This is a genomic window from Roseomonas sp. USHLN139 (genome assembly GCF_037145735.1).
GTDB lineage: Bacteria > Pseudomonadota > Alphaproteobacteria > Acetobacterales > Acetobacteraceae > Pseudoroseomonas.
This window is the reverse complement of sequence record NZ_JBBCWY010000002.1, coordinates 1-57,331: the sequence shown is the minus strand read 5'-3', so window position 1 is coordinate 57,331 and position 57,331 is coordinate 1. Positions and strand designations below refer to the sequence as shown.

The following is a 57,331-nucleotide window of genomic DNA, read 5'->3' as shown; positions in this document are numbered from 1 at the left end:
ATCCAGGGGCTGCAGATCCAGCTGGAGGAATGCGAAAATACCCTGCGCGTGGTGCAGGAGAGCCCGGCGCTGTCGCGCCCCGATCCCGCGGCCGCCCTGCGCCATTTCAACCATCGCGTCCTCGCCGACGCGACCGCGCTGATCGACGAGATGAACGCCAGCGCCACCGATCTCAGCCGCCATGCGGATCAGGTGGAGCTCTCCACCGCGCGGGTCGAGAAGCAGGCGCATGAGGCCACCTCCGAGGCCAGCGCCGCGGCCAGCGCCGCCGGCGCGGCGGCCGAGCGCGCGGAACATCTGGTCAAGGCCATCCAGGAGATCACGACCCAGATCAGCCGCGCCGCCAATGCCACCGGCAGCATCGCCAGCCGCAGCGCCAAGAGCCGCGCCCTGTTCAGCGAGCTGGAAGTGATCGTTGCCAAGATCGCCGAGGTGGCGCGGCTGATCCAGGAGATCGCCGGCCAGACGAATCTGCTGGCGCTGAACGCGACGATCGAGGCGGCGCGCGCCGGCGAGGCCGGCAAGGGCTTCGCCGTGGTGGCCAGCGAGGTGAAGAGCCTGGCGGGCAGCACCTCGCACGCCACCAGCGAGATCGCCGAGCGCCTCGACCTGATCCAGGCGCAGACCGCGCAGGTGACCGTGGCGCTCGAAGGCATCGGCGCCAGCATCAACGAGCTGAACGATGTCGCCACCGCCCTGGCCGCCGCGATGGAGGAGCAGAGCGGGGCGGTGCGCGAGATCGCCCGCTCGGCCGGCGACGCCGCCGGCACCGCCCGCCAGGCGAGCGACCGCATCGGCCTGGCCACCCAGGAGATCGACGAGAACCGCCTGTCGGTGGCGATGATGCACAACGCCTCCGGCGACGTGCTGGCGACGATGGCGGGGCTGCGCGAGCAGCTGGACCAGGTGCTGCAGACCGCCCTGGAGGAAGCGATGGTCTCGCCGCCGGTATCGGCGGGGCGCCCCTGCCGGCTGCTGCCGGAGGGTCGGGGGGAGATGGAGGCGCTGCTGCTGGCGCCCACCGTGACCGGCGCCCGGGCCGAGCTGCCGACGCCGCTGCCGCGCGGCACGCGCGGCACGCTGCGCCTGGCCGGCCTGCCGCCGATTCCCTTCCGCGTCCTGGGCGGCGAGGCGCAGCCGCTGCTCGGCTTCATGCTGCGCGACCAGGCGATGGTGGAGGCGATCGCCGGCGCGCTGGCCCAGGAATCGCCCGCGCCCCTGCCGGCGGCGGCCTGAGCCCCCTGCCTGGCGCCTTGTTCCGACGAGGCGACCTCCGCTCGACCAGCCTCCGGCCGACCGGGTGGGTCCGTCACGCCGTGCCGGCGTGACCGGGCAGCGACAGCGTGACCGACAGGCCATCCCGGCCCGGGGCGGCAGCGGGGCCGGGGCCGGGGCCGAGCGCCAGGCCGCCGCCATGCAGCCGGGCGATGGCGGCGACCAGGGCGAGGCCCAGCCCGGTGCCTGGCGTGCCGCGGCTGCGGTCCAGCCGGTAGAATCTCTTCTGCACATTGTCCCGCTCGGCCTCGGGGATGCCGGGGCCCTCGTCGGCCACCGAGAGAGCGCCATCCGGCCGGAGGGTCACGCGGATCGCGCCCGCCCCATGCGCCAGGGCATTGTCCAGCAGATTGGCCAGGGCCTGGCGCAGCAGCGGCGCGCTGCCGGTCAGCCAAACCCCCGAGGCGATCCCGGCGGCGAGCGTCCGTCCGGCGTCTTCCACGACCGGCGCATAGGCTTCCACCACCCCGTCGACCAGCGCCGACAGATCCAGCTCGGCAAAGGCGTCGCGGCCGGCCCCCGCCTCGGCGCGGGCGATGCGCAGCAGGGCGGCGAAGGTGGCCAGGATGCCGTCCAGCTCGTCGATGGCGGCGTCCAGCGTGGCGGCGTCGGCGGCGGGATCGCGGGCGGCGGCGGCGGCGACCTCCAGCCGCTGGCGCAGGCGCGACAGGGGCGAGCGCAGGTCATGGGCGATGTCGTCGGTGACCTGGCGCAGCTCGGCCACCAGGGTCTCGATGCGGGCCAGCATGGCATTGACCGTCGCCGCCAGCCGGTCGAACTCGTCGCCGCGCCCGGATTGCGGCAGGCGCTGGGTCAGGTCGCCCTGCATCACCGCGCGCGCCGCCTGGCTGACCGCGGCCAGCCGCCGTTCCAGCCGCCGCGCCAGCCAGAAGCCCAGGCCCAGCGCCAGCAGCGCCGCGGCGCCGCCGGCGATGGGGGGCGTCCAGGCCAGCGCGGCGGCGGCACGGTCGACCGGCGCCAGGTCGGTCGCTACCACGAGGTTGACGCCGCCCGGCAGCAGGGCGCCCAGCGCGCGCAGATCGCCGCCCTCCCCGGTGCGCGGCAGGGTGGCGAAGCCCCGCAGGGTGACCGGCGCGACGGGGAGGCCGCCGGCGATCAGCCGCCCGTCCGGGGTGCTCAGCGCCAGCAGGATCGGGCCCTGGCGGCGGCTGTAGAGGCGGGTGGCCTCGGCCAGGCCCGCCAGGCCGTAATTCTCGTAGTCGCGGATCAGCCCCTCGGCCTCGGCGGCCAGCACCAGGTCGAGCTGCTGGCGCAAAGCGGATTGCGCGCGCAGCCAGCCCCAGCCGGCGCCGCAGAAGCTGGCGACCAGCACCACGGCGGCCATGGCCAGCGCCAGGCGGGGGGCGAAGCTGCGTGGCCAGTGGAGCCGCCAATGGAGCCCCCAGTGCATCCGCCCGCGCACCGGCTCAGCCGTGGCCGGCGCCATGGGCCGGGGCCAGCACATAGCCGGCGCCGCGCACGGTGCGGATCATCGAGGGCTCGCCGCCCGCCTCCAGCTTGCGGCGCAGCCGGCTGACATGCACGTCGATGATGTTGGTCGTGGGGTCGAAGGAGAAGTCCCAGACCTTCTCCAGCAGCATGGTGCGCGTCAGCACCTCGCCGGGATGGCGCATCATGTATTCCAGCAGGCGGAACTCGGTCGGCAGCAGCTCGACCGGGCGGGTGCCGCGGGTGACCGCGCGGCGCAGCAGGTCGGCGCGCAGGTCGCCGACCGCCAGCTCGGTGGCCTCGGCCGCCGCCGGTGCCGGGCGGCGGGCCAGCGCGCGGAGGCGGGCGCGCAGCTCGGCGAAGGCGAAGGGCTTGGCCAGGTAGTCGTCGGCGCCGGCTTCCAGCCCCTCGACGCGGCGGTCGACCTCGGCCAGCGCGGTCAGCATCAGCACCGGGGTCGCGATGCCGGAGGCGCGCAGCGCCCGGGTGATGGCGACACCATCGGGGCCGGGCAGCATGCGGTCGGTGATGATGATGTCGAAGGGCTCGTTCAGCGCCAGGAACAGCCCGTCCTTGCCGGTGGCGGCGCGGTCGACGACATGGCCTTCCTCGGCGAGGCCCTTGGCCAGGTAGTCGGCGGTGGCGGCGTCGTCCTCGATCAGCAGGATACGCATGGCGGAGCTCCGGGAAGGCCGCGTCCAGCCTCCCGCAGCGATGCGGCCCTGTCCAGGGTGGCCGCGCCGGGCTAGAAGCCCCGCCATGACAGACAAGCCCCTCCCCCTGCTGGTCACCCATAGCGGCGGCTTCCATTGCGACGAGGCCTTCGCCTATGCGGTGCTGAAGCGCGCGCTCGGGCTGGGGCCGGTGGGCACCGACCACCGCCTGCTGCGCACCCGCGACATGAAGCGCATCGCCGAGGGCGACATCGTCTTCGACGTGGGCCTGGAATACGACGCGGCGCGCAACCGCTTCGACCACCACCAGCGCGGCGCGCCGACGCGGGCGGACGGCACGCCGTTCAGCGCCGCCGGCCTGGTCTGGCAGAAATACGGCGAGGCCGCGGTGCGCGCCATCCTGCCCGAGGGCGCGAAGGGCTTCGCCGCCGCCATCGCCCAGGAGATCGACCGCGGCGTCGTCTTCCGCATCGACGAGATCGACAATGGCACGGCGACCAGCCGCGGCGTGCTCGACCTCGCCTCGCTGATCGGCGACTGCAACCTGGCCTGGGACGCGCCGGGCGGCGATGACCCGGCGGCCGAGGACGCCGCCTTCCAGGAGGCGGCGGCGCTGGCCGATGCGGTGCTGGCGCGGCGGGTGGATGCGGTGCGCGGGCGGCATGTCGCCTCGGCCGAGGTGCTGGCGGCACATGGCCGCGGCGCCGACGCCCGCGTGCTGGTGCTGGACCGCCGCATGCCCTGGAAGGGCGCCGTCTTCGACCATGCCCTGCCGGTGATCTACTGCGTCTATCCGGTGCAGAACGGCAATTGGATGGTCGACACCATGCCGCCGGAGCCGAAGAGCTTCGAGCAGCGCCTGCCGCTGCCGGAGGGCTGGGCCGGGCTGCAGGATGCGGCGCTGGCCGAGGCCTCCGGCGTGCCGGACGCGGTCTTCGTGCATCTGCGCCGCTTCGTCGGCGCCGCCCGCTCGCGCGACGGCGCCCTGGCCATGGCGCAGAAGGCGCTGAGCCTGGGCTTTGCCGCCGCCACGACGCCCAAGGGGTGAGACCGATCCTGGGGGGAGCCCTTGCGCTCCCCCTAGGGTCGTGCTGCGCTCAGGCCGTGTCACCCGCCGTCCCCAGGTGGACACGGCAATCCGACAACAACTTGGCATGTGGATTGCTAGTAACCTGGGGCTTGAGGGCCTAAGGAGAAGCAGTCTTGCCGGATACCCCCACCATTCGCCTGGCCGCCGATATTGGCGGCACCTTCACCGATGTGGTGCTGGATGCCGGGGGGCAGCGCCGCACCCGCAAGGTGCTGACCACGCCGGCCGCGCCCGAGGACGGGGTGCTGGAAGGCATCTCCCTGGTGCTGGGCGATGCCGGGCTGCAGTTCTCCGACATCGATGTCTTCGTGCATGGCACGACGCTGGCGACCAATGCGATCATCGAGCGGCGCGGCGCCAAGACCGCGCTGATCGCGACCGAGGGCTTTCGCGACATCCTCGAGATCGGCACCGAGAGCCGCTACGACCAGTATGACCTGAAGCTGGAGAAGCCGCAGCCGCTGGTGCCGCGGTCGCTGCGCTTCACCGTGCCGGAGCGGATGGACGCGCGCGGCCGGGTGCAGCTGGCGCTGGACGAGGCGGCGCTGGACCGGCTGGTGGCGGAGCTGGCGTCGGCGGGCGTGCAGAGCGTCGCCATCGCCTTCCTGCACGCCTATGCCAATCCGGCGCATGAGCAGCGGGCCGGGGCGCTGGTGAAGGCCGCGCTGCCGGGCGTCTCGGTGACGCTGGCCTCCGAGGTCTGCCCGGAGGTGCGCGAATACGAGCGCAGCTCCACCGCCGTGGCGAATGCCTATGTGCAGCCGCTGATGGAGGGCTATCTGGGCCGCATGGCGGCCGCCCTGCAGGCGCGGCAATACCGGGGCGCGACCTATCTGGTCACCTCGGGCGGCGGGTTGACCGCGCTGGAGACGGCCCAGAAATACCCGGTGCGGCTGGTGGAATCCGGCCCGGCGGGCGGCGCCATCTTCGCGGCGCAGGTCGCGCTGCGCGCCAATGAGCAGCGCGTGCTGTCCTTCGACATGGGCGGCACCACCGCCAAGGTCTGCCTGATCGAGAAGGGCGAGCCGGCGACCTCGCGCTTCTTCGAGGTCGATCGCACGGCGCGCTTCCTGAAGGGCTCCGGCCTGCCGCTGCGCATTCCCGTCATCGAGATGGTGGAGATCGGCGCCGGCGGCGGCTCGATCGCCCAGGTCGATGCGATGCAGCGGGTGACGGTGGGGCCGGAGAGCGCCTCCTCGGTCCCCGGTCCGGCCTGCTATGGCCGCGGCGGCACGCGGCCGGCGGTGACGGATGCCGATGTGGCGCTCGGCCTGATCGAGCCGGAGGGTTTCGCCGGTGGCAGCATGACGCTGCAGCCGGCGCGCTCGCTGGCCGCGCTGGACGCGGCGGTCGGGCAGAAGCTGGGCCTGTCGCCGGAGATGGCGGCCTATGCCGTCTATGAAATGGTCTGCGAGAACATGGCCAGCGCCGCCCGCGTGCATGCCGCCGAGCGCGGCGCGGTGATCGCGCAGCACACCATGATCGCCTTCGGCGGCGCGGCGCCGCTGCACGCCGCGCGCGTCGCCGAGAAGGTCGGCGTGACGCGGGTGGTGGTGCCGCCCAATGCCGGCGTCGGCTCGGCGGTGGGCTTCCTGGCGGCGCCGGTGGCCTATGAGATCGTCCGCTCGCGGCCCGCCCGGCTGGATGCCAGCTTCGACGGCGAGGCCATTTCCTCCCTGTTCGCCGAGATGACGGCGGCGGCGCGCGCCCTGGTCGAGCCGGGCGCGCGCGGCGCCCCGCTGTTCGAGCGGCGCATCGCCTTCATGCGCTATGTCGGCCAGGGCCACGAGATCACGGTGGAGCTGCCGAACCGCGCGCTGACCGCCGAGGATGTCGCCGAGCTGCGCCGCTATTTCGAGGCGGAATATGCCCGGCAATTCGCCCGCGCCATCCCGGCGGCGGCGATCGAGGTGCTGAACTGGTCGGTGCTGGTCTCGACCCATGCGGCGAAGCCGGAAGCCGCGGCGGCGGTGGCCCCGGTGGCGGCCCCGGCGCCGTCGGGCGTCAGGAAACTGTTCGACGGCAAGCGCGCGGCGCATGTCGAGGTGCCGGTCTATCTGCGCGACAGCATGCTGCCCGGCGCCCGCGTGCCGGGCCCGGCGATCATCACCGAGATGGAGACGACGACCTTCGTCTCGGCCAGCTTCGACGCGCATATCGATGGCAGCGGCTGCATCGTCATGGAGCAGAAGGCGGCATGAGCGCGACCGTGGAGAGCAAGACTATGCAGCCCAGCATCATCGACCTGCAGATCATGTGGAACCGCCTGATCGCCGTGGTGGGCGAGCAGGCGCAGGTGCTGATCCGCACCGCCTTCAGCCCGATCGTCCGCGAATGCGAGGATATTTCCGCCGGCGTCTTCGACCTGCAGGGGCGGATGCTGGCGCAGGCGGTGACCGGAACGCCCGGCCACATCAACTCGATGGCCGAATCCGTGAAGCATTTCCTCCGCCACTTCCCGGTGGAGACGATGCAGGAGGGCGACGCCTATATCACCAACGACCCCTGGATGGGCACGGGGCACCTGAACGACTTCGTCATCACCACGCCGGCCTTCCACAAGGGCAAGCTGGTGGGGCTCTTTTCCTGTACCAGCCACCTGATGGATATCGGCGGTCTGGGCAACGGGCCCGAGGCCAGCGACGTCTTCATGGAGGGGCTCTACATCCCCATGCTGAAGCTGATCGATCGCGGCGTGGTCAATGAGACGCTGATGGCGATGATCCGCGCCAATACGCGGCTGCCGGTGGACACCGAGGGCGACACCTATTCGCTGGCCGCCTGCAACGATGTCGGCGTGCGCGCCTTGTCGGCGATGATGGACGAGTTCGGCATCGACACGCTGGAGCCGCTGGCCGAGCACATCATCGCCCGCTCGCGCGAGGCGGTGCTGGCGGAGATCGGCAAGCTGCCGAAGGGTTCCTGGTCCTACAGCATGACCACGGATGGCTATGACCATCCGCTGACGCTGGAGGCGACGCTGACCGTCTCCGACAGCGGCATCCATGTCGACTATACCGGCACCTCGGGCGCGGTGCGGCGCGGCATCAACGTGCCGCTGGCCTATACCACCGCCTATACCGTCTTCGGCCTGGGCTGCCTGGTCGCCGCCGAGATCCCGAACAATGCCGGATCGCTCGGGCCGCTGACGGTTTCGGCGCCGGCGGGCTCGGTGCTGAACGCGCAGAAGCCGGCGCCGGTGTCGTCGCGCCACGTGCTCGGCCAGATGCTGCCGGACATGGTCTTCGGCTGCCTGCGGCAGGCGATCCCGGAGCGCGTGCCGGCGGAAGGCACCGCCTGCATCTGGAACATCACCGTGCGCGGCGAATGGGCGGAGAAGGTCGGGCCGAACCACGGCTATGCGCTGGCCATCACCACCAATGGCGGCACCGGGGGCCGCCCCGGCCAGGACGGGCTGTCGGCGACCGCCTTCCCCTCCGGCGTGCACGGCACCCCGGTGGAAATCGCCGAGATCCAGTCGCCGCTGATGTTCTGGCGCAAGGAATTCCGTGCCGGCAGCGGCGGCGATGGCGAGAGCCGTGGCGGCCTCGGCCAGATCATGGAGATCGTCAACACCGACGATGCGCCCTTCGAGCTGCTGGCCGCCTTCGACCGCATCCAGTATCCGCCGCGCGGCCAGCAGGGCGGCGGCGACGGCGCCCCCGGCTATGTCGGTCTCGGTGACGGCACCGTCCTGCGCGGCAAGGGTCTGCAGGTGATCCCGCCCGGCGAGCGCCTGGTGGTGCTGACGCCGGGCGGTGCCGGCCTCGGCGACCCTGCCGCGCGCGACGCCGCGAAGCGCCAGGCGGATGTGGCGAACGGCCTGGTGCTGGCGGACTGACAGAAAAAAGATGGAGGCTCGGGGGAATTCCTTCCCCCGGCCTTCGCTTTCTTTGGCATCCTGCCAGCATCTTTGGACAATGGAGGTCCTGGCATGCCGCAAGAGATCAAGGAACTGATCATCGCCACCGCCGAGCACTGGTCCGGCGTCCAGGTGCCGAACGAGGCCGCGCTGGAACTGGCCGCCGACATGGCGGCGGTGGTTGCCGCCTTCGAGGCGGTGCGCGGCGGCCTGCGCTTCGAGGACGAGCCGGCCAGCTTCGAGGCGGCGCTGCAGGCCTGCAAGGAGCCGGCGTGATGGACACCGCGCTGCTCCAGGATATCGACACGCTGGCCAGCCTGTCGCTGGTCGAGGCGGCGGCGGCGGTGGCCGATGGCAGCATCAGCGCCGTGGCGCTGACCGAGGCCTGCATCGCGCGCACGCGGCGGCTCGACCCCCAGGTCAATTCGGTGATCTGGCTGGATGAGGCCGGGGCGCTGGAAGCGGCGGAGGCGGCCGACAAGGCGCGTGCCGCCGGTGCCGCGCTCGGCCCGCTGCATGGCGTGCCGATGGCGCACAAGGACATGTACTACAAGGCGGGGCAGCGCAGCTCCTGCGGCTCGGCGATCCGGCGCGACTTCGTGCCCAGCGTGACGGCGACGGTGCTGGAGCGGCTGGAGGGCGCCGGCGCCGTGACCTTCGCCGGGCTGAACATGGCCGAGTTCGCGCAGAACCCGACCGGCCACAACAAGCATTTCGGCGACTGCCTGAACCCGTGGAATCCGGCGCATATCACCGGCGGTTCCTCCTCCGGCTCGGGCGCGGCGGTGGCGGCGCGCTTTGCCTTCATGGCGCTGGGCTCGGACACGGGCGGGTCGATCCGGCTGCCGGCCTCGGCCTGCGGGGTGACCGGGCTGAAGCCGACGCAGACGCGGATCAGCCGCTTCGGCGTGATGCCGCTCTCCTTCTCCTGCGACAATGTCGGGCCGCTGGCGCGCAGCGCGCGGGATTGCGCGCGGGTGATGACGGTGATGGCCGGGCACGATCCGAAGGACCCGACCAGCGCCCGCGAGCCGGTGCCGGATTACGAGGCGGGCCTGGATGGCGACCTGCGCGGCTGGCGCATCGGCGTGCCGGAGACGCATTTCCTGGATGGCGCGGCGCCCAGCGTGGTGGCGGCGATGGAGGCGGCGCTGGCGGTGCTGCAGGCGCGGGGCGCCCGCGTGACGCGGATCCGCCTGCCGCTGCTGCCCGAGCTCTCCGCCGGCTTCGCGGTGGTCAGCCGCTGTGAGGCGGCGACCATCCATGGCGAATGGATGCGGGAATATCCGCAGGATTATGCGGCGCATCTCTCGGCGCGGCTGTTCCCGGCCTATGCGATCCCGGCGACGCATTACATCGAGGCGCTGAGCCGGCGCGGCCCCCTGCTGCAGGAATTCTGCCGCCAGGTCTTCGCCGATATCGATGTGCTGGTGACGCCGACCATCCCGATGGAACTGCCGACGCGGGCGGAGACGGATATCGACAGCGGCCTGCCGGGCACGGTGGCGCGCTTCATGGCGGTGTCGCACAACACGCGGCTGGTCAATTATCTCGGCCTGCCGGCGATCAGCGCGCCCTGCGGTTTCGACAGCCTCGGCCTGCCGGTCGGGCTGCAGATCATCGGCCGGCCCTTTGCCGAGGCCCGGGTGATGCGGGCGGCGGACGCCTTCCAGCGCGACACCGACTGGCATCTGCGCCTGCCGTCGCTGTGACGGGGGCGGCGGGGGCTGGCGCCCCCGCCGCGGCTCTCACGCCGCTTCGGCCAGCAGGGCAGGGCGGCGCGCGGCGCCCCAGCCGGCGGTGATCTTCTCCAACGCGCGGCCGGCGCGCAGCACCAGCGCATCCTCGAAGGGACGGCCGACCAGCTGCGCCGAGAGCGGCAACCCGCTGCTGCTGAAGCCGGCCGGCATGGAGAGCGCCGGATTGCCGGTGACGTTGAAGGGCATGGTCTGGACATGCATCGGGCCCGGCCGGTCCGACGGGTATTCGGAGAAGGCCGGCGCCGGGCCGAGGCCGCAGGCGGTCAGCAGCAGGTCGTGCCTCGCCAGGGTGTCGCGGTTGACGGCGAGCGACAACTCGCGCCGCAGCCGCTGCGCCTGGATGTAGTCGGCCGCGCTGATCGAGGCGCCGATCACCATGCGCATGAACAGCAGCTCGCCATAATCCTGCGGGCGGGCACGCAGATTGGCCTCGTGGATGGCATAGGCCTCGGCGACCAGGATGATGCGGCCGCAGGCATTGAACAGCGCATAATCGGGCAGCGTCACCTCCTCGACGATGGCGCCCTCGGCGGCCAGCGCCTCGGCCAGGCGGTCGAGCGCCGCGGCCGTCTCGGCGGTCAGCCCCTCGGCACCGCGCCAGAGGTTGCGCGGCAGGCCGATGCGCAGGCCCGCGACGCCCTCCTCGAGGCCGCGGCGGAAATCCGGGACGGGCTTGTCGCGGCTGGCGGGATCGACCGGGTCGAAGCCGGCGATGGCCTGCATGGTGATCGCCGCGTCCTCGACGCTCGCGGTCAGCGGCCCGCAATGGTCGAGGGTGTAGGAGAGCGGGAAGACGCCGCGCCGGCTGACCAGCCCATAGGTCGGCTTCAGCCCGACGGTGCCGCAATAGGCGGCCGGGCCGCGGATCGAGCCGCCGGTGTCCGAGCCCATGGCCATGCGCACCAGCCCGGCGGCGACGGCCGCGCCCGAGCCGGAGGAGGAGCCGCCGGTGATGTGGTCGGTGTTCCAGGGGTTGCGCGCCGGCGGGAAGGGCAGGTCGAAGCTCGGCCCGCCGAGCGCGAATTCATGCGTCGCCAGCTTGCCCAGCAGTACGCCGCCGGCGGCCTGCAGCTTCTGCGCGACGACGCAGTCGGCCTCGGGGATGTCGTTGAGGCGCAGCTTGGAGTGGCAGGTCGTGCGGATGCCGGCGGTATCGTAGATGTCCTTCAGCGCATAGGGGATGCCCTGCATCGCCCCATGGTCGCGGCCGGCGGCGAACTCGGCATCCGCCTTCGCCGCATCGGCCAGCGCCCGCTCGCCGGTGACCAGGACGAAGCTGTGCAGCGCGCCGTCGAGGGCGGCGATGCGCGACAGCGCCGCCTCGGTCAGCGCGACGGAGGTGGTGCTGCCGGCGCGCAACTGGCGGCCCATCTCGGCCATGGAGAGATCGGTGAGCTCGGTCACGGCGTCATCCCCCGGGTGATGGTGTCGAGGTCATAGGTGCCGGCCGGCTCGGCCGCGGCGGTGCGGCCGTTGCGCAGCAGCGGCAGCAGCGTCTGCAGATCGCGGTAGCAGAAGAGGACGCCGGCATAGCGGCCTTCCGGCAGGGTGATGCCGGCACGCTTCAGCACAAGGTCGAGCTCGGGATCGCGCTCCGCTTCGGTGGGCTCCATCGGCAGCTCCTCGGCCAGTCATCCGGGATTGGATGCGATGCCGAAATCCTATGGCGGCGCGCGCCGCTTGTCGCGCCCAAATCGGCGCCATGGGCCATCCGGTGGAATCGAGCCGCATCAGCGGCTTCGCGTCCGAGGCCTGCGGGGCCGGACGGGCGTTCATCGATTCTGCTGCGGAAACGAGCAAGACCTGCGCTCGCAGAATGCAGATCGATCCGAAAAATCCTCGTTGTTATTGAAACTTTGATCAGCCTACCGTGGTGCAACCGGAGGAAAGGCCGTCGGGCTGGATGTCGCGCAAAGCGGCCTCCGGCGGCGCGCTCATGCACAGAGCCATCCCCCGGCGGCGCTCCGCCGGAAAAGGAGACGAGATGAAGCGAGTTCTTGCCTCGATCGGCGCTGCTTTCGTCCTTGCCGCGGCCACGGTGCCGCTGGCTTCCGCCCGCGCCGAGACGGTGCTGCGCATCGCCATGACCGCGGGCGACATCCCGCTGACCGCGGGTATTCCCGACCAGGGATTCGAGGGCTGGCGTTTCGTCGGCTACAATCTCTACGATTCGCTGGTGCTGTGGGATCTGTCGCGCGGCGACCGCATCGCCGATATCAAGCCGGGCCTGGCCACCGAATGGGCGGTCGATCCGGCGAACAACCGGCGCTGGATCTTCAAGCTGCGGCCGGGCGTGAAGTTCCATGACGGCTCGGTCTTCACCGCGCAGGACGTGGTGTGGAACATGGAGCGCATGACCAAGGAGGGCGCGCCGCAGTTCAACGCGCGGCAATTCGCCTTCGCCCGCGGCTACCTGACGAATTTCGAATCGGTCGAGGCGATCGATGAGCAGACGGTGGTCTTCACCACCAAGACGCCGGACAGTCTCTTCCCCTACAACCTGTCCTTCCTGATGATGGTCAGCCCGCGCCGCTCGGCCGAGGTGAAGCACGACGCCGACGCCTTCGCGCGCAATCCTTCCGGCACCGGCCCCTACCGCTTCGGCCGCATGGTGCCGGGCGAGCGGCTGGAGCTGCTGCGCAACGCCGAGTACTGGGATGCGGCGCGGGTGCCGAAGCATGACCGGCTGGTGCTGCTGCCGATGCCCGAGGCCTCGACCCGCACTGCCTCGCTCCTCTCCGGCCAGGTCGACTGGATCGAGGCGCCGTCGCCGGACGCCATCCCGCGGCTGCGCTCGGCGCGGATGCAGATCGTCACCAACTCCTATCCGCACAACTGGACCTATCAGCTGAACTTCGTCGATGGCGCCTTCAAGGACCTCCGTGTCCGCCAGGCGGCCAATTATGCGCTGAACCGTGCCGACATGAAGGAGATGCTGGGCGGCGTCGCGCTGGAAGGCTTCGCCACCGTGCCGCCCTCGACGGCCTATTACGGCAATCCGGTGCGCTACGACTACGACCCGGCCAAGGCGCGGGCGCTGCTGCAGCAGGCGGGCTGCCTGCCCTGCAACGTCACCTTCGCCATCTCCACCTCCGGCTCCGGCCAGATGCAGCCACTGCCGATGAACGAGCTGGTGAAGTCGCAGCTGGAGGCGGTGGGCTTCAAGGTGAACCTGCAGGTGATGGACTGGAACGCGCTGCTGCAGCTCGGCCGCGAGGGGCGCGAGAAGCACACCGGCGTCGACGGCATCAACATCAGCCGGGCGACCCAGGACCCGTTCAACGGCATGCTGCGCTTCGTCGCCTCCAGCCAGGCGGCGCCGCGCGGCTCCAACTGGGGTCACTACAACAGCCCGGAGATGGACGCGCTGATCACCGAGGCGCTGTCCACCTTCGACGCCACCCAGCGCCTCGCCGTGCTGACCCGCATCCACGAGAAGATGAGCCAGGATGCGGTGATGCTCTGGGTGGCGCATGACCTCAACCCGCGCGCGCTGTCGCCGCGGGTGCGCGGCTTCGTCCAGGCGCAGAGCTGGTTCCAGGACCTGACGCCGATCACCGTCGAGGCCCGCTGACGCGAAGGAGGCGAGCCGATGTTCAGCTATGTCCTGCGGCGCCTGCTGGCGGCGGTGCCGATCGCCCTCGGCGTCTCGATGGTCTGCTTCGGCCTGGTCTATCTGGCCCCGGGAGACCCGGTGCAGACGCTGTTGCCGCCCGATGCCGATGCCGAGACGGTGGCGCAGCTGAAGCGGCTCTATGGCCTCGACCAGCCGCTGCCGCTGCAATATCTCACCTGGCTGGGCCGCGTGCTGGGCGGCGATTTCGGCCGCTCGATCGCGACCGGCCGCCCGGTGGCCGAGGAGATCGCGCGCTCGCTCGGCAATACCGTGCTGCTGGCGGGGCTCTCCGTCGTCATCGCCTTCAGCATCGCCTTCGCGCTGGGCACCATCGCCGGGCGGCGGGCGGGCAGCTGGCTCGACCGCTGCGTCACCGGCGTGGCCGTGGTCGGCGTCTCGGTGCCCAACTACTGGCTGGGCATCGTGCTGGTCATCATCTTCGCCGTCGAGCTGATGGCGCTGCCCGCCTCGGGCATGGCCGGCGACGGCTTCGACCCGACCAGCTGGGAGCATCTGCAGCATCTGGTGCTGCCGGTGATCACGCTGTCGATGATCCCAGTGGGCATCATCGCGCGGACCACGCGCTCGGCGGTGTCCGAGGTGATGAACCAGGAATTCGTCACCACGCTCCGTGCCAATGGCCTGCCGGAATGGCGGGTGCTGAAGCATGCGCTGAAGAACGCGCTGCCGCCGGTGCTCGCGGTGATGGGGCTGCAGTTCGGCACGCTGATGGGCGGCTCGATCCTGGTGGAGACGGTGTTCAGCTGGCCGGGCAGCGGCTTCCTGCTCAGCAAGGCGATCCTGACCCGCGACGTGCCAGTGCTGCAGGGCACCATCCTGGTGCTGGCGATGATCTTCGTGCTCACCAACCTGGCCGTCGATCTGGTGCAATCCTCGGTCGATCCGCGCATCCGCCGCGCCTGAAGGGAGATCGCGCATGTCCACGACGATCGACAAGCTGGCGACGCCGGCGCCCATGGCCGCCCCCCGCCAGCGTGGCTACTGGGGCACGGTGGGCTACCGGCTGCGCCACGATCCGGTGACGCTGTGCTTCGGCGCGCTGCTGCTCGCCATCATTCTGTCGGCGGTCTTCGCGCCCTGGCTGGCGCCCTTCGATCCCTACAAGGAGAGCATCATCCGCCGGCTGAAGCCGCCGGGCTATATGGGCCACCTGCTCGGCACCGACGAGCTCGGCCGCGACATGCTCTCCCGCCTGCTGCATGGCGGGCGGCTGACGCTGACCATGGGCATGCTGCCGGTCGTGCTGGCGACGCTGATCGGCGGCGGGCTCGGTGTCGTCGCCGGCTTCCTGGGCGGCGTCGCCAATGCGGCGATCATGCGGGTGATGGATGTCTTCTACGCCTTCCCCTCGGTGCTGCTGGCCGTCGCCATCTCCGGCGCCATGGGCGGCGGCGTGCTGAACGGCATGATCGCGCTGACCCTGGTTTTCATCCCGCCGCTCTGCCGCGTCGCCGAGACGGCGACGACGCAGGTGCGCAACCTCGACTTCGTCGATGCGGCGCGCGCCACCGGCGCGCCGCTGCGGCTGGTGCTGTGGCACCATGTGCTGGGCAATGTGCTGGGGCCGATCCTGATCTACGCCTCCAGCCTGATTTCCGTCGGCATCATCCTGGCCTCGGGCCTGTCCTTCCTGGGCCTCGGGGTGAAGCCGCCGGAGCCCGATTGGGGGCTGATGCTGAATGCGCTGCGCCAGGCGATCTATGTCAGCCCACTGGTCGCCGCCATGCCCGGCATCGCCATCTTCCTGACCTCGGTCAGCCTGAACATGGTCAGCGACGGCTTGCGCTCGGCCATGGATGTGAGGAGCTGAACCCATGTCGATGAGCACCTCCCCGATCGCCGCGCCCGATCCCGTGCCCTGGCGCGCCGAGGACCCGCGCGACCGCGGCGGCCCGCAGCAGCCGCTGCTGATCGTGCGCGGCCTGAAGAAGCATTTTCCCATCCGCGGCGGGCTGCTCGGCCGCGCCGTGGCGCATGTCCGCGCCGTCGACGGCGTCTCCTTCCATGTCCGCAAGGGCGAGACGCTGGGCATCGTCGGCGAATCCGGCTGCGGCAAGTCGACCGTCGCCCGGCTGCTGATGCGGCTGATGCAGCCCGATGCCGGCGAGCAGATCTTCGACGGCGAGAGCGTCGGCAGCGAGGGTGGCCTGTCGGTCGCCGAGCTGCGGCGCCAGGCGCAGATGGTCTTCCAGGACAGCGCCTCCTCGCTCAATCCGCGCATGCCGGTGCAGGGGTCGGTGGCCTTCGGGCCGATGGCCTTCGGCCTGCCGAAGCCCGAGGCGATGGCGCAGGCGCGCGAGCTGCTGGGCAAGGTCGGGCTGAACCCGGCGCTGTTCGGCGGCCGCTATCCGCACGAGCTCTCGGGCGGGCAGAAGCAGCGGGTCAACATCGCCCGCGCGCTGGCCCTGAAGCCGCGCATGGTGATCCTCGACGAGGCGGTCTCGGCGCTGGACAAGTCGGTGGAGGCGCAGGTGCTGAACCTGCTGCAGACGCTGAAGCGCGAGCTTTCCCTGACCTACGTCTTCATCAGCCACGACCTGGGCGTTGTCCGCTGGATCAGCGACCGTGTCATGGTCATGTATCTGGGCGAGGTCGTGGAGATCGGCCCGGCCGACCAGCTCTACAATGCGCCAAAACATCCCTACACCCGCGCGCTGCTGGCCTCGCGCCCGGCCATGGATCCCGACCAGCGGCGCGAGGAGGCGCCGGTCAGCGGCGACCCGCCCAATCCGGTCAACCCGCCTTCCGGCTGCCGCTTCCATACCCGCTGCCCCTATGCCGAGCCGCTCTGCGCCGCCCGCGCGCCGCTGCTGGGGGATTCAGAGGGCGGCGCGCATCTGGCCGCCTGCCACATGCAGGAGCCGGATTCCGGCCACAGCCGGGCGAGGCTGCAGTGAGAGGCGCGCCGATGCAACCGCTGGTCGAGGTCGAGGATCTCAGCGTCGATTTCGTTACCCGCGAGAGCCGCGTGCGCGCGGTGAACGGTGTCAGTTTCAGCATGATGCCCGGCGAGGTCATGTGCATGCTGGGCGAGAGCGGCTCCGGCAAGTCGGTCACCATGCGCGCGCTGATGCGGCTGCTGCCGCCGAAGCGCAGCGAGATCGGCGGCAGGATCCGCATCGCCGGGCAGGATGTGCAGGCGATGGATGAGGGCGCGCTGCGGCGGATGCGCGGCGGCGTGGTCTCGATGATCTTCCAGGAGCCGATGACCGCCTTCGATCCGGTGGCCCGCGTCGGCGACCAGATCGCCGAGGTGGTGGCGCAGCATCGCGGCGTCTCCCGCCGCGACGGGCTGAAGCGGGCGCTGGAACTGTTCGACCTGGTCCGCATCCCCTCGGCCGAGCGGCGGCTGCAGGCCTATCCGCATGAGCTGTCGGGCGGCTTGCGGCAGCGCGCCATGATCGCGCTGGCCCTGTCCTGCGAGCCGAAGCTGCTGCTGGCCGACGAGCCGACCACGGCGCTGGACGCGACGGTGCAGATCCAGGTGCTGATCCTGCTGCGCAGCCTGCAGCGGGAGCTGGGCATGTCGGTGGTCTTCGTCACCCATGACCTGGGCGTCGCCGCCGAGATCGCCGACCGCGTCGCCATCATGTATGCCGGCCGCATCGTCGAGACCGGCAGCGTGCGCGAGGTGCTGCGCGCGCCTTTTCACCCCTATACCGGCGGGCTGCTCGGCTCCACCGTGCACGACCAGCCGCGCGACCGGCCGCTGGAGGCGATCCCGGGCGCGCCGCCCGACATGCGCGCCCTGCCGCCCGGCTGCAGCTTCGCCCCGCGCTGCGCCCAGGCGCTGGCGGAATGTTCCGCCGCGCCGCCGCCGGCGACCAGCCCGGCGCCGGGCCGCATGGCCCGCTGTCTCCGTGTCGCCACCCCTTCTCCGCAGGAGGCCTATGCCTGATGCATCCGCTCGACATTCCGCCCGCTGTGCGGGACCGCGTCATCGCCCGCTGCGGCCGGCTGCATCCCTATGCCGAGCTCGATCCGGCGCGCACCGCTCTGATCGTCATCGACATGCAGAAGGGCTACATGGACGCCGAGGTGGGGCATAGCTGTGTGCCGATGGCGCAGCAGATCGTCCCCGCCATCAACCGCCTGGCCGGGGCGCTGCGCCAGGCGGGGGGCAGCGTCTTCTGGGTGCAGAATGCCACCGACGAGCGCTCCCGCCAGGAATGGTCGGTGCTGGAGGAGCAGGCCAGCCCCGCCCGCCGCGCCGCCCGCATCCGCTCGGTCTCGCCCGGCGCGCCGGGGCACGCATTCTGGCCCGATCTCGACATCCGGCCCGAGGATGCGGTGGTGCCGAAATACCGCTACAGCGCCTTCATCGCCGGCGCCTCGCCGCTGGAGGGGCTGCTGCGACACCGCGGCCTCGACACCGTGCTGATCGCCGGGACGCTGACCAATGTCTGCTGCGAATCCTCGGCGCGCGACGCGATGATGCTGAACTTCCGCACCATCATGGTCAGCGACTGCAATGCCGCCCTGACCGATGCGGAGCATCAGGCGACGCTGGTCAGCTTCTGGAGCTTCTTCGGCGACGTGCAGGACAGCGGCCAGGTCATCGCGGCCCTGCGGCAGGGCGCCCAGGCCGCCGCCTGACGGAGAAGCGCCGGCGGAAAAGCGCTGGCAAGGCGGTGGCGGCCGGGTCCATGCTCGGCGCCATGCTTGCCAGCCAGCGCCCGCTTTTCGAGATCCCGCCCGGCATCGCCTATCTGGATGCCGCCGCCTGGTCGCCCCTGCCGCGCGCCGTCAGCGCCGCCGGGGCAGACGGCGTCGCCGCCAAGGCCCGTCCCTGGGACTTCCCCAGGAGCGGCAATGACGACTGGCTGGCCCGCGCCCGCGCCGCGGCGGCCCGGCTGGTCGGCGCGGCGCCGCAGGACATCGCCATCCAGGGCTCGGTGGCCCAGGGCATGGCGACCGCGGCGCGCAACCTGACGCTCGCCGCCGGCCAGCGGGTGCTGCGCATGGCCGATGAATTTCCCTCGCTCTGCCTGGCCTTCGAGCGGCTGGCGGAGGAGCAGGGCCTCGTCGTCGAGGTGGTGCCGCGTCCGGCGGATGGCGACTGGACCGCCGCGCTGTTGGCGGCGATCGGCCGGCCGGGCGCCGCCCCCCTGGCGCTGGCCCTGCTGACGCCGCTGCACTGGTCGGACGGGGCACGGGTGGACCTGGATATCCTGGCCCGGGCGGTGCGGGCGGCGGGCGCGGTGCTGGTGGTGGACGCCACCCAGGCCGCCGGCGTGCTGCCGATCGATGTCGCCCGCTGGCAGCCCGACTTCCTGGCCTTCCCCACCTATAAATGGGTGCTCGGCCCCTATGGCCTCGCCTTCCTCTACGTGGCGCCGCACCGGCAGGCCGGGCGGCCGCTGGAGGAGCATATGGGCAACCGCCCGGGCGGCGGCTTCGCCCCCGGCGCGCTGCGCTACGACCGCGGCGAGCGCGCCGATCCGGTGGCGCAGCGCATGGCGGCCACGGGCCTGGAGCTGGTGCTGGGCTGGGGCACGCCGGCCGTCGCCGCGCGGCTGGACCATCTGACCGGGCTGCTGGCCGAGGGGCTTTCCGGCCTCGGCGCGTTGCCGGCCCAGCGCAGCCCGCATGTGCTGGGCCTGCGGCTGCCGGGCGGGGTGCCGGCCGGGCTGATCGAGCGGCTGGCGGGGCAGGGGGTCTTCGTCAGTGACCGTTTGGGGGTGCTGCGCATCAGCCCGCATGTCTGGATCGAGGAGGCGGACGTCGCCATCGCCCTCGACCGCATCAAGTCGGCCCTGCGCGGCTGAGCAGAAGAGCCGCAACACCCTGTCGGTGGAATGGTTTCATCACAGGAAAAACTGGTTCCACCCGGAACTGAGCCAAGACGGCAGCTTGATGAGAATTGTTCTCAATTGGACAATGACTTGGAATGAAGATGAATTTCGTGTAATTCTTCTGCCGGAACTTGTGATGATGCTTCAAGGATTTTGCGTGAATCATCACTTGAAGGGTGTTGCTTAAGCCGGTTTGTATATAGAACCCTGATCTTCACGGCGGCCCCGTCTGTGGTTTCGGGCAGGGCAGGCCGTGTGTTCAGTCTCTATCGTATGGTTCTCCTGCCCGACGATCGGAGAGGTTCGAAGCCAGCTTCCGTCGTCGCCCGGTCTGCCCTGCCGGGTTCCGGCTCCTGACCGCGTGCTTCTTCTTCGCCCATCGCCGGACCGGTCCTGCCCTTCGACCTAAGGAACGGTGATGCCTGTCTCCAGCCGCCGCCAGCTGCTGTCCGCCACAGCGCTGGTCGCCTTCTCTGCGCCCGCCCTCGGCCGCAGTATCACCGGGCGCATGCCCTGGAAGCCGAACGAGGCCTATCCGCCCGAGCTGGTGCGGCCCGGCGGCTGGTACTTCCTGAACCCGGCCGAGGTCGCGACGCTGGAGGCCATCACCAGCCGGCTGATCCCGGCCGACGACCTGTCGCCGAGCGGCAAGGATGCCGGCTGCGTCGTCTTCATCGACCGCCAGCTGGCCGGCCCCTACGGCACCTATGAGTGGCTCTACATGCAGCCGCCCTTCTCCGACAATCCGCTGCCGACCCAGGGCATCCAGTCGCCGCTGACGCCGCAGCAGCAGTACCGCGCCGGCCTCGCCGCGCTGGCGACCTATTGCCGCGACAGCTTCGGCGGCAAGACCTTCGAGCAGCTGCCGGAGGCCGACCAGGTCAAGCTGCTCCAGGGCATGGAGAAGGGCGAGGTCAAGCTGCCCGGCCTGACCGCGCCGCGCCAGACCACCACCGGCCTGTTCAACCTGATCCTGCAGAACACCATGGAAGGCTTCTTCGCCGACCCGGTCTATGGCGGGAACAAGGACATGTGCAGCTGGAAGATGATCGGCTTCCCGGGCGTCCGCTACGACTTCCGCGACGTGCTCGACAATCCCGGCAAGCCCTACACCAAGCCGCCCGTTGCCATCATGGGCCGCCCCGACTGGAATGGAAAACCCGCATGAGCACCCGGCTCCCCAAGAAGGACGTCGTCGTCGTCGGGCTGGGCTGGACCGGCTCGATCATGGCCTATGAGCTGTCGAAGATCGGCCTCGACGTGGTCGCCATCGAGCGCGGCCCGTGGCGCGACACCGCGAGCGACTACAACATCGCGACCGCGCCGGACGAGCTGCGCTACGCGGTGCGCCAGGACATCTTCCTGCGCCCGGCGCAGACCACCGACACCGCCCGCAACACCATGAGCCAGACGGCGCTGCCGATCCGCAAGTTCGGCTCCTACCTGCCCGGCAATGGCGTCGGCGGCGCCGGCGTGCACTGGAATGGCCACAGCTGGCGCTTCTTCCCGACCGACTTCAACCTGCGCTCGCATTACGAGGAGCGCTACGGGAAGAACTTCATTCCCGAAGACATGACCATCCAGGACTACCCGGTCACCTATGACGAGCTCGAGCCGCACTACGACTTCTTCGAGAAGGTCATGGGCATCTCGGGCAAGGCCGGCAACATCAAGGGCGTCATCCAGGAAGGCGGCAACCCCTATGAGGGCTGGCGCTCGGACGAGTACCCGACCCGCCCGCTGAAGCCGAACCTGGCGCAGATCAAGTTCGAGAAGGCGGCCAAGGAACTCGGCCTGCATCCCTTCCCGCTGCCCTCGGCGAACATCTCCGAGGCCTATACCAACCCCTATGGCATGCGCCTCGCGCCCTGCACCTATTGCGGCTTCTGCGAGTGGTTCGGCTGCGCCAACTACTCGAAGTCCAGCCCGCAGACCTGCGTGCTGCCGGCGCTGATGCGGCACACCAATTTCGAGGCCCGCACCCTCTGCGAGGTCATACGCATCAACAAGACCCGCGACGGCAAGATGGCCAGCGGCGTCACCTATGTCGATGCCGCGGGGCGCGAGTTCGAGCAGCCGGCCGATATCGTGCTGGTCTGCGCCTATTCGACCTTCAACGTCCGCCTGCTGATGCTCTCGCAGCTCGGCACGCAGTACGACCCGGTGACCAACACCGGCACGCTGGGCCGCAACTACGCCTACCAGACCAATGCCGGCGTGCTCGGCTATTTCGACAAGGACACGCACTTCAACCCCTTCGCCGGCGCCGGCTCGCAGGGGATGATGGCGGACGACTACAACGGCGACAATTTCGACCATGCCGAGCTCGGCTTCGTCGGCGGCGCCAACATCAACTGCAACACGCCGCATGGCCGGCCGATCTCGGCCCGCCCGACCCCGCCCGGCACGCCGCGCTGGGGTTCGGAGTGGAAGAAGGCCACCGCCGAGACCTATGGCCACACGCAGTCGGTCGGCACCCAGGGCAGCTCGATGTCCTATCGCGACGTCTATCTGGACCTCGACCCGACCTACAAGGACCGGCTCGGCAATCCGCTGATGCGCATGACCTTCGACTTCAAGGAGAACGACCTGAAGATGTCGCGCTTCGTCGTCGATCGCTGCGAGGAGATCATGAAGAACATGGGCCCGCAGCGCATGGTCAAGACCTACAAGCGCGGCCCCTGGAACGTCGTGCCCTACCAGACCACCCACAACACCGGCGGCGCCGTGATGAGCAGCACCCCGGACAAGGGCGTGGTCAACCGCTACGGCCAGCACTGGGACGCGCCGAACGTCTTCGTCACCGGCGCCTGCCTGTTCCCGCAGAATGCCGGCTACAACCCGACCAACACGGTCGGCGCGCTGACCTACTGGACGATCGACGCCATCAAGAACCAGTACCTGAAGAACGCCGGCCAGGCGCTGGTGCAGGCCTGATGCGCGCGCAGCTCCTCGCGGCCGGGTTCCTGGCCGCCGCCACCCTGTTCGGCGCTGGCCAGGCCCGCGCCGATGCCGACAACTTCACCGAGGTCGAGCGCGGCAAGTACCTCGCCATCCTGGGCGACTGCATGGCCTGCCATGTCGGCAGCGACGGCCAGTCGATGTCCGGCGGCCACATGCTGGAGACGCCCTTCGGCAAGATCGCCGTCCCCAACCTGACGCCGGACCCGGAGACGGGCATCGGCCGCTGGTCGGCCGACGACTTCAACCGCGCCATGCACGAGGGCAAGCGCCCGGACGGGACGCATCTCTACCCGGCCTTCCCCTACACGGCCTTCACCCTGATGTCGCGCAGCGACAACGACGCCGTCTTCGCCTTCCTGCAGGCGCAGCCGGCGGTGAAGAACCAGGTGGATCGCAGCACGCTGCCCTTCCCCTTCAATATCCGCCTGCTGCTGGCCGGCTGGAACATGATCAACTTCACGCCCGGCACCTTCCGCCCCGACCCCAACAAGTCGGCGGAATACAACCGCGGCGCCTACCTCGTCGAAGGTCCGGCGCATTGCGGGCTGTGCCACACGCCGCGCAACCTGATCGGCGGCGACAAGGGCGGCGCCCATCTGGAGGGCGGCGCGCTGCAGGGCTGGTACGCGCCCTCGCTGACCGCCGACCGCCGCACCGGCATCGGCGCCTGGACCGAGCAGGAGATCATCGAATACCTGCGCACCGGCATCACCCACCGCAGCACGGCCAGCGGCCCGATGGCGGAGGTGGTGGAGCTCTCGACCAGCAGGATGACCGAGGCCGACCTGAAGGCCATCGCCGTCTATCTGCGCGAGCGCGCCCCGGCCCCGGCGGCCACCAACCCGACCCCGGTCGCCGCCACCGACAACCGCATGCGCGCCGGCGAGGCGATCTATGCCGACAGCTGCTCCGCCTGCCATGTCGGCAACGGCTCGGGCGTCGCCGGCATCTTCCCGCGCCTGGCCGACAGCCAGTTCGTCCAGCAGGGCGACCCGACCGGCGTGCTGCGCGTGGTGCTGCAGGGCACCAAGGCGGCGGTGACGCCGCATGCCATGACCGGCCCGGCCATGCCGGCGCTGGGCTGGCGCCTGACCGACCAGCAGGTCGCCGACGTGGCCACCTATATCCGCAACAGCTGGGGCAACGCGGCGCCGGCGGTCACGCCGGATCAGGTGAAGGCAATGCGGTCGGCGGGTGGCGGGCACTGACAGGAACGGAGGAAGGCCGGGGGAATGAATTCCCCCGGACCCCCTTCTTCTTTCTGTTCTGTTGGCCCCTTCAGGGCCAGGGCCTGCACACAGGCGATACCAGGGCGTCCCGGCGGGACGCCCTTTTTTTGCGCGGGCTCTCGGGCCGCGCTGCGGCGGGGGAATTTATTTCCCTGGTTGAACCCTGATTCTCGTCATCGCGGCCTCGAAGCGCCGCGCGAAGCCTTCGCTGTCGCCCAGCGTCTTCTGCCAGGCATCACCCTGCAGCCTCGCGCGGAGCGTGGCATGGCGGGCCGGGTCGGTCGCCAGGCCCACCGCGAGCTCGACATAATCCGCGTGGCTGGTCGCAATGGTCTCGGGCATGCCGATGGCGTTCAGCAGGCTGCCCGCCATGCGCGAGGCGAAGGAGCCCTGCGACAGCGTCAGCAGCGGCAGGCCCATGCGCAGCGCGTCGCTGGCGACCGTCCCGGCATTGTAGGGCGAGGTGTCGAGGAACAGGTCGCCCAGCGCCATGCGCGCCAGGTAGCGCTCGGGCTCGACGCGCTGGGCGAAGATCAGGCGGGCCGGGTCGATGCCGGCGGCCTGAGCCGCCGCGTGCAGGTTGCGTTTCGCGGTGGGGTTGTCGGCGACCAGCCAGAGCACGCTGTCCGGGGCGCGGGCCAGGATGGTCATCCAGGCGGCGAAGACATCGGGGGTGATCTTGTAGGAATTGCAGAAGCAGCAGAAGACGAAGCGGTCTTCCGGCAGGCCCTCGGCGGCACGCGATACCGGCGGCAGGGTGGGGACGCGGCTGTCATTCGCCTGATAGACCACGGGCAGCGGCAGCGGCGTCGGGCTGTATTCGGCCGCGCGTTCGGCCGGGATGGTGAAGTCGTCGCAGATCAGCCAGTCGAGCTCGGGCAGCGGGACGGAGCCGATATAGCCGAGATAGGTCGCCTGCACCGGCGCCGGCTTCCAGCGCAGCGTCTGCAGCCGGGCGCCCTTGGTCATGCCGTTCAGGTCGATCAGGATGTCGATCTCGTCGGCACGGATGCGCTGGGCGAGCGCCGCGTCGTCCAGGGCGCGGACGGGGACGTGGTGGTCGAGGGCGGCGAGGACGCGGGCGCGGATCGGGCTGCCGTCATCGAGGCTGGAGCAGTAGCCGAACACCTCGAACTGGGTGCGGTCGTGGCGTTCCAGCAGCTCGACGATCAGGAAGCTCATCGCATGGCGGCAGAAGTCGGAGGACATGTAGCCGATGCGGATGCGCGGATGCGCGTAGCCTTCGGGCGGGCTCAGGCGGTGCGGGGCGGGGGCGATCTTGCGGGTCAGCCAGTGGCGGCCGACCTCGCGCTGCGCCTCCGGGTCGGCCAGCAGGGCCAGGGCGCCGAGCGGGCCGGACTGCACCACCAGGTCGCGATGCGACAGGCCCGGCAGGCCCTCGGGCGGGACGATCGGCCAGCTGCAGGTCTTCTGCCGCAGATGGCTCCAGTGCTGCACCACGTCGGGCTGGACGGGGTCGGTCAGCAGCGACTTGAAGAGGAGCTCCATGGCTTCCTCGAAGCGGCCGAGCTCTTCCAGCACGCGGCCGCGGTGGTTCAGCAGCGCGGTGCGGGCGGCGTCGGGCTGCAGCGCCTCGGCCCAGCAGGCCAGCGCCGCCTCGGTCTGGCCCTGGCGTTCCAGCGACAGGCCGAGATTGACCGCAGCCGGGTGGAAATCCGGCTTCAGCGTCAGCGCCTGCTGATAGGCGCTGGCGGCCTTGCCGGCATCATGCGGCGCCCATTCGACGCCGAGGTTGAACCAGGCCGCCGCCGCCTGCGGCGAGGCGGGATTGGCCATGATCCAGTCGCGATAGACGCCGATCATGTAGAGCGGCGGGCGCGCCATGTCGCTGGTCTCGACCAGGCCGAGCAGCTGCTCCAGCCGCAGCCGGGCGAGCAGGCCCTGGCGCAGCTCGGCCTCCGGCGCCGGCAGGTCCTGGCCGAGGCGCGGCAGCAGCCAGGCGCGCTCGGCCGGGGTGGTGGTGTCGCTCATGCCGCCTCCCCCGCGGGCCAGAGGCGATGGTCGGGCGCGAAGGGCGTGAAGCGGTGCCGGCGGGCGATGGCGTCTCGGTAGGCCGTCTCGAAATCCGGGCCGAACTCGACGCTCTCATGGTCGAGGGTGACGCCGATCTCCAGGTAGGTCTCCAGGTTGGTCAGGTCGGGTTGCGGCAGGCGGCCGGCCATGACGTCCTCCCACATGCCCTCGAACAGCGCCTCGAATTCCTTCACGAAAAGCTCGGTGTCGAACAGCACGGAAGTCTGGCGGTTGGCGAGCAGGCGGTCGCGATACACCGCCAGCTTGGCGCGATCCTGGCCGAGGGCGATGGCGCGGCGGACATAATCCTCGCCGTCAACGCAAAGAAGCTCGGGCAGGCCGGCGGCGCGCACCAGGCTGCCGCAGACGCGCGAGGCGAAGCTCTGCCCCGGCGTGGTCAGCACCGGCACGCCCATCCACAGCGCGTCCGAGGCGGTGGTGTGGGCGCCATAGGGCGCCGTGTCGAGGAACAGGTCGGCCAGCGGATAGCGGGCGACATGGTCGCGGTTGTTGGCGAGCGGGGCGAAGACCAGGCGGCCAGGGTCGATGCCATGCTCGGTCGCCAGCTCGCGCAGGCGGACATCGACCTCCTCGCTGGACTTCAGCAGCCAGAGCACGCTGCCCGGCACGCCGCGCAGGATCGCCATCCAGCGGGCGAAGACGAAGGGCGTCACTTTCTGGGTGCCGTTGAAGCTGCAGAAGACGGTCGCGTCGTCGGGCAGGCCGGCCTCGGCGCGGGTCGGCGCGCTGTCGGCCAGGACGCGGTTGCGGTCGTTCGGCTGGTAGCAGGGCAGGCGCAGCACCGTCTCGGTGAAGAAGCGCTCGTGCCCGTCAGGGATGATGAAGTCGTCGGCGATGATATAGTGGTGGTAGGGGCTGCCCATCGAGGCCGGAAAGCCCAGCCAGTTGACGATCACCGGCGCCGGGCGGCGGGCCAGCAGCGCGGTGCGGGCGCCGCGGGTATGGCCGTTGACATCGACCAGGATGTCGATGCCGTGCTGCCGCATCAGCGCCATCGCCGCGTCGTCATCCAGCGGCGTGATGTCGTGCCAGTGCTCGACCTGGTCGCGGATGCGCTGCTTGGTGGTGTCCTCGGCCGCGATGCCGCAATAGTAGACGAAGATCTCGAAGCGCTCGCGGTCGTGCAGGCGGTACATGTCGGCGGTGAGGAAGCCGATGGCATGCTCGCGCAGGTCGGAGGAGAGGTAGCCGATGCGCAGCCGCCGCCCCTCGCGCGGGGCCAGGGCAAAATCCTCGAGCGTGTTGAACTGCTCGGGGTAGCCGATGTCGCGCCGGCTGTAGGACCAGGAATTGGCCAGCTGCAGCATCGGGTCGTCGGTATAGGTGGCGAGGCTCAGCGGCGCCAGGCGGCGCTTCATCTCGACCAGGTCCAGCGGGCCGAGCGGCTGCAGCAGTGGCCAGCGGCACTGGCGCTGGCGCAGCGCCACCCAGTGCTGCAGCACGTCGCGCTGATGCGGCTGCAGCAGCAGCATCTCCTGCAGGATGGCCTCGGCGCGGGCCAGCTGCTTGCGGTCCTCCAGCAGCCGCGCGGTCTGCTTCTGCGCGGTCAGCTTGTAGGTCAGGTTGTCCGGGCTGACCGCGGCCAGCCGGTCGATCGCATGCTTCCAGTGGTCCAGCGCATGGTCGATGGCGCCGAGCTTCTCGTACAGGGCGCCCAGGTTGATATAGGGCGGGATGAAGCCCGGCGCGCGGCGGATCGCCTCGCCGAAGGCCTGGGCGGCGGCGGCCACCTCGTTCTGGCTGGCCAGCAGCACCGCCTGGTTGAAATAGACCGCGTGCAGCAGGGGATCGTCGGGATGCTGCGCCAGGTAGTCGCGGTACAGCGCCAGCGCGACCTGCGGTTGCGCGGCGAATTGCTGGGCGGTGGCGAAGAGCGCCACGATGCCGGAATTCTGCATGGGATCCTCCCCGGGCGCGGTCAGGTCAGGCCAGCGCCGGCGCCTCGAGGCCGAGCGCCTCGGCGAAATAGGGGATGGTGCGCTGCAGCCCCTGCTCCAGCGGCACCTGCGGCGCCCAGCCCAGCAGCGCCTGCGCGCGGCTGATGTCGGGGCAGCGCTGCATCGGGTCGTCGGTCGGCAGCGGGCGATGGACCAGCGCGGAGCCGGTGCCGGTCAGCCGCACCACCAGCTCGGCCAGCTCGCGGATGGTGAACTCGCCCGGATTGCCGATATTGACCGGCACATGGGCCTCGCCCTCGGCATCCATCAGCTTCATCAGCCCGTCGATCAGGTCGTCGACATAGCAGAAGGAGCGCGTCTGCTGCCCGTCGCCGAACAGGGTGATCGGCTCGCCGCGCAGCGCCTGGGTGATGAAGTTGGAGATCACCCGGCCATCATTCGGATGCATGCGCGGGCCATAGGTGTTGAAGATCCGGGCGACGCGGATATCGACCTTGTTCTGGCGGTGATAGTCGAAGAACAGCGTCTCGGCGCAGCGCTTGCCCTCGTCGTAGCAGGAGCGCGGGCCGATCGGATTGACGTTGCCGCGGTAGTCCTCGGTCTGCGGATGCACCGTCGGGTCGCCATAGACCTCCGAGGTCGAGGCCTGCAGGATGCGCGCGTTCAGCCGCTTGGCCAGGCCGAGCATGTTGATGGCGCCATGCACCGCGGTCTTGATCGTCTGCACCGGGTTGTTCTGGTAATGCACCGGCGAGGCCGGGCAGGCCAGGTTGTAGATCTCGTCCACCTCGACGAAGAGGGGGAAGGTCACGTCATGCCGCATCAGCTCGAAGCGCGGATGGCCCAGCAGATGCAGCACGTTGTCGCGCGAGCCGGTGAAGAAATTGTCGACGCACAAGACGTCGTCGCCCCGTGCCAGCAGCCGGTCGCACAGATGCGACCCCAGGAAGCCGGCGCCGCCGGTGACCAGAACTCTCTTGTGCGCGCGCTTCATCGTGGCTTTTCCTCGGGACCGCAGCTTGGATATGCGAGGGGTTTATTAACACAGTGTTGGTTCAGGAAAGGGAGAAGCCCGGCATTTTCCAGCGCGCCTCTCTCCCCGGAGGGCGGCCTGTCAGGGAGCGGCGTCCCGCCGGATGGCCCCTCCTGGCGAGCGGGGCGGGGCGAACGGGCCCGGCGCCGGCCCGGCAGGCCCTGGAGGCGCTGCCCCGTGGAGGCGGCCATCTCGCCCGGGAGACAGCAGATCGCCGGTGATGATGGTGCGGCGCCCGTCCGGGAGCCGCACCGCCCCGGCGCCTGGCCTATTTCTTCTCCTCGGCCTTCCACTGCGCATAGGTCTTCCGGGGAATGTCCACGCGGTCATTCGTCCGCGCGTACCAGCCCCGCCCGTGCATGCGGCCGACCAGGTTCAGCTTCGGCGTGTCGATATAGTACTTCTCGGCGTTCAGCACGCCGTCGTCCTGCACATGCATGGCCAGCACCCGGCCCAGCACCAGGGTATGCACCCCCACCGGCACCAGCTGGAAGGTCTCGCATTCCATGGCCACCGGCGCCTGGGCGATGCGCGGCGGTTTGATGTGCAGGCTGGGCTCGGTGGCCAGGCCGAGGGCGGCGAGCTCGTCCACCCCGGTCGGGAAGTCGATGGCGGTGTCGCTCATCGCCTGGGCGCTGGCCTCGTTGACCAGGCAGACCACGAACTGGCCGGTGGCGCGGATATTGGCCAGCGTGTCCTTGACCGGGGCGTCCACCCCCTCCGGCCGCGGGCCGCAGGAGAAGCCGATCACCGGCGGCGTGTCGCCGAAGGCGTTGAAGAAGGAGAAGGGCGCGGCATTGGTGACGCCCGCCGCATCCTGCGAGACCACCCAGGCGATCGGCCGCGGCACGACGGTGGAGACGAGCAGCTTGTAGGCCTCGCGCGTCGGGATCTGGGCGAAGTCGAAGAGCATGGAGCTTCCTCAGCGGACAGGATGCAGGGGGTCGCCGCCGCGCAGCAGCACGGCGTCGAGATTGTCGAGGCAGCGGAAGCCCATGGCGTCGCGGGTCTCGATGGTGGCGCTGCCCAGATGCGGCAGCAGCACCAGGTTCGGCGTGGTCAGGTAGCCGGGGAAGATCTTCGGCTCGCCGGCGAAGACGTCGAGGCCGGCGGCGCGCAGATGCCCCTTGGCCAGCGCCTCGCAGAGCGCGGCATCGTCCACCGTGGTGCCGCGGCCGGTATTGACCACGATGGCGCCGCGCTTCAGCAGGGCCAGCTTGCGGGCATCCAGCCAGTGGCGCGTCGCCTCGCCGCCGGGGATATGCATCGACAGCACGTCGATGGCGCCGAGGAAGGCGGCGTCGTCCGCATGGTAGAGGGCGCCGGCCTCCTCGGCGGCGGGCAGCCGGTTGCGGTTGCGGTAGTGGATCTCCATGCCGAAGCCGCGCGCCATCCTGGCCAGGGCCTGGCCGATCCGGCCCATGCCGAGGATGCCGAGCTTCTTCCCTTCGAGCGTGACGCCCATCAGCTGGGTCGGCGCCCAGCCGGTCCATTCGCCCTTCCGCAGCAGCCGCTCCGCCTCGCCGCCGCGACGGGCGGCGGCGAGAATGAGCAGGAAGGCGATCTCGGCGGTGGCGACGCTCAGCACGTCGGGCGTGTTCGACACGGCGATGCCATGGGCGCGGGCAGCGGCCAGGTCGATATGGTCGGTGCCGACGCTGAAGGTGGCCAGCAGCTTCACGCTCTCCGGCAGGGCGGCGATGGTGGCGGCGCCCAGCGGATCGCCGGCGGCGCAGAGGATGCCCTGCGCCCCCGAATTCCGCGCCGCCGTGCCGATGGCGGGGCCGTCCATCGGCGTGTCCGACGGGTTCGGGACGGTGATGTAGTCCCGCTGGGCGCGGGCCTCCACCGCATCCGGAAAGCGGCGGGTCAGCAGGAGGACGGGCTTCGTCATGCGGATCAGCTCCAGAGGGGATCGATGGCCGGGCGACCGGACAGCACCGCGGCGATGTTGTCCAGGCTGCGATGACCCATGGCATCGCGGGTCTCGACGGTGGCGCTGCCGATATGCGGGGCCAGCGCCACATTGGGCAGGTCGATGAAGCGGCGGTCGAAGCGCGGCTCGCCCTCGAAGACGTCGAGGCCGGCGGCGGCGATGCGGCCCGTCGCGAGGCCGTCGATCAGCGCCGCCTCCTCGATCAGCCCGCCGCGGGCGGCATTGACCACCACCGCGCCGGGCGGCAGCAGGCCCAGCGTCCGGCGGTTCAGGATGTGGTGCGTCGCCGGCGAATAGGGGCAGTGCAGCGAGACGAACTGGCACTGCCCCAGCATGGCGTCGAGATCGGCGACGTAATGGCCGCCTTCCTCCAGCGCCGGCGGCAGCGGCGCCGCGTCATGGTAGAGGACCCGCATGTCGAAGCCGCGGGCGCGGCGGGCCACGGCGCGGCCGATGCGGCCCATGCCGATGATGCCCAGCGTCTGCCCCCAGACCCGCACGCCGAGGAAATCGCCCATGGCGCGCGGGCCCCAGGCGTCCTGGCGCAGCATCCGGTCGGCCTCGGGCAGGCGGCGGGCGGCGGCGAGCAGCAGCGAGAAGGCCAGGTCGGCGGTGCAGCCGGTCAGCACGTCGGGGGTGTTGGTCACCACCAGCCCGCGCGATTTCGCCGCCGCGACATCGACATGGTCGAAGCCGACCGAGCAGGTGGCGGCCACCTTCACCCGCGCCGGCAGCCGCTCGATGAAGCCGGCATCGAGCCTGAAGCCGGAGCTGAACAGCAGGGCCTCGGCCTTGTGCTCCTCCAGCAGCGCCAGGGCCTCCTCGCGGTCGAAATCGCGCCCGGTGGCGAAGGCGCCGGCGAAATCGCGCTCCAGCCGGGCGGCGATGGCGGGCGGCATGCGGCGGACGCTGACCAGGCGCGGCCGCGCCGCCGGCGCCGGCATGGGGGCCAGAGTGGCGAGGGGAGAGTCGGGCTCGGCCATGCACGCATCCTCCTGGTCTGCTTTGGCGCCGAGCTTAGACGTCCCAGCCGATCGCACCAGGGGGGGAGGTCAGGGGGGAGGGATCCGCCCTTTCGGGGCCGGGGAAAGACCGCGCCCATCTTGCCAGCGGAGGGCGAAGCGTTCACGGTCCGCGCCGAATTCAGCCGTGAGGGAGAAGACCATGGATCTCGGTCTGCAAGGCAAGCGCGCTCTGGTGATGGGGGCCTCGAAGGGGCTCGGGCGCTCGATCGCCGATGCGCTGGCGGCGGAGGGCGCGCTGGTCGCCGTCTCCGGCCGCGACCAGAACAGCCTCGACCGCGTCGCCGGCGAGCTGCAGAGCCTGGGCGCGCCCAAGGCCGTCGGCATCCAGGCCGATGTCGCCGAGGGCAGCCAGATGGACAAGCTGGCCGATGCCGCCGTGGCCGCGCTGGGCGGCGTCGACATCCTGGTGCTGAACCATGGCGGCCCGCCGACCTGCACCGCGCTGGAGATGAAGCAGGAGGACCTGATCACCTGGTTCCAGCGCATCGTGCTGTCGCCGATCCGGGTGGCCAACAAGCTGCTGCCGGGGATGCGCGAGCGGAAGTGGGGCCGCATCCTGACCGTCGGCTCGACCGGCATGGTGCAGCCGCTGCCCGGCCTCGCGCTGTCCAACACGCTGCGCGCGGCGATCGTCGGCTGGAACAAGACGCTGTCGGCCGAGCTGGCCGGCGAGGGCATCACCTGCAACATCCTGGCCCCCGGCGCCTTCGCCACCGACCGCACCGCCGAGACGCTGGCGGCGGCCTCGGCCAAGTCGGGCAAGAGCATCGAGGCGCTGGTCGCCGAGCGCTCCGCCGGCATCCCGGTCGGCCGCTATGGCGAGCCGAAGGAATTCGGGCCGATGGGTGCCTTCCTTGCCTCGGACAAGGCGGCCTATACCACCGGCCGGATCCATATCATCGATGGCGGCGCGGTGCGCGGCGTCTGAAGGACTGAGTGACGGTGTCGAATTCCCTGCGTCCCAACCTGCTGCCTGATGTCGACCTGGCCTTCCGCCTGTTCGACGAGCTGCGCGAGAAGAGCTTCGACGGCGTCGGCATCACCCGCGAGGCCTATGGGCCGGGCGAGGCGATGGCGCATGCGACGGTGAAGCGCGAAGCGGAAGCGCTCGGGCTGGAGGTGACGACCGATCCGGTCGGCAACCTGTACATGACCCTGCCGGGGACGGATCGCTCTGGCAAGCGCATCCTGATCGGCAGCCACATGGATTCGGTGCCGCAGGGCGGCAATTTCGACGGCGCGGCGGGGGTCCTCGCGGGCCTCGCCGCGGTGTCGGGGCTGAAGCAGGCCGGTTTCCAGCCGGCCCGCGACGTCACCGTCATGGCGATCCGGGCCGAGGAGGCGGGGGCCTGGTTCCCCACCTCCTATCCCGGCTCGCGCGGCTCGCTCGGCCGGTTGAAGGCCGAGGAGCTGCAGGTGCGGCGCCAGGACAGCGGCCGGACGCTGGCCGAGCACATGCGCGAGGAAGGCTTCGACCCGGATTTCGCCGCGCGCGGCGAGGCGGTGAACACGCCGGACAACACGCTGGCCTTCCTCGAGCTGCATATCGAGCAGGGCCCGGTGCTGGATGCCGAGGCGGTGCCGGTCGCCGTGGTCACCGGCATCCCCGGCAGCCGCCGGCTGCGCCAGGGCCGGGTGCTCGGCGAGTACAACCATTCGGGCGGCACGCCGCGGCGCTACCGCCGCGACGCCGCCATCGCCCTGGCCGAGCTGGCGCTGGCGCTGGACGAGGCCTGGGCGCTGCTGGAGGCGCATGGCCACAAGCTGGTGGTCACCTTCTGCACCCTGGCGACCACCGCCGAGGCGGGCTTCACCAAGATCCCGGGCGAGGCGACCTTCATGCTGGACGTGCGCAGCGTGAACCCGGCCTCGGTCGATGCCATCTTCGCCGAGCTGGCCCGGCAGGTGCCGCGCATCGAGGCGCGGCGCGGCGTGCGCTTCGAGCTCGGCGCCGAGACCGGCTCGGCCGCCTCGCCGATGGATGCCGGGATGCGCGCGGGGCTGAAGCGCGCCGCCGAGGCAATGGGCGTCGCGCATCTCGAGATGGCCTCCGGCGGCGGCCATGACGCGGCCGCCTTCGGCGCGGCGGGCATCCCGGCGGCGATGCTGTTCGTGCGCAACCAGAACGGCAGCCACAATCCGCACGAGGCGATGCGGAACGAGGATTTCGCCGAGGCCTGCAAGGTCGTCACCCGCTGGGTGAGCGACACCGCGGCCTGAGAGGCGGACGGCCGAGCGGTCCGGGGAGATGATTCCCCGGACCGGCATTCTGCTCTATGCTTCCGCCGCATGGAGAAGACAGAAATCTGGGTCGATGGTGATGCCTGCCCGGTGCGCGACGAGGTGTTCCGCGTCGCCGGCCGCCTGTCGCTGGTGGTGCATGTCGTGTCGAACGGCGCGCGCGGGGTGCGGCTGCCGGAGGTGGACTGGGTGAAGCGGGTGATCGTCGCCGAGGGGGCGGACGCCGCCGATGACTGGATCGCCGAGCGGATCCGCCCGCAGGACCTTTGCGTGACCGCCGATATCCCGCTGGCCTCGCGCTGCCTGGAGCGCGGCGCGCGGGCGCTGGCCCCGAATGGCCGCATCTGGACCAGCGACAATATCGGCCAGGCCCTGGCCGGGCGCGAGGTCTCGCGGCATCTGCGCGAGATCGGCGCCCTGACCCGGGGCCATGCGCCGATGACCGGCTCCGACAAGTCGCGCTTCCTCTCGGCGCTGGAGACCGAGGTGCAGGCGGCGCTGCGCGGCGCCGAGGCAAAGCCGGCCGCCTCGTGGCGGCCGGGGCTGTTCGACTAGAGCGGTTTCCCTTCGCCATGGCTCACTGCAACCACTCTACCTTTTTGTTTTTGCCAGCATCTTCACCCGATCTGGTGATTCCACCCGATCGGGATCGGCTCTAGCCTGGCGTCGGCACATCCTCCGGCAGCAGGCCCTGCTGCTTCAGCGCCGCCCAGAAGGCGGCCGGGATCTCCGCCCGCATCAGCGCCGCGTTCTGCCGCACCCGGTCGGCATGCTTGGCGCCCGGGATCACCGAGGCGACCACCGGGTTGGCGGCGCAGAACTGCAGCGCCGCCGCCTTCAGGTCGACGCCGTGCTGCGCCGCCACCGCCGCCATGCGGTCGCGCGCCGCCACCTGCTCGGGCGGCGCCTCCTGGTAGTCGAAGGTGGTGCCGCCGGCGAGCAGCCCGGAATTGTACGGGCCACCCACCACGACATGGGCGCCGCGCTCGGCGCAGAGCGGGAAGAGCTCCTTCGTCCCGGCCAGGTCGATCAGGCTGTAGCGCCCGGCCAGCAGGAAGACGTCCGGGTCGGATTCCCGCAGGGCGCGCACGCAGGGCTCCGGCAGGTTCACGCCCAGCCCCCAGGCGCGGATCATCCCTTCCTCGCGCATCCGGATCAGCTCGCGGAAGGCGCCGTCGCGGGCGATGCGGAAGGCCTCCTCATAGCCGTCGCCGAGATGGTCGGTGGCCAGGTCGTGCACATAGACGACGTCGATGCGCCCGACGCCCATGCGCTGCAGGCTGTCCTCCACCGAGCGGCGGGCGCCGGCGGCGGTATAGTCCTGCTTCCGCCGGAACATCATGGCGCTGAGGAAGGGATGCGCCAGCTCCGGCTCGGTGCTCGGCTCCAGCAGCCGGCCGACCTTGGTGGAGAGGACATAGTCGTCGCGCGGCTTGCCGCGCAGCAGCGCGCCGAAACGGTGCTCCGACAGCCCCGCCCCGTAATGCGGCGCCGTGTCGTAGTAGCGGATGCCGCAGTCCCAGGCGGCCTGCAGCGTCGCCTCGGCGGTGGCGTCGTCGATGCGGGCGAACATGTCGCCGAGCGGCGCGCCGCCAAAGCCGAGCGGACCGGGGGGAGCGAAACGGGCCATGCTGGGTTCTCCTTCAGGCTTCGCTGAGGAGACGGATGGTGGGGGCAGCGGTTGCAGGAAGGAAGCGCCGGACAGGCCGGCCGGCATGAATTCCGCGGGACCGGCGACCTGAGGGAGCCGTAGGACTAGGGCTCGCGGATGCTCTCCTGCAGGCCGCGGGTGATCGGATACAGGAAATAGCCCAGCACGCTGCGCGTCCCCACCATGATCTCGGCCGAGACGGTCATGCCGGCCGTCAGCCGGGCGCCCTCCGGCAGGTTGCGCAGCGCGGTGCCGTCCAGCGTCACCTGGCCGCGATGGACGGCGCCGCCGCCTGTCGAGGGCGGCGTCTCGGCATCGCGGCTCTCGCTGCCGCGGGTGAAGGATTCCTGGCTGATCGCGCGCAGATGGCCCGACACCGCGCCGTGGCGCTGGAAGGGGAAGGCGTCGATCTTCACCGTCACCGCGTCGCCCGGCCGGGTGTAGCCGATATCGGCCGAGCCGATGGTGACCTCGGCGATCAGCGGCACGTCGGCGGGGGTCAGGCTGATCAGCGCCTCGCCCTCGCGCAGCACCGAGCCGACCGAGCGGCGGGCGACCTCCAGCACGACGGCGTCCTGCGGCGCGGTGATGCGGGTCAGCTCGTCCAGGCGGGCGGCCTTGGTGAGCGACTCTTCCACCCGGGTCAGCTCGGCGCGGGTGCGGACGGCCTCCTCCAGCAGCAGGCGGCGCCATTCGTCGAGGAAGGCCTGGCGCTCGGCGCGGCGGGCGGCGAGGCTGTGGCGCAGCTCGGTCGCGCGGTTCAGCGCGCCGCGCCAGTCCTGCTCGGTCTGCAGCCGCTGGCCGCGGGCGCCGAGATATTGCAGGCGGGAGCCGACCTGGCCTTCCAGCAGCCGGGCGCGCACGCCCTCGACATCGCTGGCGACGGCGAGCTGCTGCGCCAGGTAGGTGGCCTGCTCCTCGGCGGTGCGGATGGCGGCCTGCTGGCTGCCGATCTCCTCGTCGAAGCCCTGCAGGCGGGTGGCGTATTGCGCCTGGCGCTGGCGCCACAGGGTGAATTGCAGGGCGGCGTCCAGGTTGCCGGGGGCGGGGGCGGCCAGCGGCTGCTCGGTCAGCTCGGCTTCCAGCCGGGCGGTCTGGGCGGCCAGCGCCTGGCGCTGGGTGTCGAGCGCGGCGCGGTCGGCGCGGGCGAAGGTGGGATCGAGCACGGCCAGCACCTGGCCGGCCACGACGCGCTCGCCAGGGCGGACGCGGATCTCGCGGATGATCGAGCGGTCCATCGGCTGCAGCACCAGCGGCGGGCTGTCGGTGACCAGGCGGCCGGTGCCGATGACGACGATGTCGGTCTCGGTCAGCGCCGCGGTCGCGACCAGGCCGACCAGCAGCAGGGCGACCAGATAATGCGGGCCGCGCAGCCAGGGCGGCGGCGGCTCGGCGATGACCTGCTCCAGCTCGTCCTGGAAGTCGAGCACCTCCGGGTCGGGCGGCGTGGGCTGCGGCGCGGCGGGGCGGGGTGCCCGGCCGAAGCGGGGCAGCAGACCCGACCAGGGCCGGCGCGGCGGGGCCGGGAGGTCGAGCCCTTGGCGCAGGGTGAGGCTCATGCCGCCAGCTCCGCCGGCGGCGCCACCGGCGCGTGCAGGTGCTGGGTCTGGGTGTCCCACAGCTGGCGGTAGACGGCGCAGCGCTCCAGCAGCACGGCATGGGAGGCGAAGTCCAGCACCTGGCCGCGGTCCAGCACCAGGATGGCATCCGCCATGACCAGCGAGGCCAGGCGGTGCGAGACGATCAGCATGGTGCGGCCACGGGCGATCTGCGCCAGGTTCTGCTGGATGATGGCCTCGCTCTCGGGGTCGAGGGCGCTGGTGGCCTCGTCGAAGATCAGCAGGCGCGGCTCGGTCAGCAGGGCGCGGGCGATCGCCAGGCGCTGGCGCTGGCCGCCGGAGAAATTCGCCGCGCTCTCCTCGACCAGCGTGTCATAGGCCATCGGCAGGCGGTCGATGAACTCGGCGGCGCCGGCCATGCGGGCGGCCTCGATGATGGCGGTCATCGGCGCGTCCGGGCGGGCGGCGGCGATGTTTTCCCGGATCGTGCCCCTGAACAGCAGATTGTCCTGCAGGACGACGCCGACGTTGCGGCGGAGATGCGGCAGCTCGATCTGGCGCAGGTCGACGCCGTCCAGCTGGATCAGCCCTTCCTGCGGCAGGTGGATGGCCTGGACCATGCGGGTGACCGTGGTCTTGCCGGAGCCGGAGCGGCCGACCAGCCCGATCACCTGGCCGGGCTGCACGCTGAAGGAGACATTGTTCAGGGCCGGGGTGGCGGCGCCGGGATAGCGGAAGCCGACCCCCTGGAACTGCAGGGCGCCGGTGATCTCCGGCCGCGCCCGGCGGTCCTGGCCCTGGCGCTCGGGGGCGGTGTTCATCACCGTGCCCAGCATCTCCACCGACAGCGCCGCCTCCTGGTATTCGTTGATCAGGGCGACGATCTGCACCAGCGGCCCGGTGACCCGGCCGGAAAGCATGTTGAAGGCGACCAGCGCGCCGATGCTGAGCTCGCCCTGGAAGACCAGCAGGGCGCCGACGCCGAGCACGCTGATCTGCATCAGCTTCTCGAGGCCCGTGGTCAGCACGTTGCCGGTGGCGGCGACCTGGCCGACGCCGGCATGCTGGCGCATGGCGGTGGCCACCTTGCCGTCCCAGGCCTTCTCGCGCGCCGGCTCCAGCACCAGCGACTTCACCGCCCGCATGTTGTGCAGCGTCTCGACCAGATAGGCCTGGCGGGCGCCCTCCGACTGGTAGAGCGCGTTCAGCTTGCCGCGGAACAGCGGCACCAGCCCGCCGATGACGGCGGCGATGGTCAGCGAGAAGCCGAGCACGACCGCGGTCAGCACGCCGCTGTAGAGCACGAGGAGGACCAGCAGCACCGGCAGGGCGGCGGCGTCCAGCAGGGTCTGGAACAGCCGCCCGGTCAGGAAGTGGCGCAGCTTCTCGGTCTGCTGCAGGTGGCGGGCGAGCACGCCGGCGCTGTTGCTCTCGAAGAAATGCAGCGGCAGGCCGAGCAGGTGGCGGAAGGTGCGCGAGCTCAATCGCGCGTCGATCTTGTTGCTGGCCAGCAGCATCAGCCGCTGCCGGGCATAGCTGAAGATCCCGTCGAAGACGGTCAGCAGCACGAAGACGGCGACCACCACGGTCAGCGTCTGGTAGCTGTGATGGGTGATGACCTTGTCGATCAGCACCTGGAACAGCAGCGGGATGGCGAAGCTGATCAGGTTCGCCATGATCGCGGCGATGGCCACGCCCTGGAACAGGCGGCGGTGGCGGATGATCTCGGGCAGGAACCAGCGCAGGCCGAAGCGCTGGTTCTCGTCGGTGACCTTGTTGGCGCGCTTCGCGACGACCAGGCGGCCCGACCACTCGGCCAGGAAGGCCTCGCGGCCGACCAGCTGGACGCCGGCGGCCTCGTCGCGCGGATCGAGGATGGCGGCCAGCTTCGACCCGTCGGCCGCGGCCACCAGATGCACCAGGATGAACCAGCTGCCATCGCGCCGCGTCGCCAGCGCCGGATAGGCGCTGCCCAGGCTGCCGGCCTTGTCCCAGTCGCAGCGGCTCAGCGCCTTGCCGGCCAGCCCGGCGCCCTTCAGACTGCGCAGCACCGCGCCGGTCATGTCGCCGCGCGCCGGCACCGGCAGTTCGGCCGGGGTCAGATGCTGGCCATGATGCATGGCGAGCAGGAAGACGCATCGAAGCGCGGTCAGTTCGGCTGTCAGTTCAGAGGCCAAGGCCGCTTACCCACCAGGGCTGGAAGTTTTTTCCGGAGCGTTAAAAGACGCTCGTGATGTTGCCCAGGCATTAACCATTAGTGGCCGGCCGCGCCGCGACGGCGGGCGCGGGAAAATCCGCCGAAAACAGCGGTGAAGCCTGACCGTTCCGCACTCGTGAACATACCGGCCAGACGTTCACTTGCCGTTAACGTTCTGACCCGATGGTGCGCCCGGGAAGGTCGCCCGGGTCAAAAGGTCCCGTGCCGCCCCTGACGTCCGGCGCCGCAGGCGAGGGGGTCCATTCCAAAAGCGGCTGAAGAATCCGGCCGGATCAGTCCCGAAAAATCTGGGCGGGCATGTGGAGAAACTCGTGGCCCCGTTGCAGCACGGCCTTTCGCAGGCCGCTTGGCATCCGCCGATGCCGGCTTCGCTGACGCCCCTCGTGGCGTGCCACCGCGATTCCCCCGCCCGCCTGGCCTTCGAGACTGCCGGTCCCGGCACCTCTGACCATGGCCGTCACGCCGCCCGCGCCCCCGCGGGCGGTCCTGCTGCCGCCTAACCCCACCCCCCCAAGAAAAACTCGGCGCGAAGGTCAGAGACCATGGCTGTCATCGGCTCCCTCACCACCACCCAGATCCAGGGTCTCTCCACCACCGCGGTCGCGGCGCTGAAGACCAGCGACATCCGCAGCCTGGCGGCGACGCAGCTGGCGGCGCTGACCACCACGCAGATCGGCGTGCTGTCGACGACGCAGCTGGCGGCGCTGCAGACCAGCCAGGTGGCGGCGCTCGAATCGACCGATGTCGCGGTGCTCAGCACCTCGCAGCTGCGCGGCCTGGCCTCGACGCAGCTCGCCGCGCTGACCACCACCCAGGTCGGCGCGCTGACCACGACGCAGGTGCGCACCCTGTCGGCGACCCAGGTGAAGGGGCTGACCAGCACGCAGATCGGCGCGCTGGACACCACCCAGATCACCAGCCTGACGACGACCCAGATCAATGCGCTCAGCACCAGCCAGGTGCGCGGCTTCGAGACCACCGATCTCGCCGCGCTGACCACGACGCAGGTGCTGGGGCTGAGCTCGGCGCAGCTCGGCGCGCTGACCACGACGCAGTTCGCCTCCCTTGAATCGACCGATGTCGGCGTGCTGACCTCGACCCAGATCAAGGGCCTGACCAGCAGCCAGCTGGCCGCGCTGACCACCACCCAGGTGGCCGCGCTGACCACGACGCAGCTCGCCTCGCTGGCCGCCATGCAGGTCAAGGGGCTCGAGACCACCGACCTCGCCGCGCTGAACACCACGCAGATGGCCGGCCTCGGCTCGGCCCAGCTGGCGGCGCTGACCACCACCCAGCTGCGCGGCATCGAGAGCACCGACCTCGCCGTCCTCGGCACGGCGCAGCTGCGCGGCCTGTCGTCGAGCCAGCTGGCGGCGCTGACCACGACCCAGCTTGGCGCGCTGACCACCACCCAGGTGGCGAGCCTGGCCACCAGCCAGGTGGTCGGCCTGACCACGACGCAGGTGGCGGCCCTCGACACCACCCAGATCACCAGCCTGACCACGACGCAGCTGGCGGCGCTGACCACCAGCCAGGTGCGCGGCTTCGAGACCACCGACCTCGCCGCGCTGACCACGACGCAGGTGATCGGCCTGACCTCCGGCCAGCTGGCGGCGCTGACCACGACGCAGGTGGCTGCCCTCGAATCGACCGATGTCGGCGCGCTGCGCACCACCCAGCTGCGCGGCCTGGCCTCCAGCCAGGTGGCGGCGCTGACCACGACGCAGCTCGGCGCGCTGAGCACGACGCAGATCGGCGGCCTGTCCACCCAGCAGCTGGTCGGGCTGACCACGACGCAGCTGGTGGCGCTCGACACCACGCAGATCGGCGGGCTCTCCTCCTCGCAGCTCGGCATCCTGACCACCGCCCAGGTGCGGGCACTGGAGACCAGCGACATCGCGGCGCTCAGCACCACGCAGCTGCGCGGCCTGACCGTGGCGCAGCTCGGCGCGCTGAGCACGACGCAGCTGGCGGCGGTGACCACCACCCAGGTGCGGGCGCTGACCAATACCCAGGTCGCCGGGCTGACCTCGACCCAGGTCGGTGCGCTCGACACCACCCAGGTGACGGCGCTGCTGACCAGCCAGCTGGGCGCCCTGACCACGGCGCAGCTGCGCGGCCTCGAGACCACCGACCTCGCCGCGCTGACGACGACGCAGATGGCGGGCCTGACCTCGGCGCAGCTCGCCGGGCTGACCACGACGCAGCTCGCCGGCCTGGAATCCACCGATCTCGCGGTGCTGACCACGACGCAGCTGCGCGGCCTGACCTCGGGCCAGGTCGCCGGCCTCTCCACCACCCAGGTGGCGGCGCTGACCACGACGCAGCTGGCGGGCCTGACCACTGCCCAGGTGAAGGGCTTCGAGACCACCGACCTGGTGGCGCTGACCACGACGCAGATGGCGGGCCTGACCTCCGGCCAGCTCGGCGCGCTGAGCTCGACCCAGCTGCGCGCCCTCGAGACCACCGACCTCGCGGTGCTGGCCACCAGCCAGATCCGCGGCCTGGCCTCCAGCCAGCTGGCCGGGCTGACCACCACCCAGGTGGCGGCGCTGACCACGACGCAGATCGGCGGCCTGAGCACGACGCAGCTCGCCGGCTTCAGCAGCACCCAGGTCGCCGCCCTGACCACCACCCAGGTGACGGCGCTGGCCACCAGCCAGGTCGCCGGCCTGTCGACCGCCCAGCTGCGCGGCTTCGACACCACCGACGTGGTCGCCCTGACCACCACCCAGATGGCCGGGCTGACCTCGACCCAGCTGGCCTCGCTGAGCACGACGCAGCTCGTCGCCCTCGAATCCACCGATCTCGCGGTGCTCGGCACGGCGCAGCTGCGCGGCCTGACCTCGACCCAGGTCGCCGCCGTCACCACGACGCAGCTCGGCGCGCTGACCTCGACGCAGGTGGCCGGGCTGACCTCGGCGCAGCTGGCGGGGCTCACCACCACCCAGGTGGTGGCGCTCTCCACCACCCAGGTCGGCGGGCTCGGCTCGGCCCAGATCGGCGCCCTCTCCACCACCCAGCTGCGGGCGATGGAGACCACCGACCTGGTGACGCTCTCCACCACCCAGCTGCGCGGCCTGACCTCCGACCAGCTCGGCGCGCTGACCACCACCCAGTCGGCGCTGCTGACCACCACCCAGGTGGCCGGGCTGAACGCCACCCAGGTGAAGGGCCTGACCACGGCGCAGGTCGCGGCGCTGACCACCACGCAGGTCGGCGCGCTGACCACCACCCAGCTCGGCGCCCTGACCACGGCGCAGGTGCTGGGCTTCGAGACCACCGACCTCGCCGCGCTGGCCACCTCGCAGATCGTCGGCCTCGGCTCGGCGCAGCTGGCGGCGCTGACCACGACGCAGTTCGTCGGCCTCGAATCGACCGATGTCGCGGTGCTGACCACGGCGCAGCTGAAGGGCCTGACCACCGCCCAGGTGGCGGCGATGACCACGACGCAGCTGGGCGCCGTCACCACGACGCAGCTGGCCGCGCTGTCCACCGCCCAGGTGAAGGGCTTCAGCACCACCGACATCGCGGCGCTGACGACGACGCAGATGGCGGGCCTCACCGCGCCGCAGCTCGGCGCGCTGTCGACGACGCAGCTGCGCGGCTTCGAGACCAGCGACCTCGCGGTGCTGAACACCACGCAGATCCGCGGCCTGCTGGCCAGCCAGATCGGCGCGCTGACCACCACCCAGCTCGACGCCATCACCACCACCCAGGTGGCGGCGCTGACCACGACGCAGCTCGCCGGCCTGACCACCACCCAGGTCGCCGCGCTCTCGACCACCCAGGTGGGCGCGCTGGCCACCAGCCAGCTCGCCTCGCTCTCGACCAGCCAGCTGCGCGGCTTCGAGACCACCGACCTGGTGGCGCTGACCACGACGCAGATCCTCGGCCTGACCACCGGCCAGCTGGCGGCGCTCAGCAATGCCCAGGTGGCGGCGCTGGAATCGACCGATGTCGCGGTGCTGACCACCACCCAGGTGCGCGGCCTGACCTCCAGCCAGCTCGGCGCCCTGACCACGACGCAGCTCGGCGCGCTGGCCACCACCCAGGTGGCGGCGCTGACCACGGCGCAGGTCCAGGGCCTGACCACGACGCAGGTGGGCGCGCTGACCACCACCCAGGTGGCCGCGCTCTCGACCGGCCAGCTGGCGGCGCTGACCACGGCGCAGCTGCGCGGCTTCGAGACCACCGACCTGGCGGTGCTGAGCACCACCCAGGTGCGCGGGCTGGGCTCGGCGCAGCTCGGCGCGCTGACCACCACGCAGATGGAGGCGGTGACCACCACCCAGCTCGGGGCGCTGACCACCACCCAGCTGCAGGGCCTGACCACCACCCAGGTGGCGGCGCTGACCACGACGCAGCTGCCCGGCCTGTCCTCGACCCAGATCGGCGCCCTGACCACGGCGCAGGTGAAGGGCTTCGAGACCACCGACCTCGCCGCGCTGGCCACCAGCCAGATCGTCGGCCTGGGCTCGGCCCAGCTGGCGGCGCTGACCACCGCCCAGCTGGTGGCGATCGAGACCACCGACCTCGCGGCGCTGACCACGGCGCAGCTGCGCGGCCTGACCGCCACCCAGGTGACGGCGCTGACCTCGACCCAGGTGGTGGCGCTGACCACCACCCAGCTGGGCAGCCTGACCGCCGCCCAGATCAAGGCGATCGACACCACCGACCTCGCGGCGCTGACCACGACGCAAATGGCGGGCCTCGGCTCCGACCAGGTCAGCGCCCTGACCACCACCCAGGTGGTGGCGCTGGAATCGACCGACCTGGCGGTGCTGACCACCACCCAGCTGCGCGGCCTGACCACCGGCCAGGTGGCGGCGCTGAACACCACCCAGCTGGGGGCGCTGACCACGACCCAGGTGGCCTCGCTGAACTCCGCCCAGGTGAAGGGCTTCACCTCGACCCAGGTGGCGGCGCTGACCACCACCCAGGTCGGGGCGCTGACCACCACGCAGATCGGCGCCCTGAGCACCGCGCAGCTGCGCGGCCTCGAGACCACCGACCTGGCGGCGCTGACCACGACGCAGATGGCCGGGCTGACCTCGACCCAGCTGGGCGGGCTGAGCAACACCCAGCTGCAGGCGATGGAGAGCACCGACGTCGCGGTGCTGACCACCGCCCAGCTGAAGGGCCTGACCACCGGCCAGGTGGCGGCGCTGACCACCACCCAGGTGAGCGCGCTGACCACCACCCAGCTGCGCGGCCTGGCCACCGGCCAGATCCGCGGGCTGGAGACCAGCGACATCGCCGTGCTCAGCACCACCCAGATCGGCGGGCTGACGGCGACGCAGCTGAACGCGCTGACCACCGGCCAGGTGGTCGGGCTGACCACCACCGGGCTGGCGGCACTGACCACCACCCAGGTCAGCGGCCTCGGCACCGAGCTGATCGGCAGCCTCTCCACCACCCAGGTGGTGGCGCTGACCAGCACGGCGGTGACCTCGCTGACCACCACCCAGATGGCCGGCTTCACCACCGGCCAGCTGGCGGCGCTGACCACCACCCAGATCGGCGGGCTGGAAAGCACCGACATCGTGGCGCTGACCGACACCCAGGTGGCGGCCTTCACCTCGACGCAGATCGGTGCGATGGACAACAACCAGGTGAGCGCCCTCTTCCTCTGAGGGTTCTCGCCGCCCGCCGCCGCAACCCGCGGCGGCGGGCGATGGTTCTGTCCGCCGGGCTGCCAGGGAAGGGCCAGGGATGAGCGACACCGCCAGCTTCAACGCGCTCTCGGGCCTCGACCTCCGGGTCAAGGTCGTCGATATCGGCGCCAATCCGATCGACAGCGACCCGCCCTATGCCGGGATGCTGAAGCGCGGCGCGGCCGAGGTGGTGGGCTTCGAGCCCAATCCGGACGCGCTGGCGGTGCTGGAGCAGCGCCGCTCGCCGCTCGAGCGCTATTTCCCGCATGCGGTGGGCGATGGCCGGCGGCACACGCTGAAGATCTGCCAGGCGCCGGGCATGACCTCGCTGCTGGAGCCGGACCCGGCGATCCTCGGCCTGTTCCACGGCTTCCCCGACTGGGGCACGGTGCTGGGGCGGGAGGAGATCGACACCGTCCGCCTGGACGACGTGCCCGAGACCGAGGGCGCCGACCTGCTCAAGCTCGACATCCAGGGCGCCGAGCTGATGGTGCTGCAGCATGCCGTGCAGCGCCTGGCCCGTGCCTCGGTGATCCAGGCCGAGGTCGAGTTCCTGCCGCTCTACCAGGACCAGCCGCTGTTTGGCGACGTCGAGCGCTTCCTCCGCGGCCAGGGTTTTGTTTTCCACCGCTTCTTCCCGGTGGTCAGCCGGACGATCCGGCCGATGCTGGTGGACCAGAACATCTATGCCGGGCTCTCCCAGCTGGTCTGGGCGGACGGGCTTTTTCTTCGGGATTTTACCAGGCCGGCGGCGCTCACCGACCACCAGCTGCTGGCGATGGCCGCCATCCTGCACGACTGCTACCAGTCCTACGACGTCGTGCTGCACCTGCTGGGCGAGCATGACCGCCGCCATGCCGGCAGCCTGGCCGCGACCTATTTCACCGCGCTGCAGGCGGTGCCGCGGGCGGTCCCCCAGACGGCGTCCCAGACGGCCTGAAGCCGCCCGGGACCGATCGCCTGGCAGGGGCCATCAGGGCAGGGGGGGCTGGACGCTGCCCGCCCGCTGGCTCCACCCTGCAGCCTTCTCTCCTCTCTCCGGAAGCCGGATCATGACCGAAGCCGAGACCCCTGCCGTCCCCTCGGCCCCCGCCCCGCGCCGCACCGTGCTGCATGTCGGCTGCGGTCCGGCCAGCCCGCACAAGCTGCCGCCCGCCTTCTTCCCGGCCGGCGAGTGGCAGGAGGTCCGCCTCGACATCGACCCCTCGGTCGCGCCCGACATCATCGCCTCGATCACCGACATGGCGGCGGTGGCCTCGGCCTCGGCCGATGCGGTCTGGTCCTCGCACAATCTCGAGCACCTCTACCCGCATGAGGTGCCGGTCGCCTTCGCCGAGTTCCGCCGTGTCCTCAAGCCCGGCGGCTTCGCGCTGATGACCATGCCCGACCTGCAGCAGGTCGCGGCGCTGGTGGCCGAGGACAAGCTGGGCGATGCCGCCTATGTCTCGCCGGCCGGGCCGATCACCCCGCTCGACATGCTCTACGGGCTGAACAGCGCGCTGGCCCAGGGCAACCACTACATGGCGCACAACACCGGCTTCACCGCCCGCACCCTGGAGGCCGGGCTGCGCGCCGCCGGCTTCCCGGTGGTCCGCGTGGTGCGGGACGGCAATTTCGCGCTCTGGGCGACGGCCTATATGGCGGCGCCCTGACCGCGGGGCCGCTCCCGGAAAAATAGTCCGACAATCTGATAGCGGATTGACGAGCGGCGGCCTGCCGGCCTTGGATGATTCCAACAAGACTGGAGGAATCATCCAATGCAGCAGGTGCATGCTGCCGCCCGCGCCTCGCGCCGGCGGCTGCTGGCGGGGACGGCTGGCCTGGTGGCGGCGCCCTTTGTCATACGATCCGCCCGCGCCGCCGAGGCGGTCAGCATCGGCGTGGTCATGCCGCTGTCCGGCGCCAACGCCCAGTTCGGCATCAATGCCCGCAATGGCGTGCAGTTCGTCGCCGACCAGATCAACGCCGCCGGCGGCATCAAGGCGCTGGGCGGTGCCAAGATCGAGCTGGTGGTGGCCGACGCCACCTCCTCGCCGACCAACGCGGCCTCGGTCGCGCAGCGGCTGATCACCCAGAACCGGGTGCTGGCGATGATCGGCGCCTTCGCCTCCTCGCTGACCATCGCCATGTCCGAGATCACCGAGCGGCGCAACCTGCCGCTGCTGACCATGTCCTTCTCGGACGAGATCACCGGCCGCGGCTTCAAGAACATCTTCCAGGTGGTCGCCAAGGCCTCGGTGCTGGGCAAGGCGCAGCTCGACCTGACCATGCAGCTGGCCCAGGCCTCCGGCCAGAAGCTGGAACGCATCGCCATCATGTACGAGGACACCGCCTACGGCACCTCGCAATCCGGCGGGCTGCGCGCCGCCGCCAAGGCCGCCGGCGTCGAGGTGGTGATGGACGAGGCCTATCCGCTGGGCATCACCGACGTCACGCCGCTGATCAACAAGCTGCGCGGCGCCAATGCCCAGGCGGTCTTCCCGGTCTCCTACCTGAATGACAGCCTGCAGATCATCCGCGCCATGCGGGCGCAGCAGCTCGACATCCCGACCATCGGCGGTGCGGCCGGCTATGTCATCCCCGACTTCGCCCGTGGCCTCGGCGCCGCCGCCGAGGGCGTCCTCTCCATCTCCCCCGCCAATTACGACCTGGCGCCCGAGCTGACCGAACCCTTCCGCCAGCGCTTCGGCTATTTCATGGTGCATGAGGCGCTGGAGAACGGCGTCTGCCTGTCGGTGGTCGCCGAGGCCCTGGAGAAGACCGGCAAGGCCGACCGCGAGGCCTTGCGCGACGCGCTGCGCGGCCACCGCTTCGAGACGGGTCTCGCCAGGGCGATGACCGGCGGCGCCGTGCAGTTCGACGCCAGCGGCCTCAACACCCTCTCCGAGCCGGTGATGGTGCAATGGCGTGGCGACCAGCTGGTCACCGTGGCGCCCGGCCACCTGGCGCGCGCCCCGGCCGTCTGGAAACGCTGAGGCCGATCGGATGCTGAGCCTGGCGCAGGCCGTGCTGGACGGGGTGATGATCGGCGGGGTCTATGCCGTCATCTCCATGGGGCTGACCCTGGTCTTCGGGGTCATGGGGATCGTCAATTTCGCCCAGGCGCAGTTCCTGATGCTGGGCATGTTCACCGCCTGGTTCGCCTGGCGCTTCCTCGGCATCGACCCGCTGCTGGGGTCCTTCCTGGCCTTCGCCGTCATCTTCGCGCTGGGCTGGGCGCTGCAGGCGACGCTGTTCCGCCGCGTGCTCTCGGCGCCCCCGGTCGCCCAGATCTTCCTGACGGTCGGCCTGATCATCGTGCTGGAGAATGCGGCGCTGCTGCTCTTCGGCTCCGAGTTCCGCTCGGTGGCGACGCCCTACCAGACCGCCTCGCTGCGGCTCGGCGCGCTTTTCATCAATGTCCCTTACCTGGCGGCCTTCCTGCTGTCGGTGGCCTGCGGCGGGCTGCTCTGGTGGTTCCTCGACCGCAGCTGGTTCGGCCGCGCCATGCGGGCCACCGCCCAGGATCCGATGGCGGCCCGGCTGATGGGGATCGACGCCGCCCGCATGCACCGCCTGGCCTTCGGGCTGGGTGTCGGCCTCTCGGCCTTCGGCGGCGCCGCCATCCTTCCCTACCTGACCGTCTATCCGACCGTGGGCAGCCAGTTCTCGGTGCTGATGTTCACCGTCGTCGTGCTGGGCGGCCTCGGCAGCATCGCCGGCGCGGTGGTGGGCGGCGTCGCGGTCGGCGTCATCCAGTCGGTCTCCACCCTGGTCTTCCCGATCCAGCTGCAGAACCTGGTGCTCTTCCTGCTGTTCATCGCCGTGCTGGCGCTGCGGCCGGAGGGGCTGATGGGGGGCAGCCGATGAGCCGCGCCCTGGTCGCCCTGGCGCTGCTGGCCGCCGGCCTGCTGCCGCTCGGGCTGGAGGCGGAAGGCTATGCCATCCATGTGCTGACCCTGGCGCTGCTGTTTGCCGCGCTCGGCCAGGCCTGGAACATCGTCGGCGGGCTGGCGAACCAGATGTCGCTGGGCCATGCCGCCTTCTTCGGCATCGGCGCCTATGCCGCCACCATCCTGCAGATCCGCTTCGGCCTGTCGCCCTGGCTGGGCCTGGGCGTCGCGCTGGTCCTCGGCGGGCTGGCGGCGGCGCTGATCAGCCTGCCCACCATGCGGCTGCGCGGCCATTACTTCGCGCTCGCCACGCTGGCCTGCGGCGAGGTGATGCGCGTCATCGCCAACACCGCCGCGCCGCTGACCGGCGGCCCCGCCGGCATTTCCGTCCCCTTCGGCGCCGAGGGCGTCTGGATGATGCGCTTCGAGGGCGGCCGGCCGATCTACTGGCTGATGCTCGGCGCGCTGGTCGTCGTCACCGCCATCTTCGAGGTGATCCGCCGCGGCGCCCTGGGCTACCGGCTGCGCGCCGTGCGGGAGAACATCGCCGCCGCCGAGGCCATCGGCGTCGACACCGCGCGGGTCAAGCTGCAGGCCGCCATGATCTCCGGCGCGCTGACCGCGGCGCTCGGCGTGCTCTATGCCCAGTTCAACTTCTTCTTCGACCCTGACACGGTCTTCGGGGTCGCCAGCATCTCGGTGCGAATCGCGCTGATGGCCATTATCGGCGGCATCGGCACGGCGGCGGGGCCGATCCTCGGCGCGCTGATCGTCATCCCGCTGGAGGAATTTGCCAACGCGGCCCTGTCCGACCGTGCCGCCGGGCTGTCGCAGCTGGTCTATGGCGCCGTGCTGATCGCCATGGTGCTGGTCGAGCCGCGCGGCCTGATGGCGCTGCGCCACTTCTGGCAGCGCCGCCCGCGGAGGGCCTCGGCATGAGCGGCCCGATCCTGTCGGTCAGTGGCCTGTCCAAGCGTTTCGGCGGCCTCCAGGCCCTGAATGACATTTCTTTCGACGTGGCACGAACAGAGATCCTCGGCGTCATCGGGCCGAACGGCGCCGGCAAGACGACGCTGTTCAACAATCTGGCCGGGCTGCACCGCCCGGATGCCGGGTCGATCAGGCTCGACGGCGTGTCGCTGGTCGGGCTGAAGCCGCACCGCATCGCCGGGCTGGGACTGACAAAAACCTTCCAGAACGTGGCGCTCTTCGCCGAGAGCTCGGTGCTGGACAATGTGCTGATCGGCGGGCTGCTGCGGCATGGCGTCGCCGAGGCCCGCGCCTTCGCCCTGCATTGCCTGGAGCAGGTCGGTCTCGCCGGCATTGCGGAGAAGCAGGCAGGGGAACTGTCCTTCCCCGAGCGCGCCCGTGTGGAAGTGGCCCGGGCGCTTGCCACACAGCCAAAAATCCTGCTGCTGGACGAGGTGATGGCGGCGCTGAACCATGCCGAGATGGAGGCGCTGATGGCGCTGATCCGCCGCCTGCGCGACGGCGGGCTGACCGTCATCGTCATCGAGCACCATATGAAGGCCATGCTGGCGCTCTGCGACCGCATCATCGCCATCAGCTTCGGCCGCAAGCTGGCCGAGGGCAGCCCGGCCGAGATCGCCCGCCACCCCGAGGTGGTCGCCGCCTATCTGGGACGCGCCCATGCCGTCTGACGCCGTGCCCCTGCTGGAGATTTCCGGCCTGTCCGCCCGCTACGATGCCGGCGAGGTGCTGCAGGACATCTCCCTGACCATGCACCCGCAGGAGTTCCTCTGCATCATCGGCGCCAACACGGCGGGGAAGAGCACGCTGCTGCGCTGCATCTCGCGCCTGGTGCCGCGCGCCCGCGGCAGCATCCGCTTCCACGGGCAGGAGCTGATGGGCCAGCCCGCCCATGCCATCCCGGGCCTCGGCATCGCCCATGTGCCGGAGGGGCGCCACGTCTTTCCGGCCATGACGGTGGAGGAGAACCTCTGCCTCGGCGCCTTCGCCATCCGCCAGCGGCCCGGGCTGACCGGGCGGCTGGAGGCGGTCTATGCCCTCTTCCCGCGCCTGGCCGAGCGCCGCCGCCAGCGCGCCGGCACGCTCTCGGGCGGCGAGCAGCAGATGGTCGCCATCGGCCGCGCCATGATGCTGGAGCCGCGCCTGCTGATTCTGGACGAGCCCAGCCACGGCCTGGCGCCGATCATCGTCGAGGAACTGCACCGCGCCCTGGTCGATATCCATGCGCGCGGCACCTCGGTGCTGCTGGTCGAGCAGAACACGGCGCTCGCCCTTTCGGTCGCCGGGCGCGGCTATGTGCTGGAGGCCGGGCGGGTGGTGCTGGAAGGGCCGGCGCGGTCGCTCGCCCAGGACCCGCGGGTGCGCGAGGCCTATCTGGGCCTCTAGCCTCGCGATCGGGCCGCCGGCTGCTATATGTCAGTCGGACAGGATGGATGAAGGACCGGCATGGACAGCGTGGCACCGGACAAGCTCGAGCAGGAGAAGGGGGATCAGGGCCTCCGCGTGACGCCGCAGCCGATGCGGCGCCAGGTGGAGGAAGGGCTGCGCGCCGCGATCATCGCCGGCCGCTTCGCCCCCGGCCAGCACCTGCCCGACCGGCTGCTCTGCGAGCTGTTCGGCGCCAGCCGCAGCGTGGTGCGCGAGGCGGTGCGGCTGCTGGAAGCCGAATCGCTGATCGTCGTCCTGCCCAATCGTGGTCCCTTCGTCGCCTGGCTGTCCTCGACGGAGGCCGCGCAGATCTACGAGGTGCGCGGCGTGCTGGAGGCGCTGGCCGGCGAGGGCTTCGCCATCCGCGCCACCGATGCCGAGCGGGCCGAGCTGCGCGCCGTCTATGAGCGCCTGGCCGCCGCCGGCGAGGCCAGCGACCGCACCGAGCTGCTGGCCATCAAGCGGGATTTCTACGCCGTGCTGCTGCGCGGCTGCCGCAATCCGATGGTGGCCCGCATGCTGGACCAGATGCTGAACCGCAACAGCCAGCTGCGCGCCACCTCGCTCTCCGAGCCGGGGCGGCTGCCGCACACGGTGGCGGAAATCCGCCGCGTGGTGCAGGCGATCGAGCATCGCGACCCGGAAGGCGCCTGGGAGGCCTGCCGCCATCACGTCAAGCGCGCCGCCGCCGTGGCCGTGCGCATCCTGCGCGAGCGGGAGGAGCGCGACGGCACCCCCTATGGCCGCGAGGCCTGACTTGCGCCGCCGACGGATTGTCCGTCAATATTCCGCCCCGAGACAAGGGAGAGGAATGGCGGATGCAGGCATCGCTTCCGGGGCTGGACCCCGCGCGGCTGGCTTCGGCCCTGGCCGATCCGGAGCTGCTGGCGTCGGGCACCGGCCTGACCCTGCGGGTGCGGTTGATGAGCGGTGCCGAGGGGCTGGACATCGTCCTGGACGCCGGCCTGCCGCAGGCGCAGCCGATGCGCGGCGAGGCGGAGATCGCCCTGGAGGCGCCCGCCGCCACCTGGCTCGGCGTCTTCGCGGCCTTGCCGCCGCCGGGCAGCCAGTCCTTCACCGCCTTGCAGCTGAAGAACCCGGAAGCCCGGCTGGCCGGCGACCCGCTGCGCATCGCCCAGGCGCGGGCCTTTCTCGAACGGCTGCTCGAATTGCTGCGCCCGGCACTGCCGGCCGTGGCCCCGGCCCCGCGCGACCTGTCCGGCATCACCGGCCGCTACCGGACCCTGCGCAGCGAGGAAGGGCCTTTCGACATCTTCGTCGAGGAAGCCGGGCAGGGCATCCCCGTCGTGCTGCTGCACACCGCCGGCGCCGATGCGCGGCAGTACCAGGCGCTGCTGGCCGATCCGGCGCTGACCGCGCGGCATCGGCTGATCGCCTTCGACGCGCCCTTCCATGGCCGCTCCTCGCCGCCGCTGGGCTGGGATGGCGGCGCCTATCGCCTGACCCAGGCGCGCTATCTCGACTGGGTGCGCGCCTTCCTGCGTGACATCGTGCGGGAACCCGCGGTGCTGGTCGGCTGCTCGATGGGCGCCGCCATCACCCTGGTCGCGGCGGCCGAGATCCCCGAGCTGCTGCGCGGCGCCATCGCGCTGGAGCCGCCCTTGCGCGCGCCGGGGCGGCGGAACCCCTTCCTGGCGCATGCGGCGGTGGCGACGGGGCTGCACAACGCGGCCTATGTGCGCGGGCTGATGAGCCCCTCCAGCCCCGAGGCGCAGCGTCGCCGCGCCGGCTGGATCTATGCCCAGGGCGGCCCCGGCATCTATGCCGGCGATCTTTCCTTCTACAGCGACGAATTCGATGGCAGCTTGATCGGGCCGCGCATCGACACGGCGCGCGTGCCGCTGCAGCTGCTGACCGGCGAATACGACTACTCGGCGCCGCCGGAGCAGGGGGAGGAGCTGGCGCGGCTGATCCCGGGCGCGGTGTTCCGCCGCATGCCGGGGCTCGGCCACTTCCCGATGACCGAGGATCCCGATCATTTCCTCCGCTATTTCCGCCCGGCCCTGGAAGCGGTCACGACTGTCAGACAATCTGCCGATTGAGGATTGACCGACAATCCGCGCGGCCGCATCCTGCCGCTTCCAAGCAACAGGAGGACGCCATGGCGGAAAGCGAGATGTTCGAGAAGGGCCTCGAGGTGCGGCGCGCGGTGCTCGGCGCCGAGTATGTCGATGGCGGCATCGCCAAGGCCGACGACTTCATGATGGCCTTCCAGCGCATCACCACCGAATGGTGCTGGGGCTATGCCTGGACCCGCGAGGGGCTGGACCGCAAGACGCGCTCGCTGCTGAACCTGGCGATGCTGACCGCGCTCGGTCGCACGCCGGAGATCAAGCTGCACACCAAGGGCGCGCTGGCCAATGGCGTGACGGTGGAAGAGATCAAGGAAGTGCTGCTGCACGCCACCGTCTATTGCGGCATCCCGGCCGGGCTCGACGCCTTCAAGGCGGCGCATGAGGTGCTGAAGGCCGAGGGCGCCATCCCCGCCGCGCCGGCGAAGCCCGCCGAATGAGCGCCATCCGCCGCATCGGCTTCATCGGCATCGGCAATATGGGCTGGCCGATGGCGGCCAATCTGCTGAAGGCCGGCTTCGAGGTCGCCGTCGTCGATGCCCGTCCCGGCCACGCCCGGAAGTTCGCGGCCGAGGTCGGCGGGCGCCCGGCGGAGACCGCCGCCGAGGCCGCCCGCGACGCCGATGCCATCGTCACCATCCTGCCGACCAGCAAGCATGTCGCCTCGGTCGTCGAGGAAATCGCGCCGGTCCTGAAGAAGGGTGCCGTCCTCGTCGAAATGTCGTCCGGCGTGCCGGGCGAGACGCGGCGCATCGCCGGGCAGCTGGCGGCGCAGGGCGTCGATGTTGTCGACTGCCCGGTCTCCGGCGGCGTGCCGCGGGCGAAGAGCGGCGAGCTCGCCATCATGGCCGGCGGCGAGGAAGCGGTGCTGGACCGCGTCGATCCGGTGCTGAAGGCGGTGGGCACCACCGTGCATCGCTGCGGCGGCACCGGCGCCGGCCAGGCGATGAAGGCGCTGAACAACCTGGTCAGCGCCGGCGGCTTCCTGATCGGCATCGAGGCGCTGCTGATCGGCCAGAAGTTCGGGCTCGACCCGGCGCTGATGGTCGATGTGCTGAACGCCTCGACGGGGATGAACAACAGCACGCAGAAGAAGTTCAAGCAGTTCGTGCTGTCGCGCCGCTTCGATTCCGGCTTCGGCCTGGACCTGATGGTGAAGGACCTGTCCATCGCGCTCGAGGTCGGGCGGGATGGCGCGGTGCCCACGCCCTTCGCCGCGCTCTGCCGCGAGCTGTGGAGCAGCGCCGGCGGGCTGCTCGGCCCGGGGCAGGACCATACCGCGGTCGCCCAGCTCAGCGAGAAGCTGGCGGGCGGCGCGCTGGGCGGCGGCAACCGCCCCGATTGACCGCGACCGGCCGGGGGCAGCCTCCCCGGCCGCCACCGCGCAAGAGCTCAAGGAAACGGACAGTGAAAAAGAACCTGCTGAAGGCGGGGCTGGCGGCGCTTGGCCTGGCGGGGGCGATCCTCCCCGCGGCTGCCCCTGCGGCCGCCCAGGACTTCCCCAGCCGCACCATCACCATGGTGGTCCCCTACGCGCCCGGCGGTTCGACCGACGTGCTGGGGCGGATCCTGGCGCGCGGCATGGGCAAGGCGCTGGGCCAGACCGTGGTGGTCGAGAACCAGGGCGGCGCGGGCGGCAGCATCGGCACCCAGCGCGTGGTGCGCGCGGCGGCCGATGGCTACACCCTGGTCTTCGGCAATACCGGGCCGCTGGCGGCCAATGTCGCGCTCTATCCGAATCTCGGCTACGACCCGCGCAGCGACCTGGCGCCGATCGGGCTGGGCGCCAGCAACCCGATGGTCATCGCCGCCTCCAACCGCAGCGGCGTCAGGACGCTCGACGCGCTGCTCGGCCGGCTGCGCAGCCTGAAGGGGGAGGCGACCTTCGGCAATGCCGGGGCCGGCTCGACCAGCCATCTGGCGGCGGCGCTGTTCCTGCAGATCACTGGCACCCAGGCCACCGCGGTCGGCTATCGCGGCGTCGGCCCGGCGATGACCGACCTGACGGCCGGTGTGATCGACGCGCTGATCGACCAGACGCTGACCATGATCCCGGCGCACAAGGGCCAGCAGGTGGTGGCGCTGGCGGTCGCCACGCCGCAGCGCCTGCCGCAGCTGCCCGATGTTCCCACCTTCGCCGAGGCCGGCGTCGGCCATTTCAACATGGCGGTGTGGAACGCGCTGCTGGCGCCGGCCGCCACGCCGGCGCCGGTGGTGGCGCGCCTGGTCCGCGCGCTGGACGCGGCCCTCGACGACACGGAGGTGCGCACGCGGCTGGGCGAGCTCGCCGCGGTGCTGCCGGAAGGCGAGGGGCGGGGACCCGAGCCGCTGCGCCAGCTGATCGCCGGCGAGGTCGAGCGCTGGGGCGTCACCATCCGCGAAGCCGGCATCCGCGTCGAATAAATGGTCGTGCCTCACGTTGACGCGAGGTGGCGATCGGCTAAGCATCCGGCCCATGTCGGATAACGGCGCCAGGCCTTCTCCCCTCGGCTTTTTCAGGACCCTGTGGGCCCCGGCGATCCGCAATCGCCGGGAACTGCGGCGCTATGTGTTCGTCGTCACGCTGGCGGCGATGGTCTTCGCGCTGGCGATCGACGTCGCCAACCAGCTCTTCTTCTTCGTCAGCTGGGAGGTGGCGCTGCGCTCCTGGCTGGTGACCGGGCTGGTGGTGCCGACTTTGGCGGTGCCGCTGCTCGGCTTCATGGCGCGCTCGCACCTGGCGCTGTGGGAGGGCAAGCAGGAGATGGCCCGGCTCAGCCGCACCGATTCCCTCACCGGCCTGGCCAATCGCCGCGCCCTGATGGAGGCGGCCGAGCAGGGGGTGATCACCGCCATGGTGCTGGTGATCATCGATCTCGACCGCTTCAAGCGGATCAATGACAGCCTGGGGCACCGCGCCGGCGACCATGTGCTGCGCATCGTGTCGCAGGCCCTGTCCGAGGAACTGGCGGGCTTCGGCCTGCTCGGCCGGCTGGGCGGCGAGGAATTCGCCCTGATCTCCACCCATCCGGACGCCGCCGCCCTGGTGGCCCGGCTGGAGGCGGCGCGCGCCCGGCTGGCCGGCCAGGCGATCCTGGTCGAGGGCCGCGCGACCAGCGTGACCATCTCGGCCGGCGCCGCGCTGCGCGAGGCGATGAGCTTCGACGAGCTCTATGCCGCCGCCGACCGCGCCCTCTATGAGGCCAAGCAGGGCGGGCGCAACCGCATCTGCTGCGCGCCGCCGCTGCCCGTGCCGCCCTCGCCCGACGCCTCGCCCGGCGCCAGCAGCGCCGCCTAAGGCCCGCGCTCCGGCCCCTGCCGCAGGCGCAGCAATTCCTGCATGACCGCTTGCGTGGCCCGCAGCTGCGCATGGATCCTGCGCAGCGAGGCGACGCCGCGCAGTTGCGGATCGGCCAGCTCGAAGGCCGCCATGGCGGCTTCCAGCCGGTGCCGCGCATCCGGGATGCCGAGGCTGAGGCCGACGCCGCCTGCCAGATCGAACAGCCAGGCCGCGAGCCGGCGCTGTGACTGGAGGGCGGCCTCCAGCGCCAGGGCGGCGCAGCGGCCTGGATCATCACCGGCGCCCTCCGGCCAGGGCGCCTGGGGCGGGCGTGGCGCGGCACTGGCGAAGCTCTGCTGGATCCTGTGCTCGTCCTCGGGCAGCAGCGCATCGCCCGAGGCGGCGAGCTGCTTCAGCAGTACCGCATAGGCCCGCGCCCGGACCGCCCCGTCCTGCTCGGCCAGCAGGCGGCGGGCCTCGGCATGGCTGGTCTCGATCCAGGCGGCCTCGGCTTCCCGCCGCAGGCGATCGAGGTCGGCAGCCTGCACGATGCCGCCTCCACCACGGAACCTAGAGCATAATCCGATCATTCTGGTTCATATCCTGCGGCGGTGAAGTAGCTGGCACACTCCTGCGGTGAGAACTGCGGGAGGGCGTCACGGATGGCATCCCAGAGCGCAT

At 71.0% G+C, this 57,331-nt stretch carries 47 protein-coding genes (1 of these 47 cut by a window edge); 33 read left to right on the top strand and 14 right to left on the bottom strand.

The genetic code is table 11. From position 1 onward, the window contains the following. Positions 1-1,236 carry the 3' portion of a methyl-accepting chemotaxis protein gene (locus WFI16_RS07565; protein WP_419897205.1) on the top strand. The gene continues 279 nt to the left of window position 1, outside the view, so 1,236 of the gene's 1,515 nt are visible here — the last part of the coding sequence; its start codon lies beyond the left edge, outside the window; its stop codon occupies positions 1,234-1,236. 73 nt (positions 1,237-1,309) lie between these two features. Here WFI16_RS07565 and WFI16_RS07560 read toward each other — a convergent pair whose 3' ends face one another. Then, positions 1,310-2,722 carry a sensor histidine kinase gene (locus tag WFI16_RS07560; protein WP_419897204.1) on the bottom strand — a complete coding sequence of 471 codons (1,413 nt, stop codon included), beginning with the start codon at positions 2,720-2,722 and terminating at the stop codon, positions 1,310-1,312. After that, positions 2,703-3,398 (bottom strand): response regulator transcription factor, encoded by a 696-nt coding sequence (locus tag WFI16_RS07555; RefSeq protein ID WP_419897203.1) that lies wholly within the window; start codon positions 3,396-3,398, stop codon positions 2,703-2,705. The genes WFI16_RS07560 and WFI16_RS07555 overlap by 20 nt, the downstream gene beginning before the upstream one ends. Before the next feature lie 85 nt (positions 3,399-3,483). Here WFI16_RS07555 and WFI16_RS07550 point away from each other — a divergent pair, with 85 nt between their 5' ends. The 5 genes from WFI16_RS07550 (at position 3,484) to WFI16_RS07530 (ending at position 10,062) form a co-directional block, all read left to right on the top strand. Next, positions 3,484-4,446, top strand: a complete 963-nt coding sequence (locus tag WFI16_RS07550) for an MYG1 family protein (RefSeq protein ID WP_419897202.1) — start codon at positions 3,484-3,486, stop codon at positions 4,444-4,446. Positions 4,447-4,601: 155 nt separating this feature from the next. After that, on the top strand, positions 4,602-6,689 hold the full coding sequence (locus tag WFI16_RS07545) for a hydantoinase/oxoprolinase family protein (protein ID WP_419897201.1): 2,088 nt from the start codon (positions 4,602-4,604) through the stop codon (positions 6,687-6,689). Then, complete coding sequence (locus WFI16_RS07540; RefSeq protein WP_419897200.1) at positions 6,686-8,329, top strand: hydantoinase B/oxoprolinase family protein; 1,644 nt, start codon at positions 6,686-6,688, stop codon at positions 8,327-8,329. The genes WFI16_RS07545 and WFI16_RS07540 overlap by 4 nt, the downstream gene beginning before the upstream one ends. 93 nt (positions 8,330-8,422) lie before the next feature. Further along, positions 8,423-8,626, top strand: a complete 204-nt coding sequence (locus tag WFI16_RS07535) for a hypothetical protein (protein ID WP_419897199.1) — start codon at positions 8,423-8,425, stop codon at positions 8,624-8,626. After that, positions 8,626-10,062, top strand: coding sequence for an amidase (locus WFI16_RS07530; protein WP_419897198.1), 1,437 nt, complete (start codon positions 8,626-8,628; stop codon positions 10,060-10,062). The genes WFI16_RS07535 and WFI16_RS07530 overlap by 1 nt, the downstream gene beginning before the upstream one ends. A gap of 36 nt (positions 10,063-10,098) precedes the next feature. Here WFI16_RS07530 and WFI16_RS07525 read toward each other — a convergent pair whose 3' ends face one another. Together WFI16_RS07525 and WFI16_RS07520 are read right to left on the bottom strand one after the other, a co-directional pair. After that, complete coding sequence (locus tag WFI16_RS07525) at positions 10,099-11,514, bottom strand: amidase (RefSeq protein WP_419897197.1); 1,416 nt, start codon at positions 11,512-11,514, stop codon at positions 10,099-10,101. Continuing rightward, positions 11,511-11,723, bottom strand: coding sequence for a hypothetical protein (locus tag WFI16_RS07520; protein ID WP_419897196.1), 213 nt, complete (start codon positions 11,721-11,723; stop codon positions 11,511-11,513). The genes WFI16_RS07525 and WFI16_RS07520 overlap by 4 nt, the downstream gene beginning before the upstream one ends. A gap of 371 nt (positions 11,724-12,094) precedes the next feature. Between WFI16_RS07520 and WFI16_RS07515 the strand changes: the two genes are divergently transcribed. The 10 genes from WFI16_RS07515 (at position 12,095) to WFI16_RS07470 (ending at position 23,714) form a co-directional block, all read left to right on the top strand. Continuing rightward, positions 12,095-13,684, top strand: coding sequence for an ABC transporter substrate-binding protein (locus tag WFI16_RS07515; RefSeq protein ID WP_419897195.1), 1,590 nt, complete (start codon positions 12,095-12,097; stop codon positions 13,682-13,684). An 18-nt stretch (positions 13,685-13,702) separates the two neighbouring features. Next, the gene (locus WFI16_RS07510; RefSeq protein WP_419897194.1) at positions 13,703-14,650 is read left to right on the top strand and encodes an ABC transporter permease; all 948 of its coding nucleotides are present in this window, start codon (positions 13,703-13,705) and stop codon (positions 14,648-14,650) included. A gap of 13 nt (positions 14,651-14,663) precedes the next feature. Then, positions 14,664-15,557, top strand: a complete 894-nt coding sequence (locus WFI16_RS07505) for an ABC transporter permease (RefSeq protein WP_419897193.1) — start codon at positions 14,664-14,666, stop codon at positions 15,555-15,557. A 10-nt stretch (positions 15,558-15,567) separates the two neighbouring features. Beyond that, positions 15,568-16,644: an ABC transporter ATP-binding protein gene (locus WFI16_RS07500; RefSeq protein WP_419897192.1), complete on the top strand. Its 1,077-nt coding sequence runs from the start codon at positions 15,568-15,570 to the stop codon at positions 16,642-16,644. An 11-nt stretch (positions 16,645-16,655) separates the two neighbouring features. Further along, complete coding sequence (locus WFI16_RS07495) at positions 16,656-17,645, top strand: ABC transporter ATP-binding protein (RefSeq protein WP_419897191.1); 990 nt, start codon at positions 16,656-16,658, stop codon at positions 17,643-17,645. Further along, positions 17,645-18,343, top strand: coding sequence for an isochorismatase family cysteine hydrolase (locus tag WFI16_RS07490; RefSeq protein WP_419897190.1), 699 nt, complete (start codon positions 17,645-17,647; stop codon positions 18,341-18,343). Before WFI16_RS07495 ends, WFI16_RS07490 begins: the two co-directional genes overlap by 1 nt. Before the next feature lie 62 nt (positions 18,344-18,405). Then, complete coding sequence (locus WFI16_RS07485; RefSeq protein ID WP_419897189.1) at positions 18,406-19,515, top strand: aminotransferase class V-fold PLP-dependent enzyme; 1,110 nt, start codon at positions 18,406-18,408, stop codon at positions 19,513-19,515. A gap of 445 nt (positions 19,516-19,960) precedes the next feature. Continuing rightward, a complete protein-coding gene (locus tag WFI16_RS07480; RefSeq protein ID WP_419897188.1) occupies positions 19,961-20,710 on the top strand; it encodes a gluconate 2-dehydrogenase subunit 3 family protein in 750 nt (249 codons plus the stop codon). Next, the gene (locus WFI16_RS07475) at positions 20,707-22,479 is read left to right on the top strand and encodes a GMC family oxidoreductase (RefSeq protein ID WP_419897187.1); all 1,773 of its coding nucleotides are present in this window, start codon (positions 20,707-20,709) and stop codon (positions 22,477-22,479) included. Before WFI16_RS07480 ends, WFI16_RS07475 begins: the two co-directional genes overlap by 4 nt. Beyond that, positions 22,479-23,714, top strand: a complete 1,236-nt coding sequence (locus tag WFI16_RS07470) for a c-type cytochrome (RefSeq protein ID WP_419897186.1) — start codon at positions 22,479-22,481, stop codon at positions 23,712-23,714. Before WFI16_RS07475 ends, WFI16_RS07470 begins: the two co-directional genes overlap by 1 nt. A 165-nt stretch (positions 23,715-23,879) precedes the next feature. Here WFI16_RS07470 and WFI16_RS07465 read toward each other — a convergent pair whose 3' ends face one another. The 6 genes from WFI16_RS07465 to WFI16_RS07440 form a co-directional block, all read right to left on the bottom strand. Next, on the bottom strand, positions 23,880-25,727 hold the full coding sequence (locus WFI16_RS07465; protein WP_419897185.1) for an O-linked N-acetylglucosamine transferase, SPINDLY family protein: 1,848 nt from the start codon (positions 25,725-25,727) through the stop codon (positions 23,880-23,882). Then, on the bottom strand, positions 25,724-27,688 hold the full coding sequence (locus WFI16_RS07460; protein ID WP_419897184.1) for an O-linked N-acetylglucosamine transferase, SPINDLY family protein: 1,965 nt from the start codon (positions 27,686-27,688) through the stop codon (positions 25,724-25,726). The genes WFI16_RS07465 and WFI16_RS07460 overlap by 4 nt, the downstream gene beginning before the upstream one ends. 25 nt (positions 27,689-27,713) lie before the next feature. Continuing rightward, the gene (locus WFI16_RS07455) at positions 27,714-28,682 is read right to left on the bottom strand and encodes a UDP-glucuronic acid decarboxylase family protein (protein ID WP_419897183.1); all 969 of its coding nucleotides are present in this window, start codon (positions 28,680-28,682) and stop codon (positions 27,714-27,716) included. Between the two features lie 307 nt (positions 28,683-28,989). Next, positions 28,990-29,634: a flavin reductase family protein gene (locus WFI16_RS07450; protein ID WP_419897182.1), complete on the bottom strand. Its 645-nt coding sequence runs from the start codon at positions 29,632-29,634 to the stop codon at positions 28,990-28,992. 9 nt (positions 29,635-29,643) lie between these two features. Then, positions 29,644-30,615, bottom strand: a complete 972-nt coding sequence (locus tag WFI16_RS07445; protein ID WP_419897181.1) for a 2-hydroxyacid dehydrogenase — start codon at positions 30,613-30,615, stop codon at positions 29,644-29,646. 5 nt (positions 30,616-30,620) lie between these two features. After that, positions 30,621-31,640 carry a 2-hydroxyacid dehydrogenase gene (locus WFI16_RS07440; RefSeq protein WP_419897180.1) on the bottom strand — a complete coding sequence of 340 codons (1,020 nt, stop codon included), beginning with the start codon at positions 31,638-31,640 and terminating at the stop codon, positions 30,621-30,623. A 181-nt stretch (positions 31,641-31,821) separates the two neighbouring features. Here WFI16_RS07440 and WFI16_RS07435 point away from each other — a divergent pair, with 181 nt between their 5' ends. The 3 genes from WFI16_RS07435 to WFI16_RS07425 all read left to right on the top strand — a co-directional run bounded on the left by WFI16_RS07435 (position 31,822) and on the right by WFI16_RS07425 (position 34,478). Next, complete coding sequence (locus WFI16_RS07435; RefSeq protein WP_419897179.1) at positions 31,822-32,610, top strand: SDR family oxidoreductase; 789 nt, start codon at positions 31,822-31,824, stop codon at positions 32,608-32,610. 14 nt (positions 32,611-32,624) lie between these two features. Further along, on the top strand, positions 32,625-33,902 hold the full coding sequence (locus tag WFI16_RS07430; protein WP_419897178.1) for a hydantoinase/carbamoylase family amidase: 1,278 nt from the start codon (positions 32,625-32,627) through the stop codon (positions 33,900-33,902). 69 nt (positions 33,903-33,971) lie between these two features. After that, complete coding sequence (locus tag WFI16_RS07425; protein WP_419897177.1) at positions 33,972-34,478, top strand: YaiI/YqxD family protein; 507 nt, start codon at positions 33,972-33,974, stop codon at positions 34,476-34,478. 100 nt (positions 34,479-34,578) lie between these two features. On the opposite strand, the gene WFI16_RS07420 is transcribed toward WFI16_RS07425, so the two are convergent. The 3 genes from WFI16_RS07420 to WFI16_RS07410 form a co-directional block, all read right to left on the bottom strand. Continuing rightward, positions 34,579-35,553: an aldo/keto reductase gene (locus tag WFI16_RS07420; protein ID WP_419897176.1), complete on the bottom strand. Its 975-nt coding sequence runs from the start codon at positions 35,551-35,553 to the stop codon at positions 34,579-34,581. A 125-nt stretch (positions 35,554-35,678) separates the two neighbouring features. Beyond that, entirely contained in the window at positions 35,679-37,133 is a 1,455-nt protein-coding gene (locus WFI16_RS07415; RefSeq protein ID WP_419897175.1) for an HlyD family type I secretion periplasmic adaptor subunit, read from the bottom strand. Then, positions 37,130-39,310 carry a peptidase domain-containing ABC transporter gene (locus WFI16_RS07410; RefSeq protein WP_419897174.1) on the bottom strand — a complete coding sequence of 727 codons (2,181 nt, stop codon included), beginning with the start codon at positions 39,308-39,310 and terminating at the stop codon, positions 37,130-37,132. The genes WFI16_RS07415 and WFI16_RS07410 overlap by 4 nt, the downstream gene beginning before the upstream one ends. Before the next feature lie 583 nt (positions 39,311-39,893). Here WFI16_RS07410 and WFI16_RS07405 point away from each other — a divergent pair. The 14 genes from WFI16_RS07405 (at position 39,894) to WFI16_RS07340 (ending at position 56,668) form a co-directional block, all read left to right on the top strand. Further along, positions 39,894-44,987, top strand: coding sequence for a beta strand repeat-containing protein (locus tag WFI16_RS07405; RefSeq protein WP_419897173.1), 5,094 nt, complete (start codon positions 39,894-39,896; stop codon positions 44,985-44,987). 79 nt (positions 44,988-45,066) lie between these two features. After that, positions 45,067-45,948, top strand: coding sequence for an FkbM family methyltransferase (locus tag WFI16_RS07400; RefSeq protein ID WP_419897172.1), 882 nt, complete (start codon positions 45,067-45,069; stop codon positions 45,946-45,948). Positions 45,949-46,060: 112 nt separating this feature from the next. Further along, the gene (locus WFI16_RS07395; protein ID WP_419897171.1) at positions 46,061-46,660 is read left to right on the top strand and encodes a class I SAM-dependent methyltransferase; all 600 of its coding nucleotides are present in this window, start codon (positions 46,061-46,063) and stop codon (positions 46,658-46,660) included. Between the two features lie 105 nt (positions 46,661-46,765). Continuing rightward, entirely contained in the window at positions 46,766-47,983 is a 1,218-nt protein-coding gene (locus WFI16_RS07390) for an ABC transporter substrate-binding protein (protein WP_419897170.1), read from the top strand. A gap of 10 nt (positions 47,984-47,993) precedes the next feature. Next, positions 47,994-48,857, top strand: coding sequence for a branched-chain amino acid ABC transporter permease (locus WFI16_RS07385; protein WP_419897169.1), 864 nt, complete (start codon positions 47,994-47,996; stop codon positions 48,855-48,857). Next, complete coding sequence (locus WFI16_RS07380; RefSeq protein ID WP_419897168.1) at positions 48,854-49,819, top strand: branched-chain amino acid ABC transporter permease; 966 nt, start codon at positions 48,854-48,856, stop codon at positions 49,817-49,819. Before WFI16_RS07385 ends, WFI16_RS07380 begins: the two co-directional genes overlap by 4 nt. Continuing rightward, positions 49,816-50,541, top strand: a complete 726-nt coding sequence (locus tag WFI16_RS07375) for an ABC transporter ATP-binding protein (RefSeq protein ID WP_419897167.1) — start codon at positions 49,816-49,818, stop codon at positions 50,539-50,541. The genes WFI16_RS07380 and WFI16_RS07375 overlap by 4 nt, the downstream gene beginning before the upstream one ends. Further along, positions 50,531-51,256: an ABC transporter ATP-binding protein gene (locus WFI16_RS07370; RefSeq protein WP_442970657.1), complete on the top strand. Its 726-nt coding sequence runs from the start codon at positions 50,531-50,533 to the stop codon at positions 51,254-51,256. Before WFI16_RS07375 ends, WFI16_RS07370 begins: the two co-directional genes overlap by 11 nt. Before the next feature lie 60 nt (positions 51,257-51,316). Continuing rightward, the gene (locus WFI16_RS07365; protein WP_419897166.1) at positions 51,317-52,054 is read left to right on the top strand and encodes a GntR family transcriptional regulator; all 738 of its coding nucleotides are present in this window, start codon (positions 51,317-51,319) and stop codon (positions 52,052-52,054) included. Positions 52,055-52,116: 62 nt separating this feature from the next. Beyond that, on the top strand, positions 52,117-53,361 hold the full coding sequence (locus tag WFI16_RS07360) for an alpha/beta fold hydrolase (RefSeq protein ID WP_419897165.1): 1,245 nt from the start codon (positions 52,117-52,119) through the stop codon (positions 53,359-53,361). 59 nt (positions 53,362-53,420) lie between these two features. Beyond that, positions 53,421-53,831: a carboxymuconolactone decarboxylase family protein gene (locus tag WFI16_RS07355; RefSeq protein WP_419897164.1), complete on the top strand. Its 411-nt coding sequence runs from the start codon at positions 53,421-53,423 to the stop codon at positions 53,829-53,831. Then, entirely contained in the window at positions 53,828-54,736 is a 909-nt protein-coding gene (locus WFI16_RS07350) for an NAD(P)-dependent oxidoreductase (protein ID WP_419897163.1), read from the top strand. The genes WFI16_RS07355 and WFI16_RS07350 overlap by 4 nt, the downstream gene beginning before the upstream one ends. A 62-nt stretch (positions 54,737-54,798) precedes the next feature. Next, positions 54,799-55,794 (top strand): Bug family tripartite tricarboxylate transporter substrate binding protein, encoded by a 996-nt coding sequence (locus WFI16_RS07345; protein WP_419897162.1) that lies wholly within the window; start codon positions 54,799-54,801, stop codon positions 55,792-55,794. A 145-nt stretch (positions 55,795-55,939) separates the two neighbouring features. Next, a complete protein-coding gene (locus WFI16_RS07340; RefSeq protein WP_419897161.1) occupies positions 55,940-56,668 on the top strand; it encodes a GGDEF domain-containing protein in 729 nt (242 codons plus the stop codon). Here the strand turns inward: WFI16_RS07340 and WFI16_RS07335 are convergent. Beyond that, positions 56,665-57,198, bottom strand: a complete 534-nt coding sequence (locus WFI16_RS07335; protein WP_419897160.1) for a hypothetical protein — start codon at positions 57,196-57,198, stop codon at positions 56,665-56,667. The genes WFI16_RS07340 and WFI16_RS07335 overlap by 4 nt on opposite strands. Between the last annotated feature and the right edge of the window lie 133 nt (positions 57,199-57,331).

What these genes read in the sequence shown, in the direction of transcription:
- WFI16_RS07480 (WP_419897188.1), top strand. Translation starts at nt 19,961, where the DNA reads ATGCCTGTCTCCAGCCGCCGCCAGCTGCTGTCCGCCACAGCGCTGGTC.
- WFI16_RS07450 (WP_419897182.1), bottom strand. Translation starts at nt 29,634, where the DNA reads ATGCTCTTCGACTTCGCCCAGATCCCGACGCGCGAGGCCTACAAGCTG.
- WFI16_RS07510 (WP_419897194.1), top strand. Translation starts at nt 13,703, where the DNA reads ATGTTCAGCTATGTCCTGCGGCGCCTGCTGGCGGCGGTGCCGATCGCC.
- WFI16_RS07390 (WP_419897170.1), top strand. Translation starts at nt 46,766, where the DNA reads ATGCAGCAGGTGCATGCTGCCGCCCGCGCCTCGCGCCGGCGGCTGCTG.
- WFI16_RS07445 (WP_419897181.1), bottom strand. Translation starts at nt 30,615, where the DNA reads ATGACGAAGCCCGTCCTCCTGCTGACCCGCCGCTTTCCGGATGCGGTG.
- WFI16_RS07490 (WP_419897190.1), top strand. Translation starts at nt 17,645, where the DNA reads ATGCATCCGCTCGACATTCCGCCCGCTGTGCGGGACCGCGTCATCGCC.
- WFI16_RS07515 (WP_419897195.1), top strand. Translation starts at nt 12,095, where the DNA reads ATGAAGCGAGTTCTTGCCTCGATCGGCGCTGCTTTCGTCCTTGCCGCG.
- WFI16_RS07420 (WP_419897176.1), bottom strand. Translation starts at nt 35,553, where the DNA reads ATGGCCCGTTTCGCTCCCCCCGGTCCGCTCGGCTTTGGCGGCGCGCCG.
- WFI16_RS07405 (WP_419897173.1), top strand. Translation starts at nt 39,894, where the DNA reads ATGGCTGTCATCGGCTCCCTCACCACCACCCAGATCCAGGGTCTCTCC.
- WFI16_RS07530 (WP_419897198.1), top strand. Translation starts at nt 8,626, where the DNA reads ATGGACACCGCGCTGCTCCAGGATATCGACACGCTGGCCAGCCTGTCG.
- WFI16_RS07455 (WP_419897183.1), bottom strand. Translation starts at nt 28,682, where the DNA reads ATGAAGCGCGCGCACAAGAGAGTTCTGGTCACCGGCGGCGCCGGCTTC.
- WFI16_RS07395 (WP_419897171.1), top strand. Translation starts at nt 46,061, where the DNA reads ATGACCGAAGCCGAGACCCCTGCCGTCCCCTCGGCCCCCGCCCCGCGC.
- WFI16_RS07485 (WP_419897189.1), top strand. Translation starts at nt 18,406, where the DNA reads ATGCTTGCCAGCCAGCGCCCGCTTTTCGAGATCCCGCCCGGCATCGCC.
- WFI16_RS07425 (WP_419897177.1), top strand. Translation starts at nt 33,972, where the DNA reads ATGGAGAAGACAGAAATCTGGGTCGATGGTGATGCCTGCCCGGTGCGC.
- WFI16_RS07560 (WP_419897204.1), bottom strand. Translation starts at nt 2,722, where the DNA reads ATGGCGCCGGCCACGGCTGAGCCGGTGCGCGGGCGGATGCACTGGGGG.
- WFI16_RS07550 (WP_419897202.1), top strand. Translation starts at nt 3,484, where the DNA reads ATGACAGACAAGCCCCTCCCCCTGCTGGTCACCCATAGCGGCGGCTTC.
- WFI16_RS07555 (WP_419897203.1), bottom strand. Translation starts at nt 3,398, where the DNA reads ATGCGTATCCTGCTGATCGAGGACGACGCCGCCACCGCCGACTACCTG.
- WFI16_RS07415 (WP_419897175.1), bottom strand. Translation starts at nt 37,133, where the DNA reads ATGAGCCTCACCCTGCGCCAAGGGCTCGACCTCCCGGCCCCGCCGCGC.
- WFI16_RS07385 (WP_419897169.1), top strand. Translation starts at nt 47,994, where the DNA reads ATGCTGAGCCTGGCGCAGGCCGTGCTGGACGGGGTGATGATCGGCGGG.
- WFI16_RS07460 (WP_419897184.1), bottom strand. Translation starts at nt 27,688, where the DNA reads ATGCAGAATTCCGGCATCGTGGCGCTCTTCGCCACCGCCCAGCAATTC.
- WFI16_RS07475 (WP_419897187.1), top strand. Translation starts at nt 20,707, where the DNA reads ATGAGCACCCGGCTCCCCAAGAAGGACGTCGTCGTCGTCGGGCTGGGC.
- WFI16_RS07470 (WP_419897186.1), top strand. Translation starts at nt 22,479, where the DNA reads ATGCGCGCGCAGCTCCTCGCGGCCGGGTTCCTGGCCGCCGCCACCCTG.
- WFI16_RS07440 (WP_419897180.1), bottom strand. Translation starts at nt 31,640, where the DNA reads ATGGCCGAGCCCGACTCTCCCCTCGCCACTCTGGCCCCCATGCCGGCG.
- WFI16_RS07495 (WP_419897191.1), top strand. Translation starts at nt 16,656, where the DNA reads ATGCAACCGCTGGTCGAGGTCGAGGATCTCAGCGTCGATTTCGTTACC.
- WFI16_RS07365 (WP_419897166.1), top strand. Translation starts at nt 51,317, where the DNA reads ATGGACAGCGTGGCACCGGACAAGCTCGAGCAGGAGAAGGGGGATCAG.
- WFI16_RS07370 (WP_442970657.1), top strand. Translation starts at nt 50,531, where the DNA reads ATGCCGTCTGACGCCGTGCCCCTGCTGGAGATTTCCGGCCTGTCCGCC.
- WFI16_RS07400 (WP_419897172.1), top strand. Translation starts at nt 45,067, where the DNA reads ATGAGCGACACCGCCAGCTTCAACGCGCTCTCGGGCCTCGACCTCCGG.
- WFI16_RS07465 (WP_419897185.1), bottom strand. Translation starts at nt 25,727, where the DNA reads ATGAGCGACACCACCACCCCGGCCGAGCGCGCCTGGCTGCTGCCGCGC.
- WFI16_RS07435 (WP_419897179.1), top strand. Translation starts at nt 31,822, where the DNA reads ATGGATCTCGGTCTGCAAGGCAAGCGCGCTCTGGTGATGGGGGCCTCG.
- WFI16_RS07375 (WP_419897167.1), top strand. Translation starts at nt 49,816, where the DNA reads ATGAGCGGCCCGATCCTGTCGGTCAGTGGCCTGTCCAAGCGTTTCGGC.
- WFI16_RS07535 (WP_419897199.1), top strand. Translation starts at nt 8,423, where the DNA reads ATGCCGCAAGAGATCAAGGAACTGATCATCGCCACCGCCGAGCACTGG.
- WFI16_RS07360 (WP_419897165.1), top strand. Translation starts at nt 52,117, where the DNA reads ATGCAGGCATCGCTTCCGGGGCTGGACCCCGCGCGGCTGGCTTCGGCC.
- WFI16_RS07350 (WP_419897163.1), top strand. Translation starts at nt 53,828, where the DNA reads ATGAGCGCCATCCGCCGCATCGGCTTCATCGGCATCGGCAATATGGGC.
- WFI16_RS07355 (WP_419897164.1), top strand. Translation starts at nt 53,421, where the DNA reads ATGGCGGAAAGCGAGATGTTCGAGAAGGGCCTCGAGGTGCGGCGCGCG.
- WFI16_RS07505 (WP_419897193.1), top strand. Translation starts at nt 14,664, where the DNA reads ATGTCCACGACGATCGACAAGCTGGCGACGCCGGCGCCCATGGCCGCC.
- WFI16_RS07500 (WP_419897192.1), top strand. Translation starts at nt 15,568, where the DNA reads ATGAGCACCTCCCCGATCGCCGCGCCCGATCCCGTGCCCTGGCGCGCC.
- WFI16_RS07380 (WP_419897168.1), top strand. Translation starts at nt 48,854, where the DNA reads ATGAGCCGCGCCCTGGTCGCCCTGGCGCTGCTGGCCGCCGGCCTGCTG.
- WFI16_RS07540 (WP_419897200.1), top strand. Translation starts at nt 6,686, where the DNA reads ATGAGCGCGACCGTGGAGAGCAAGACTATGCAGCCCAGCATCATCGAC.
- WFI16_RS07520 (WP_419897196.1), bottom strand. Translation starts at nt 11,723, where the DNA reads ATGGAGCCCACCGAAGCGGAGCGCGATCCCGAGCTCGACCTTGTGCTG.